Source organism: Cupriavidus sp. BIC8F (assembly GCF_032465815.1).
Taxonomy (GTDB): domain Bacteria; phylum Pseudomonadota; class Gammaproteobacteria; order Burkholderiales; family Burkholderiaceae; genus Cupriavidus; species Cupriavidus necator.
Genome location: NZ_CP136094.1, coordinates 512,328 through 569,736 on the forward strand (window position 1 = coordinate 512,328; position 57,409 = coordinate 569,736).

Genomic DNA, 57,409 nt, shown 5'->3' on the forward strand with positions numbered 1-57,409 from the left:
GCCACGCCGCGCGGATCAGCGCGTGCTGGCGATGGTATTCGGCAGCCTCGAGTTCCCCCACCGCGATGGCCAGCGGGGCACCGCTGGCCGGAGGCATATACGCGGGCGACAGCCGCGCGACATCGTCTTCCGAGAACTGCAGGTCGCGCTGCAGGAAGGCCGCACGCCGCAGCGGCTCCATGTCGTACAGCCCGCTGACCGACAGCCCGCCCTTGACCAGGTCGACCGGCAGGTCCGCACCCAGTTGCGGCCAGCGTGCGGCCATCAGCATCGCCACCAGGTGGCCGCCGACGGAGTGCCCCGCCAGGAAGAGCTTGTCCGGATCATGGCCCAGCCGGTCCGCCTGCCGGTACAGCCAGGCGACGCTGCGCAACACCTGCCGCACGATCTCCGGCACCGTCACCGCAGGCACCAGCGTGTAGTTCACCACCGCCACCGCCACCCCCTGCGCCGGCAGCGCGCTGGCGGCAAAGCTGTGGTCGTGCTTGTCCAGCGCCCGGTAATAGCCGCCGTGCACGAAGACCAGCAGCGGCGGCAGCGCCCCGTTGGCCCGCTGCGCGGGGAAGTAGTCCAGCGTCTCGCCCTGCGCATGGAGCGAGTCCTCGCCGGCATAACTCAGGTCCGCCAGATAGGGGCTGCGTGCGCGCACCCCGGCGGACCACTGCGCCCAGCGCGCCATATGCACTGCGTTGTCCGGCACATTGGCGCGGTTGTTGTATTCCCGGTCATAAAAGCCGGGGTCCTGAGAGGGCAGGCTGGCGAGGCGCGCCAGCGAAGCTTGGTCGGTCATGGCGGTCGGGGCGGTGGGAGTGCAAGAGGCTGGGCGCCATGCTACCGGATTTGCGCGGCCGTTGATGTGCCGGGCGCCGGTTGTCCGACGACGGGATTTCCGGCATAATTCCCGGCTCAGCACGGCGCCGGTTCCGGCGCCATACACCCTGCCCGGGTGGTGAAACAGGTAGACGCAGGGGACTCAAAATCCCCCGCCGCAAGGCGTGTCGGTTCGAGTCCGACCCCGGGCACCATCAAGCGTTCCAGCATAGTCCCGCATAGCCCAGCAAACCCCGTAGAATCAAGGTCTGCGGGGTTTTTGTTTCCAGCATAGTCCGACATGGACCCGCTCCATCCGGGGGCACATGGGGGCATTTCTGGGGGCACAAGGCCAACCGCTGGGGGCACAAGTCATATGCCCCCACGCCGCCGGGGGCACAGCAGATGCCCCCGGCCGTCGCAACCTGTTCCGACCCCGGCACCAATTCCCTACAGGACGCCGTCAACCCGGCGCTTCTCCCCCATTACCTGATCAGTCGCATGCCGGTGATCTTGACCGCCTTGGTGTCAAACGTCGCCGTGTATTCGCACTGCGCCTCATGGCAAGCCCGCTCGATCAGGCAGTCGGCGAAATCGGCCGACGAAGCCGCATACAGCCGCAACGCCCTCCAGACCGTTGCCGCGGCCTCGATGACCAATTCCTTCGTGCGAAGCAGCGTTTCGATGACCTGTGCAATCTGGTCGCGATCCGTACCATAGGCCCGGCCAAGCACCCACACCACTTCGACCAGCACAACCTGAGTGACATAACCCGGGGTTTCAGCTGTCAGCGATTCGATCAGCGCTGTCGCCTTGCTGGCCTGCACCGGATCATCCTGCGCGAAATACCGGACCAGTACATTGGTGTCGAGACCGATCATCGGGCCGAAGCCCCCTGGTCCGCGATCGCCGCGTTCATGTCCTCGATGGACACCGGCTTCGCTGGCTTGCGAATAATGCCCTTGAGGGCCGTCACGGAGTGAATGGCCGGAACTACCTCATAGTGCCCGGTTTCCTCGTTGAGGATGAATTCGATCCGATCCCCCGTTGACAGGCCCAACCGATTCCTGACGTCCACGGGAATGGTGACTTGCCCCTTTGATGTAACCGTTGCCGAAGCCATTTGAGCTCCTTTTTTGCCTTCCTTACTTTAAGGTAAGGCAAGCGTCCGGCGCAAGCATCCTGCCCTGTACCGGCAAGCCTGTCCTTCCCTGAATGTCGCGCACGCCACTTTCATGCAACACCTGTCGGACGGCGCCCACTGGCGCGCCCTCGCCCGGCTTCCTATCCTATGGCATTGCCAACCCCCCGTTCCCGGAGCGACCCATGAAGCGACTCGCCCTTTCCGCCCTCGCCTGTTCCGCGCTGCTGGCCGGCTGTGCCGGCACCAATATGGAAAGCCTGACGCAGGCCGGCGGCAGCCTCTTTACCGCCGCCACGCTGTCGGACAGCAACGTCAAGACGCTGTCCGACCAGTCCTGCGCGGAAATGGACCAGAAGAACACCATCGCGCCAGCGGACAGCACCTACGCCAAGCGCCTGGCCAACGTGATGAGCGGGCTGGGCAACACCGGGCTGCCACTCAATGCCAAGGTGTATGTGACCAAGGACGTCAATGCCTGGGCCATGGCCAACGGTTGCGTGCGGGTCTACAGCGGCCTGATGGACCTGCTCAGCGACGATGAAGTGCGTGGCGTGGTGGGCCATGAGATCGGCCATGTGGCGCTGGGCCATACCAAGGCCGCGATGCAGGTGGCCTACACCACGGCGGCGGCGCGCGGGCTGCTGGGGTCGACTGGCGTGGCTTCGCTGACGGCGCTGTCGTCGTCGCAGATCGGCGCGCTCGCCGAGCAGTTCGTCAATGCGCAGTTCTCGCAACGGCAGGAAAGCGCGGCCGACGACTATTCGTTCGACCTGCTGACCAGGAACGGCGCCAACCGCCAGGCCCTGGCATCGGCGTTCCGCAAGATGTCGACCCTCGATGGCGGACAGTCGAGCATGCTCAGCTCGCACCCGGGATCGCTAGAGCGCGCCAAGCATATCGAAGCCCGCCTGGCCGGCGGGCGCTGACAGCGACGCCTTTGCCCTTGCCGCCGCACCCGTTCGGGTGAGGCGGCACCTCCCTCCCGACTACCCCGCTTCACTTCCCTCGCGCACCGCTGCCGACACCGGTTTCACACTCGCGCCGCCATGCGCGCGGTGTGTTGACTGCGCTTAATTCGCCGACAAAAGCTTTCACTACGCTGGCCGGAAACCGGCGGGGATAATGCCTCACGCTGCTTTTGCACGGTTGATGCGATCGCGCCCCTGCATACGCGACCCGCGGCGCCAACGCGGCACCCGCCAGCTGCGGTGTGCGCGCCGCCACCGTGATTGCCGTGATCGCCGTGATCACCTTCATGCCCCAAGGACACGCCGCCGCGCCAAGGACATGCCTCGCCTCCGCTCGCTCCGCCCCCATAGTCCCGCGCTGCCCCGTCCTGCCCCGAATTCCCACCACCCCCGCAATCCGATGCACCAACTCACCCAACCCGCATCACTCGCTTCAGGAGCCTTCGATGGAATGGTTGCATGAGATTTTCCAGAAGTCGCCCGAATCGGCGCTTTTCCTTGCGCTGTCGGTCGGCTACGCCATCGGCAAGATCACCTTCGGGCGCTTCCAGCTAGGGGGCGTGGCTGGCTCGCTGCTCGCCGCGGTGGTGATCAGCCAGGTCGGCGTCGAGATCGACAACGGCGTCAAGGCCGTGATGTTCGCGGTCTTCATTTACGCCGTGGGCTATGAAAGCGGCCCGCAGTTCTTCAACTCGCTGAACCGCAGCTCGCTGCGCGAGATCGCCATGGCGGTGTTCATGGCGGTGTGCGGCCTGGTCACGGTGGTGGTGCTGGCCAAGCTGTTCCACCTCGACAAGGGCCTGGCGGCTGGCCTGGCCGCCGGCGGCATGACCCAGTCGGCAATCATCGGCACCGCAGGTGACGCCATCACCAAGCTGGGCTTGCCGCCCGACCAGGTCAAGACGATGCAGGCCAATGTGGCAATCGGCTATGCCGTGACCTATGTGTTCGGCTCGCTGGGCGCGATCATCGTGTGCGTGAACATCCTGCCGCGCTTCATGAAGTCGGACCTGAAGACCGACGCCAAGAAGATAGAAGCCCAGCTCAGCGGCGGCCTGCCGCAATATGGCCCGGGCCAGCGCGGCGCGCTGCCGCGCCTGGTGGGCCGGCTGTACCGCGTGAACGATGCCTCCGGCAAGACCGTCTCGCAGCTGGAGATCGGCGGCGAGGACCTGGTGACCGTGGAGAAGGTGCAGCGCGGCGGCAAGCAGATCGAAGTCACGCAGGACCTGGTGTTGCAGCACGACGACCTGGTACTGCTGGTCGGTCGCCGCGATGCGATCGTGCCGACGGCCGCGCAGATCGGCGTGGAAGTGGCCGATGCCGACGGCATGGGCGCGGTGATGCAGTCGCGCAACGTGGTGTTCACCGCCAAGGGCATGAACAACAAGACCGTGGCCGAAATCGTCGACACGGTCGGGCGCGACATGCGCCATGGCGTGTATATCGAGCGCATCGAGCGCTACGACCATCCCCTGCCGCTGCTGCCGGACCTCAAGCTGCAGCACGGCGACATCATCACGCTGTACGGCACCCCAGCCGACACCAAGCGTGCCGCGCAGACCGCCGGCTATGAGCTGGTGCCCAGCGAGAAGACGGACTTCGTCTACTTCGGCGCCGGGGTGCTGGTGGGCCTGCTGATCGGCCTGCTGGTGTGGCGCGTGGGCTCGATCCCGCTGACGCTCGGCGCCGGCGGCGGCGCGCTGCTGTCGGGCCTGGTGTTCGGCTGGGCGCGGTCCAAGCACAAGATGTTCGGCGCGATGCCGACCGCGGCCTGCCAGTTGCTGAAGGACTTCGGCCTGGCCGCGTTCGTCGCCATCGTCGGCATCAACTCCGGCCTGCAGGCGGTGACCACGCTGCGCCAGAGCGGCCTGACCATCTTCCTGCTGGGCGCGGTGGTGACGCTGCTGCCGCTGTTCCTGACGATGCTGTTCGGCCGCTACGTGCTGAAGTACGACAACGCCGCCGTGCTGGCTGGCGCGCTGTCAGGCTCGCGCAGTGCCAACCCGGCCTTCGGCGGCATCCTGGACAAGGCCGAAAGCCCGGTGCCGACAGTGCCGTTCGCCATCACCTACGCCCTGGCCAACGTGCTGCTGACGCTGCTGGGGCCACTGGTGGTCGGGCTCGTCTAGCGCGCGTTTCCTTCGATATCTCTCCTGCTGCGCGGGTCTTCCCTCTCCCCCGGCCCGCCAGCCCTACCGACAAGCGTCTACACAGGAGCAAGCCATGAGCAAGTTCGATATCTCCAAGCTGTCCAGCCTCTCCCCCTTCGAACTGAAGGATGAACTGATCAAGCTGGCCAGCAGCGACGCGGAACGCCTGATGCTGAACGCCGGCCGCGGCAACCCCAACTTCCTCGCCACCGTGCCGCGCCACGGCTTCTGGCAGCTGGGCCTGTTCGCCATGCGCGAATCCGAGCGCTCGTTCTCGTACATGCCCGAGGGCGTGGGCGGCTTTCCGCGCCGCGAAGGCATCGAGGAGCGCTTCAACCTGTTTGCGCGCGAGTTCGCCGAGACCCCGGGCGTGAAGTTCCTGGCCGGCGCGGTGTCATACGTGCGCGACCAGCTGGGGCTGAGCGCGAGCGATTTCCTCTATGAAATGTGCGAAGGCATCCTCGCCTGCAACTACCCGGTGCCGGACCGCATGCTAAAGCTGTCGGAGAAGATCGTCGGCCAGTACATCCGCAAGGAGATGATCGGCAACCACCCGTTCATCGGCGAGTTCGACCTGTTCGCGGTCGAAGGCGGCACCGCGGCCATGACCTACCTGTTCAACTCCATCCGCGAGAACCGCCTGCTCAAGCCCGGCGACACCATCGCGCTGGGTATGCCGATCTTCACGCCGTATATCGAGATCCCCGAGCTGAACGACTACCAGCTGGAGGAGCTGTCGATCGACGCCGATCCCGACTCGCGCTGGCAGTATTCGAAAAAGGAACTCGACAAGCTGCGCGACCCCAAGGTCAAGGCCTTCTTCCTGGTCAATCCAAGCAACCCGCCGTCAGTGCGCATGAGCGACGAGAGCCTGGAATACCTGGCGTCGATCGTCAAGGAGCGCCAGGACCTGATCATCCTGACTGACGATGTCTACGGCACCTTTGCCGACAACTTCGTCTCGCTGTTCGCGATGTGCCCGAAGAACACCATCCTGGTGTACTCGTTCTCCAAGTACTTCGGCGCGACCGGCTGGCGCCTGGGCGTGATCGCCACGCACCACGACAATATCTTCGACCTGCAGATCGGCAAGCTGCCCGAGGCGCAACGCCAGCAACTGAACCAGCGCTACAGCTCGATCACCACCGAGCCGCAGAAGCTCAAGTTCATCGACCGCCTGGTGGCCGACAGCCGCACAGTGGCGCTGAACCACACGGCCGGCCTGTCGACCCCGCAGCAGGTGCAGATGGTGCTGTTCTCGCTGTTCTCGCTGATGGATACGCCGGACAACTACAAGAACGCGATGAAGCGGCTGATCCGCAGCCGCAAGGCCGCGCTGTACCGCGAGATCGGCATCGCGCCGGAAAGCGACGACCCGAATGCCGTGGACTACTACACGCTGCTCGATATCGAGCAGCTGGGCGGCAAGGCGATCGGTCCGGACTTCGTCAAATGGGTGATGAACTCGGTCGAGCCGAACGAGCTGCTGTTCCAGCTGGCCGATGAGGCGGGCGTGGTGCTGCTGCCGGGCCGCGGCTTCGGCACGCGCCACCCGTCAGGGCGGGTGTCGCTGGCCAACCTGAATGAAGCCGACTACGCCAAGATCGGGCGCTCGATCCGCAAGTTGTTCGAATCGTATGTGGAGAAGTACAACGCGGCGACGGGGAGCAAGGCCGACAAGAATGTGGTGAAGAAATAAGCCTTCGCTGGCGTGGCTCGCAGCCCGGCTTCAGGCCGGGTTTTTTTTCGTTCAGTGTTCTTCCAGAATCCCCAATCGATAACCTGAGGTGAATCAGCGATTCGATCATTTGATTGGAAGCATGGTCAACGATGCGGGCTTCTGGATCGTGACACGGATGCTGGGCCTGAGCGTCGGCGATGGACTGAATAGCTGGACGGTGCTGACGACGACGGCTGACGTGCTCTATGTCTCCGATACCTCGGCGGCATTGCGCGACGATGGTCATCATCATATCGTCGCCTTTGACGTCGTTGCGGGGCGGGTGCTGGCCAACCCGCGGGTCTTCGCCGTCATCGAGCCCGGACTGCCGGACGGATTCCGCGTGGATCGGCGCGGCTGGCTTTTTACCAGCAGCGCCAGCGGCGTGCAGGTCTTCCATCCGGACGGGACCCGGCTGGCGCATATTCCCGTGCCGGAGAAGGTCGGCAACCTCGCCTTCGGCGGCGCCGAGGGCAATGCGTTGTTCATCGCCGCCAGCACTTCGCTCTACCGCCTGCGGTTTGGTCAGCGCCTGAGGTGAGCTTGTCGCGCCGCGCGGCAGCCGTCGTGCCGCGCCGGCGCCCTAGCGCGTTTCGACGAACTCCAGCACCGTCGCCAGCATTCCACGCAAAGCCGGCTGCAATGCCGCCGCACACGCCTCGTCGTAGGCGAACGGATACGTCTCGCTCATGTAGGCGACCTGCGACAGCTCGAGCTGCACCGCATGCACGCCGTCCTGCGGCTTGCCGTATTGACGCGTGATATAGCCGCCCTTGAAGCGCCCGTTGAGCACCGCGGTATGGCCGGCCACCGCGCCGGCCTGCTCGAGCAACTGATCGGCAAGCGACGCGTCGCAGCTCTCGCCGTTGGCCGTGCCGAGGTTGAAGTCAGGCAGCCTGCCTTCGAAGAAGCGCGGCAGCACCGAGCGGATCGAATGCGCATCCCACAGCGCGACGGTGCCGTGCTCCGCCTTCAGGCGGGCCAGTTCCGCGGCCAGCGCCTCGTGGTACGGGCGCCAGATCGCATCGCGGCGCGCGGCGATTTCCGCGTCGTCGGGGCCGTTGCCGTCGGCGTACAGCGGCGTCTTGTCGAAGGTGTCGACCGGGCACAGGCCCGTGGTGTCCTGGCCGGGATACAGGTTGGCGTTATCGGGTGGGCGGTTCAGGTCGACCACGTAGCGCGAATGCGTGGCCACCAGCACCGACGCGCCCAGCTCGCGGGCGAAGCTGTAGAGGCGCTCCAGGTGCCAGTCGGTATCGGGCACGGTGCGCGCTTCGGCCGTCAGGCGCTGCGAGACCGAAGCCGGCAGGTGCGTGCCGACGTGCGGCATCGATACCAGCAGCGGGCGCGTGCCGCGATGCAGGGTGAAGGCGGGGGTATCGGTGGAGAAGGACATTGTTTTTGCGATGCAGTGGGCGTGCGCCCGGTTTCAGTCGGCCAGCAGGCTGGCGCGCGCCGCGATGAACAGGCGCCCCGCATCCGCCCGCAGCGGATGCGCGCCATGCTGCACGCGGCTGCGTCCGGCGGTGCGGACATCCGCTAGTGTCTCATGACCGTGGCAGGCAAACACATGCGTGGCCAGCGCCTGCGGCCCGTCGAGGCCCGCCAGCGTCGGATGGGCACCATCCAGCACCACGAAATCGGCCTGCTGCCCGGGCACAAGCCCCGCCACGGCGCGGCCGCTGGCACGCGTGCCACCAGCCACGGCTTCGAGATACAGCCGGTCAGCCACCTGTGCATGCGTGTCGGAAGCCAGCACATTGCGCCGCTGCAGGCCGAGCCGCTGGCCGTATTCGAACAAGCGCAGCTCCTCGGCCACGCTGACGCTGGCATGGCTGTCGGAGCCGATGCCCCATGCGCCCTGCTGCGCCAGGTAGGGCGCGGCCTCGAACACGCCGTCGCCCAGGTTGGCCTCGGTGGTCGGGCAGATGCCTGCCACCGCGCCGCTGTGCGCCAGGCGCCGGCGTTCGTCCCAGTCCATATGGGTGGCGTGCACCAGGCACCAGCGCGCGTCGACCTGTACATGGTCGAACAGCCAGGTCACCGGGCGCGTGCCCGACCACGCGATGCAGTCGTCGACCTCTTTCTGCTGCTCGGCGATGTGGATATGGATGGGCGCCTGCGGATCGATTGCCTGCAGTCCTGCCAGTGCGTGCGCGAGGCTTTCCTCCGGCACCGCGCGCAGCGAGTGCGGTGCCAGCCCCAGCCGCGCGCCGGACTGCGCGCACGCGGGGGCCAGCCGTTCCAGCAGCCGCAGCATCGCGTCGGTGTCGTGCAGGAAGCGGCGCTGCTCGGCCAGCGGCGGCTTGCCGCCAAAGCCGGCGGTCTGGTACAGCACCGGCAGCAGCGTCATGCCGATGCCGGTGCGCTGGGCCGCGCGCAGCAGCCGCAGCGACATCTCGGCGGCATCGGCATAGGGCTTGCCGCCGGCATCGTGATGGACGTAGTGGAACTCGCACACGCTGGTGTAGCCTGCGCGCAGCATCTCGATATAGAGCTGGGTGGCGATAGCCTCCAGCGTGTCGGGCGAGAGCCGCTGCGCGAAGCGGTACATCAGCGTGCGCCAGCTCCAGAATGAATCGGCACCAGCCGGATCGTCGCCCTGCCGGCGGCTGCGGAATTCCGTCAGGCCGGCAAAGCCGCGCTGGAACGCATGCGAGTGCAAGTTGGGCATGCCGGGCAGCACCGGGCCGGCCGCATGCGGCACGCCTGCGGCTGGCTGTACGCCGGTCTGCACGGCGGTGAAGCGGCCCTGCTCATCCCAGGCCAGCAGCACATCGCGCGCCCAGCCGGTCGGCAGCAGCGCAAAGGGAGCGAAGAGTTGCGTGCCGCTCATGCCGAGGCTCCTTCGTGCGCATGCACACGTCCTTGCCGCACCACCGTCGCGACCGGGTTGCGGCCGAACCAGTACGCCAGCTCGGCGGGCGAATCGATGCGCCACAGCGCGAAGTCGGCCACGCGCCCCGCTTCCAGCCGCCCGTGGCGATCCGATGCGCCCAGCGCACGCGCGGCGTGCACGGTCACGCCGGCAAGCGCTTCCGGCACGGTCAGGCGGAACAGGGTGCAGGCCATATTGATCATCAGCAGCAGCGAAGTGACCGGCGACGTACCCGGATTGTGATCGGTCGAGATCGCCATCGGCACGCCGTACTGGCGCAGCAGCGTGATCGGCGGCAGGTTGGTGTCGCGCAGGAAATAGTAGGCGCCGGGCAGCAGCACCGCCACCGTGCCGGCCTCTGCCATCGCCGCGACGCCGGCCTCGTCGAGATGCTCGAGGTGATCGGCGGACAAGGCGCGGTGGCGAGCGGCGAGCGCGGCGCCGCCGAGGTTGCTCAGTTGCTCGGCATGCAGCTTGACGCGCAGGCCATGGCGCGCCGCCGCCTCGAACACGCGCCCGGTCTGTGCAATCGAAAAACCGATCGATTCGCAGAAGGCATCGACGGCGTCGACCAGTCCTTCCCCGGCCAGTGCGGGCAGCATGGTGTTGCAGACCAGGTCGATATAGTCGTCGGCACGGCCCGCGTATTCCGGCGGCAATGCGTGCGCGCCCAGGAAGGTCGTGTAGACCGAAATCCCGAAGTGCTCGCCAAGCCGGCGCGCCACGCGCAGCTGCTTGCGCTCGGCTTCAAGGTTCAGCCCGTAGCCCGACTTGATCTCGATGGCGGTGACGCCCTCGGCCAGCAGCGGCTGCAGGCGCGCGGCGGCCTGGGCAAAGAGCGTGTCCTCATCCGCGGCACGCGTGGCGCGCACGGTGGAGACGATGCCGCCGCCGGCGCGCGCAATCTCTTCGTAGCCGGCGCCGGCCAGCCGCATCGCGAACTCGTCGGCGCGCTGGCCGCCGTAGACCAGGTGCGTATGGCAGTCGACCAGCCCGGGCGTGATCCATGCCCCATTGGCATCATGGCGCGCCACGCCGTGATAGGCATCGGGCAGGTCCGCGGCGGCGCCCAGCCAGGCGATGCGCCCACGGTCCACCACCAGCGCGGCGTCGCGGATCGCATGCGCCGGATCGGCATCGGGCAGCAGGTGGCAGTTGTGCCAGACGCCGTCCGCGCTGGGCGCGGACGATACAGAGGGCAGCGTCATTGACCGGGCTCCGTCTCAAGGGTGACGCACAGGCACAGGGCCGCGTCACCCACAGGTTCAAACGATGGCGTGGATGCGGGTTCGGCAGCGCCGTACAGCGCTCCTTCTCCCGCTTGCAGCAGCAGGCTGGCATCCTGCGCCTGCCATGCGCCGCTGACGGCCAGCAGGCAGACGGCATGGCCGCCGGTGCCAGGCGCAAACCCCTGCCGGAACACCTCGACGCGCGCACGGCAGTGGCCGCGCCGCGTCATCACGTTGAAGTCGCGCGTGACGCCGTCGATCAGCGTCGCCTGCAGGCTGGTATCGCCGGAGAAGGCGAAGGGCTCGCCGATATGTTCAAGGCGGTGGCTGAAGCTGGCGTCGTCCGCACGCAGCGTGACGCCAGCGCCCTCCAGCAGCACGATCTGGCGATCGATGCCGGGAAACGCCGAAAACGGCCCGTCCTGCCCGATATCGGCCACGCTCAGCCGCCACACGAAGTCATCCATGCCGGCGCCGGCCGGCCACACCGCGATCTCGCGCGTGTTGCCGCCGCCGTTCTTCCAGCGCGTGGGAGCGATCTCGGCCAGCGCGAACCGTTGAAATAGCGTCAGGCTCATGCGCCCTTCACCATCGGCAGGTTCAGGCCCTTCTCGTGCGCGCATTCGATGGCGATGTCATAGCCCGCGTCCGCATGGCGCATCACGCCGGTGGCCGGGTCGTTCCACAGCACGCGCTCGATGCGCCTGGCCGCGGCATCAGTGCCGTCGCACACGATCACCACGCCCGAATGCTGCGAGAAGCCCATACCGACGCCGCCGCCGTGGTGCAAGCTGACCCAGGTCGCGCCGCCCGCGGTATTCAGCAGCGCGTTGAGCAGCGGCCAGTCCGACACCGCATCCGAGCCGTCGCGCATGGCCTCGGTCTCGCGGTTGGGCGAGGCCACCGAGCCGCAGTCCAGGTGATCGCGGCCGATCACCACCGGCGCCTTCAGCTCGCCCGACCTGACCATCTCGTTGAAGGCCAGGCCGGCGCGGTGGCGTTCATCCAGCCCCACCCAGCAGATGCGCGCGGGCAGGCCCTGGAAGGCGATGCGGTCGTGCGCCATGTCGAGCCAGCGGTGCAGGTGCTTGTCCTCGGGGAACAGCTCCTTCATCTTGGCATCGGTCTTGTAGATATCTTCCGGATCGCCCGACAGCGCGACCCAGCGGAACGGGCCCTTGCCGCGGCAGAACAGCGGCCGGATATAGGCCGGCACGAAGCCCGGGAAATCAAAGGCGTTCTTCACGCCCTCGTCGAACGCGACCTGGCGGATATTGTTGCCATAGTCGACCGTCGGCACGCCCATCTTCTGGAAGTCGAGCATGGCCTGCACGTGCTTCACGATGGACGGGCGCGCGGCGGCTTCCACCGACTTGGGATCCTGCGTGCGCGCCGCTTCCCATTGATCGACGGTCCAACCGGCCGGCAGGTAGCCGTTAACCAGGTCGTGCGCCGAGGTCTGGTCGGTGACGATGTCCGGGCGCATGCCGCCGGCCTGCGCGCGCTTGACCAGTTCCGGCAGGATCTCGGCGGCGTTGCCGAGCAGGCCGACCGAGATCGCCTGCTTGTTCTGCGTGGCCTCGGCGATCATCGCCAGCGCCTCGTCGAGTGTGGTGGCCTTCTTGTCGACATAGCGCGTGCGCAGGCGGAAATCGATGCGCGACTCCTGGCACTCGATCGCCAGCACGCAGGCGCCGGCCAGCACGCCCGCCAGCGGCTGCGCGCCGCCCATGCCGCCCAGGCCCGCGGTCAGGATCCACTTGCCCGACAGGTCGCCGTTGTAGTGCTGGCGGCCGGCCTCGACAAAGGTCTCGTAGGTGCCCTGCACAATGCCCTGCGTGCCGATGTAGATCCACGAGCCCGCCGTCATCTGGCCGTACATCATCAGGCCGGCGCGGTCCAGCTCGTTGAACTTGTCCCAGTTGGCCCAGTGCGGCACCAGGTTGGAGTTGGCGATCAGCACGCGCGGCGCATCGGCATGGGTGCGGAACACGCCCACCGGCTTGCCCGACTGCACCAGCAGCGACTCGTCCTCACCTAGGCGGCGCAGGCTGTCGAGGATGGCGTCGAAGCACTCCCAGTTGCGCGCCGCCTTGCCAATGCCGCCGTAGACCACCAGGTCCTGCGGGCGCTCGGCCACGTCCGGGTCGAGGTTGTTCTGGATCATGCGGTAGGCGGCTTCGATCAGCCAGTTCTTGCAGTGCAGCTGGCTGCCGCGCGGCGCGCGGATTTCGCGCTGGCCGCGCTGGATGAATTGGTTTTCGTTGGCGTTCATGTCTTGTTCTCCTGCTGCGGGTCTGGTCTGGCAGTGTCGGGCGGGGCGCGTTACGACAGGTTGGTCGGCAGGATCGTGCGCACGGCGTCGGGCCAGCCCGCGCCGGCATCGCCCTGCACCACCCATTGCTTCATCGCTTCGATATCCGGCGCCAGGTAGCGATCCTCTTCGACAAAGGCCACGCGCGCACGGATGCGGGCCAGTTCCTGCTCCACCAGCGGCGACGACTTCAGCGGGCGGTGGAACTCGATGCCCTGCGCCGCGGCCATGGCCTCGATGCCGACCACCACCGCGGTGTTGGCGGCCATCTCGCCCAGGCGGCGCGCGCCGTAGGTGGCCATCGACACATGGTCTTCCTGGTTGGCCGAGGTCGGCAGGCTGTCGACGCTGGACGGATGCGCCAGCGCCTTGTTCTCTGAGGCCAGCGCGGCCGCGGTCACCTGTGCGATCATGAAGCCCGAGTTCAGGCCGCCGTCGCGCACCAGGAACGGCGGCAGGCCCGACAGCCCGGTATCGAGCAGCAGCGCCAGGCGGCGTTCGGAAATCGCGCCGATCTCGGCAATCGCCAGCGCGATGATGTCGGCGGCAAAGGCCACCGGCTCGGCGTGGAAGTTGCCGCCCGAGACCACGTCGCCCTGCGCGGAGAACACCAGCGGGTTGTCCGAGGCGGCATTGGACTCGATCTGCAGGATGCGCGCGGCGTGCTGCAGGTTGTCCAGGCACGCACCCATCACCTGCGGCTGGCAGCGGATCGAGTACGGATCCTGCACGCGGCCGCAGGCCTTGTGTGAGTCGACGATCTCGCTGCCGTCCAGCATCGCGCGCACAGCGCCGGCCACGGCGATCTGGCCGGCCTGGCCGCGCGCCTCATGGATGCGGGCGTCGAACGGCTTGACCGAGCCCTTGATCGCTTCCAGCGACAGCGCGCCCGCCACCAGCCCGGCGGCAAAGGCGTCTTCGGCGGCGAACAGGCCGGCCAGCGCCAGCGCGGTCGACACCTGCGTGCCGTTGAGCAGCGCCAGGCCTTCCTTGGGGCCCAGCTCGAAGGCCTGCAGGCCGGCGTGCGCCAGGCCTTCGGCGGCGGGCATGCGCTTGCCGTCGACCAGCACGTCGCCCACGCCGATCAGCGTGCACGACATATGCGCCAGCGGCGCCAGGTCGCCCGAGGCGCCCACCGACCCCTTGGCCGGGATGCACGGCGTCACGCCGTGGTTGGCCAGCGCCAGCAGCGCCTCGATCAGTTCCGGGCGCACGCCCGAATGGCCGCGCGCCAGGCTCACGGCCTTGATCGCCAGGATCAGGCGCACCGTGTCTTCGGCCAGGTCGGGGCCGGTGCCGACGCTGTGCGACAGCACCAGGTTGCGCTGCAGCTGGGCCAGCTTGTCGTGCGGGATGCGGCTTTGCGCCAGCTTGCCGAAGCCGGTGTTGATGCCGTAGACCACGGCGTCGGCGTCGATGATGTCCTGCACCGTGGCCTGCGCGGCGCGCACGCCGGCCCAGGCCGATTCGGCCATGGCCAGGCGCACTTCGCCGCGGTAGATGCGGCGCAGGTCGGCCAGGGTGACTTGGCCCGGCTGCAGGGTCAGCAGCGGGCGGGAAGCTTGGTCGTCGTGTTGGCTGGCGCTCATTTGTATGTTCCTGTCTATACAGCTTAGAGTAAAAGTTGAACCGTGGGCCGGATCCTGTGGATTCAGCCGAAAGCGGGGTTGCCGTCGGCGCGGAAGCGGCTGCCGAGGCGATAGCGGTTGCCCGGATGCAGGCAGCGCACGAAGGTCACCGGCACGCCGTTGGTCCAGGTGCGGCGCGTCAGCATCAGGCAAGGTTGCGTGGCCGGCATTTCCAGCTGCGCGGCCTGCTCCGGCGTGGCGGCAATGGCATCGACCACATGCTCTACCTGATCGTAGGGCACATGGCGCAGCAGGTATTCGCCGGGCTGGGTCTCGCTGAAATCCTGGCTGATGAAGTCCGGCGCCACGCGCGGGTTGACGTAGCGGTCCTCCAGCTGCACCGGCACGCCGTCCTCGCGATGCACGCAGACTGAGTGGTACACCGACTCGCCGGTGCGCAGCTCCAGTGCGGCGGCCACCTCGATCGAGGCCGACACGCGCTCCACCAGGATCACGTCGCAGGCATAGTCATGCCCGCGCATGCGGATCTCGTCCTGCAGGTTGACCACGGACAGCAGCGTCGACTGCGGCTTGTGCTCCGCCACGAAGGTGCCCACGCCGGCCACCCGCACCACCCGGCCCTGCTCCTGCAGCTCGCGCAGCGCCCGGTTGACGGTCATGCGCGAGACGCCGAAGCGGTTCACCAGTTCCTGCTCCGACGGCACCCGGTCGCCCGGCTGCCACGCGCCGCTCTGGATCTGGCGGGCGATGTACTCCTTCACCTGCTGGTAGAGCGCGGTGGGAGAGGCAGAAGCGGAGGATGCGGTGCCGGCGGCGTGGTTCATGGCGTTGGTTGGATGCCTAGTGCTCGGCCGAGGCCATGGCCTCGGCGCGAATCTCCTCGGTCAGCCGCGCCTTGAGCGCGGAGAACTCCGGAGTGGTCTTGACGGTGTAATGGCGCGGATGCGGGAAATCCACCGCGATCTCGCTCTTGATCCGACCCGGCCTGGCAGAAAACACCGCCACCCGGTTGGCCATGAAAATGGCCTCGTCGATATCGTGGGTCACGAATAATACCGTCTTGCGCGACGCCTCCCATATACCCAGCAGCAACTCCTGCATCAGCACCCGGGTCTGGTTGTCGAGCGCGCCGAAGGGCTCGTCGAGCAGCAGGATCTTGGGATCGTTGGCCAGCGCGCGTGCAATCGCGGTGCGCTGCTGCATGCCGCCCGACAGCTGCTTGGGATAATGGTGCTCGAAGCCGCGCAGCCCCACCCGCTGGATAAAGAAGTCGCTGCGCTCCTTTTGCTCGGCGGCGCTCATGCCGCGCTCGCGCAAGCCGAAGCGCACGTTCTGCTCGATCGTCAGCCACGGGAACAGCGTGTACGACTGGAACACCATGCCGCGGTCCGCGCCGGGGGCGGACACCGGCTGGCCGTCCAGCAGCACGCGGCCGCTGGTGGGCGTATCCAGCCCCGCGACGATGCGCAGCAGCGTGGACTTGCCGCAGCCCGAAGGCCCGAGGATGGTGACGAAGTCATTGTCGCGGACCTCGAAGTCGACCGGCTGCAGCGCCAGGGTCTGGCCGCCGCGCGGGTTGGAGAAGGTGCGCGAGACCTGCTGGATGGACAGTGCGCTCATTGGATCGAACTCCACGGGAACAGGCGCTGGTTGGCGCGCTTGAAGACAAGGTCCGAGACCAGGCCGATGCAGCCGATCACGATGATGCCGAAGATGATCTGCCCGGTATTGAGCAGCGCCTGGCTGTCGGTGATCATGTGCCCGATGCCCGACGACGAGCCGATCAGCTCGGCCACGATCACGTAGGTCCAGGCCCAGCCCAGCACCAGCCGCAGGATCTCCGCGATCTCCGGCGCGGCGCCGGGGATCAGCACGCGCCGCACGATGCCGGCACTGTTGGAGCCCAGCGTGTAGGCCGCCTCAACCAGGTCCTTGCGCGCGCCGCCGACGGCCACCGCCACCATCAGCACGATCTGGAAGAACGAGCCGATGAAGATCACCAGCAGCTTCTGCGTCTCGCCGATGCCGGCCCACAGGATCAGCAGCGGGATGAAGGCCGACGCGGGCAGGTAGCGGCAGAACGACACAAAGGGCTCGAAGAACGCCTCGGCCGCCTTGTAGGCGCCCATGAAAATGCCCAGCGGCACGGCGAGCACCGCAGCCAGGACGAAGCCGCCGACCACGCGCCACACGGTCATGCCGATGTCGCCGATGAAGTTGTACTCCGTGAACAGCAGCACGCCTTCCTTGGCCATCGTCATCGGATCGGCCAGGAACGTGCGCGGCACGAAGCCACCCAGCGTCACCACCGCCCAGATGCCGAAGAACAGCACGAAGAAGGACAGGCCCAGCATCCAGCGCGTGTTGGGCGCCACCGGCACCAGCGGGGCCAGCCACGGGTGGCGCCGGCGCACCGGCGCCGCCGCTGCGGCAGGGGCCGCCGCGGCAGCGGCCGGGGCGGGTGTTCCAAGTCTGGCTTGCGTCATGACGTCACGCCTCCTGAAGACTGTCGGTTACTTGAGGAAACGCGCGTCATACAGCGCCGTCACGTCCGGCACCTGGCGGATCACGCCGATGTCCAGCAGCACCGCCGCCGCTTCCTTGCTGAAGCTGGCGAGCTCGCCGGCAAAGAACTTGCGGTTGGCCTCGCGGTCCTGCCAGCGCAGGTAGGCGGAGGACTTGGCGAACTGCTCGCCGGTCTGCTTGACCGCAGCGCCCATGATGTCGTTGGCCTTGGCCGGCTCCTTCTGGATCATCTCCAGGGCCTCGAAGTAGCTGTCGACCAGCGCCTGCGCGGCCTTGGGATTCTCTTTAAGCCACTTCGGCGCGCAGCCCAGCGTATCGGTCACCATCGGGTAGTCGAGCGTGGTCGCCAGGATCTTGCCCTTGTCCGGGTTCTGGCGCACCGTCGACAGGTACGGCTCGTAGGTCATGGCGCCGTCATTCTGGCCGGCCACGAAGGCCTGCGCGGCCGCCTGCGGCGACAGCGTGGTGGTCTTGACGTCCTTGAGCGTCATGCCGTTCTTCTTCAGCATCCAGGCCAGGCCGAAATACGGCGCGGTGCCCGGCGCGTCGACGCCAATGGTCTTGCCCTTCAGGTCGGCAAAGCCCTTGACGTCGCTGCGCACGGCCAGGCCGTCGGCGCCGTAGGACTTGTCGAGCTGCACGATCTGGGTGATAGGCACGCCGTTGGCGTTCCAGGCCACGTGCGTTTCCACCGTGGTGGCCGCGCACTGGATCGCACCCGAGGCCAGCGCCAGATGGCGGTCCTTCTGCGGGATCATCTTGATGTCGACGTCCACGCCGTGCTTCTTGAAGATGCCGGCCTTGTCGGCCAGCGTCAGCGGCGCGAAACCGGTCCAGCCGCTCATGCCCAGCGTGACCTGGGTGTTCTGCGCCTGGGCCGCACCAGCCCCCAATGCCGCAACCAGCACCGCGGCCTGCACTGCCATCCGACCGCGAATCCTGCTGTGATTCCTCATCTGTACGCTCCTTTGGTGTGTCCGTCGACGGCAGGCCATGCGTGCGGCCGCGCTCGTTTTCAGGCATTAAACCTTACCTGTATATACAAGTCAACGTAGGGCTTCCACCAAGCAACCAGGCGGATAAACACCTTAAAAGGCGCTTTCCAGTGGGGACCCCTCCACAGACCTCGCACCACCCCGGTTCACGGATTGCGGTGCCAGCACCAGGCCGGGGCGATGGAAGTGTCGCTGTATAGACAGGAGCAAAACGACACACTCAGGCAGCAAGCCCCGTGCCAGCGGCACGGGCCCACCTGGCCAGACGGTCAGGCGTCGAAGAAGGAGGTGACGGTGGGATAACGCAGCCGCAGGCGCAGCTCGCGTTTCAGGCGGCGGTTGTCGAGGCGGCGCGATTCGCTCATGAAGCTCAGCAGCGTCTTGTCGATCACTTCACGCGCCTCGCCACGCGTGATCCGCGGCGGGCGCGGCAGGCCACGACGGTCGGCGACCAGATCGAAATAGTCGGCCATGCGCAGTTCGGTGTCGTCGCTGGCATGGACCACGCGCTGCGCGCGGCCGCGGAACAGCGCCGCGACCATGGTGCGCGCCAGGTCGTCGGCGTGGATATGGCTGGTGTAGACATCGTCCTGCGGCACCAACGCGGGCGTGCCGCGGTGCAGGCGCGCCAGCGGCAGGCGGTCTTCGGCATAAATGCCGGGGATGCGCACGATGCTGGCACGCCAGCCGGCATCGCGGCCGAAGCCGCGCACTGCCTGCTCGGCGGCCACGCGGCGGCGCGCGCGGGCGGTCTGGGGCCGCACGGCGTGGAATTCCGAGACCCGGGCGCCCTGCCGGTCGCCATACACACCCGACGTGCTGGCGTAGACAAACGCAGCGCGGGGCCTGCCCCGGTCGGGTAGAATGGCGGGCTCGCCGGGAAGCATGCCGGCCGACGTCCTGGCCTTGCGCCAGGCCGCCCGGCGCAAGGCGGCGAGCAAGGCACGCGTGCGCGGATCGCCTTCGCCCTGCCCGGGCGGCGGCGCCAGGTTCAGCACCTGCGTGGCCAGCCCGTGCAGCCGTGCCAGCGTGGCCGGCCGGTCCAGGTCCGCCACCAGCGGCACCGCGCCGGCGGCGCGCAGTTCAGCGCGGCGGGCCGGCTGTGAAGTCACGGCAAAGACACGCATGCGCGACGACAGGATTCGCAGGCAGCGCGTCCCCACATCCCCGCAGCCGACGATCAAGAGGCGCGGGCGGCCCAGCCGGCGCGAAGGTGCCGGCAGCCGCGGGACTTGTGGGAGGCGCGAGGGCTGCAGCTTCGACAGAATTTGGCTCATAGACCGATTATGGCTTATCAAGTAACCGTCATGCCCAGCGGCCACAAGTTTGAAGTGGCCGCGGACGAAACCATCCTCGGCGCGGCCCTGCGCCACAGCATCGGGCTGCCCTACGGCTGCAAGAACGGCGCCTGCGGCTCGTGCAAGGGCCGCGTGCTCGAAGGCACCATCGTGCAGGGCGACCACGCCCCGGCGGCACTGACCGCGCAGGAAAGGACCGAGGGCCGCGCCCTGTTCTGCTGCGCCAACGCCGCCTCGGACGTCACCATCGAGTGCCGCGAAGTCCACGGCGCGGGCGACATCCCGATCAAGAAGGTGCCGTGCCGCGTAACCGCGATCGAGCGCCTGGCCGATGACGTGATCGCCATCAAGCTGCAGCTGCCGGCGACCGAGCGCATGCAATACCTGGCCGGCCAGTACGTGGAATTCCTGCTGCGCGACGGCAAGCGCCGCAGCTATTCGATCGCCACGCCGCCGCATGAAGACGGCCCGATCGAGCTGCATATCCGCCATATGCCGGGCGGCGCCTTCACCGACTACGTGTTCGGCGCCAGGGAAGGCCAGCCGGCCATGAAGGAGCGCGACATCCTGCGCTTCGAGGGCCCGCTGGGCAGCTTCTTCCTGCGCGAGGAATCCGAGGCCCCGATCATCCTGCTGGCTTCCGGCACCGGCTTCGCGCCGATCAAGGCCATCGTCGAGCACGCTGCCTACACCGGCATCCAGCGCCCGATGACCCTGTACTGGGGCGGCCGCCGGCCCAGGGACCTGTACATGCACGCGCTGTGCGAGCAGTGGGCGCGCGAGCTGCCCAACTTCCGGTACGTGCCGGTGGTTTCCGACGCGCTGCCTGAAGACAGCTGGCAAGGCCGCACCGGCTTTGTCCACCAGGCCGTCATCGCCGACCATCCCGACCTGTCGGACCACGAGGTCTATGCCTGCGGCGCCCCGGTGATGATCAATGCCGCGCGCGGCGACTTCACCCGCCAGTGCAAGCTCCACGAGGACGCGTTCTTCGCCGACTCGTTCACCTCCGAGGCCGACATGCACCCGGCCGGCTCGGCCCCGGCGGCCTGAGGCCCAAGCCGCCGCCAGCCGTTCCGTCAGCGCAACAATGCCCGGGCCTGCCAAAATTCGTTTTGACACCCGGGCGCATGCGCCTTATATTTGCCCGCATGCACATGACCTTCAACCGACGCCGCAGCTTCCGTACGTCGCTCCCCACCGGGGTGCCACGCGGCTGACCGTCGACTACGTCTGTTCATGTCAACGAGCCACGGGCAATCCCCGTGGCTTTTTGTTTTTGTTCCGGTTGTTACGCCCGTCCGTCCATCGTTTAAAGCCGACCCCTGGAGTCCGCCATGGCATTTGCTGAGTATCCCGTCCAATCCCTGATGTACATCACCAACCGGCCCGAGCTCGTGTTCACCGAGGGCAAGGGCTCCTGGCTGACGGATCACAACGGCAAGCGATACCTGGACTTCGTGCAGGGCTGGGCAGTGAACTGCCTGGGCCATTCCAACCAGGGCATGATCGACGCGCTGGTGGCCCAGTCGCACCGGCTGATCAACCCGAGCCCGGCCTTCTACAACGAGCCGATGCTCAAGCTGGCCCGGCAGCTGACCGACCACAGCTGCTTCGACAAGGTCTTCTTCGCCAACAGCGGCGCCGAGGCCAACGAAGGCGCGATCAAGCTGGCGCGCAAATGGGGCCGCAAGCACAAGGACGGCGCCTTCGAGATCATCACCATGGACCACAGCTTCCATGGCCGCACGCTCGCCACCATGAGCGCGTCGGGCAAGGCCGGCTGGGACACCATCTTCGCGCCGCAGGTGCCGGGCTTCCCGCGCGCCGAGCTTAACGACCTGGCCTCGGTGGAGAAGCTGATCACCGACAAGACCGTCGGCATCATGCTGGAACCGGTGCAGGGCGAAGGCGGCGTGATCCCCGCCACGCGCGAGTTCATGCAGGGCCTGCGCGCGCTGGCCGACAAGCACAGGCTGCTGCTGATCGTCGATGAAGTGCAGACCGGCTGCGGGCGCTGCGGCACCCTGTTCGCCTACGAGCTGGCGGGCGTGGAGCCGGACATCATGACGCTGGGCAAGGGCATCGGCGGCGGCGTGCCGCTGTCGGCGCTGCTGTGCAAGGCCGAGGTCGCCAGCTTCGAGGCCGGCGACCAGGGCGGCACCTACAACGGCAACCCGCTGATGACCGCGGTGGGCAGCGCCGTGATCGAGCAGCTGACCGCGCCGGGCTTCCTCGACGACGTCAAGGCCAAGGGCGAATACCTGCGGGAACAGCTGCTGGCGCTGTCGGCCGAGTTCGGCCTGGGCGGCGAACGCGGCGACGGCCTGCTGCGCGCGCTGGTGCTGGGCAAGGACATCGGCCCGCAACTGGTGGAAGAAGCCCGCGACATGGCACCGCAAGGCCTGCTGCTGAACGCACCGCGCGCCAACCTGCTGCGCTTCATGCCGGCGCTGAACGTGACGCGCGAAGAGATCGACCAGATGATCGGCATGCTGCGCACGCTGCTGAAGAAGCTGGCCTGAGCCTGGTCATTCGCCAGACGGAAAAAAAGCCTCGCTCGCGCGAGGCTTTTTTCCATTGCGGTGCCGCAGAGGAGTGAGGGAGAGAGCCAGCGCCGCAGAACCCGCGCACACCAGCCTGAGCAGGCGTTGCGCGGGGCCCCGCGGCAAGGGGAAAGGCCTTGCGCCTGCGTGCGCCTGCCCTCTCCCTCACCCCTCTTGCGGCGGGGTGGGAGGCGGCAGCGCGCGCCTTACTCGCCCAGGTACGCGGCCCGCACCTTGGGATCGTCCAGCATCTGCTTGGCATCCCCGCTCATGGTGATCAGGCCCGACTCCATCACGTAGCCGCGGTGCGCGGCCTGCAGCGCCAGGCGCGCGTTCTGCTCCACCAGCAGGACGGTCACGCCCTGCGCCGAGATGTCGCGCACGACCTCGAAGATCTTGTCGACCATGATCGGCGACAGGCCCATCGAAGGCTCGTCCAGCAGCAGCACCTTGGGCTGGCTCATCAGCGCCCGCGCCATCGCCAGCATCTGCTGCTCGCCGCCGGACATGGTGCCCGCCAGCTGGTTGGCACGCTCCTTCAGGCGCGGGAAGATGCCGAACATGCGGTCGATGTCAGCCTTGATGCCGGCCTCGTCATTGCGCGTGTAGGCGCCCATCTGCAGGTTCTCGGTGATGGTCATGCGGGCGAACACGCCCCGCCCTTCCGGCACCATCGCCATGCCATGCTTTAGCAGCGCATAGCTGGGTACGCCCTTGATGGACTTGCCCATGTACTCGACATCGCCGCCGCCCCAGCCCTGCAGGCCAGTGATGGCCTTCATGGTGGTGGTCTTGCCGGCACCGTTGGCGCCGATCAGCGTGACCAGCTCGCCGTCCTTGATTTCGAGGTCGATGCCCTTGACTGCCTGGATGCCGCCATACGCGACCTTCAGGCCCGAGATCTTCAATACTGTGTCTTTCATCTGCAGCTCCCCCGTCAGTGGGCCGTAGTGCCGAGGTAGGCCTCGATCACCGCCGGGTTGTTCTGGACATCATGCGGCAGGCCCTGCGCGATGACCTTGCCGTAGTCGAGCACGGTCATGCGATTGCAAAGGCCCATCACCAGCTTCACGTCGTGCTCGATCAGCAGGATGGTCTTGCCGTCGGAGCGGATCTTGTCGAGCAGGCCGCGCAGCTCGACCTTCTCGGTGGCGTTCATGCCGGCCGCGGGCTCGTCCAGCGCCAGCAGCTTGGGCTCGGTAGCCAGCGCACGGGCAATCTCGAGCCGTCGCTGGTGGCCATAGGAGAGATTGCGCGAGGTGAAGTTGGCGTACTTGCCGATGCCGACATAGTCGAGCAGGTCGTGCGCCATGTCCTCGATGGCCTCTTCTTCGCGCCGCACCGAGGGCGGGCGAAACACCGCGCCCAGCAAATTGGCCTTGGTGCGCACGTGGCGCCCCACCATCACGTTCTCCAGCGCGGTCATGTCGCCGAACAGGCGGATGTTCTGAAAGGTGCGGGCGATGCCGGCCTTGGCCACTTCATGCACCGCGGTGGGCTGGTAAGGCTTGCTGTCCAGCACGAACTCGCCAGAGTCCGGTGTGTACAGGCCCGTGATCACATTGAAGAAGGTGGTCTTGCCCGCGCCATTCGGCCCGATCAGGCCGTAGATCTCGCCCTGCTTGATCTGCAGGCCCACTTCCGACAGGGCCTGCAGCCCGCCGAAACGCTTGTTGACCCCCTGTACCGACAGGAGGAAGTTGTCATTACTCATTATTCGTCCTCTTGCTCAGAAACGGCCCACGGTGCCGGCACGGCGCACCACCGGCCGGTCTTCCTTGCGCGGCGACGGCCACAAGCCGGCCGGGCGGTACAGCATCACCACCACCATGGCCAGGCCGAACAGCAGCTGGCGCAGCACTTCGGCATCGACCACTACATGACCGAAGATGGCGTGCTGGACCGGCTCGGCCACCACGCGCAGCAGCTCCTGGAAGCCGACCAGCAAGATGCCGCCCAGGATCACGCCCGGGATATGGCCAATTCCACCCAGCACAACGATCGCCAGCACGTAGATGGACTCCCACAGCGTGAACGATTCGGGCGAGACGAAACCCTGGAAAGCGCCGAACACGGCACCCGAGCAACCACCGAAGGAGGCCCCCATGGCGAAGGCCAGCAGCTTGATGTTGCGGGTATTGATGCCCATCGCCTTGGCGGCGATCTCATCTTCGCGAATCGCCACGAAGGCACGGCCGATACGCGAGTTCTGCAGGCGCAGGCAGACGAACACAATGACGATCACCAGCGCGACCAGCAGGTAGTAGTACATGAACACCGGCGTGAACTTGAGCCCAAAGATCTCGTGCGTCTTGGAAAAGTCGAAGCCGAAGATATGGACCGGGTCGATCGCGGTGACGCCCTTCGGGCCGTTGGTGATGTTCACCGGACGGTCCAGGTTGTTCAGGAAGATACGGATGATCTCGCCGAAGCCCAGTGTCACGATAGCCAGGTAGTCGCCGCGCAGCTTGAGCGTCGGTGCCCCAAGCAGCACGCCGAACGTGGCTGCCACCAGCACAGCGATTGGCAGCACAAACCACATGCTCAGGTGCAGCCCATGCGGGAACAGGGCGTGGATTGCCTCGAACTGGTTGGCCAGATGGGGCGAGCCCAGCAAGGCCATCAGATAGGCGCCCACCGCGTAGAACGCGATATAGCCCAGGTCGAGCAGGCCGGCAAAGCCCACCACGATGTTCAGGCCAAGCGCCAGCATGATGTACAGCATTGCAAAGTCGAGCACGCGCACCCAGTAATTGCCGCCCAGCGTCTGCACGACGAACGGCGCGCACATGGCGATCACCAGGAAGGACAGCAGCGCGGCCAGGGTCTTGGCCGGTACTCTGGACGGTGCTGCAACCACCGCCGTGGATGGAATCGGGGTATTCATGGATTCTCTCTCCTCAGGCGCGCTCGGCAACACGTTCGCCCATCAGGCCGGACGGACGGAACACCAGAACAGTGATCAGCACGATGAAGGCAAACACATCCTGGTAGTTGGAGCCAAAGATGCCGCCGGTAAGGTCGCCGATGTAGCCGGCGCCCAGTGCTTCGATCAGGCCAAGCAGCATGCCGCCGACCATGGCGCCGGCCAGATTGCCGATGCCGCCCAGCACCGCGGCGGTAAACGCCTTCAGTCCCGGGATGAAGCCCATGTAGAAGTGGGCGTTGCCGTAGTTGGTGGCCATCATCACGCCAGCCAGCGCGGCCATCGTGCCGCCGATCATGAAGGTGGCGGAGATCACGAAATTCGGATTGACGCCCATCAGGCCGGCCACCTTCTGGTTCTCGGCGGTGGCGCGCATGGCGCGGCCGAGCTTGGTGCGGTTGACCAGCAGCAGCAGGCCTCCCATCACCAGCACTGCCATGGCGATGATCGCAATCTCCTTACCGGTGATGGTGGCGCCGGTCGCGCCGATATCGATCGGCGCGGAAGGCAGCAGTTGCGGGAAGGTCAGCGGATTGCGCGACCAGATCATCATCCCCACTGTCTGCAGGATGATGGAAACGCCGATCGCGGTAATCAGCGGGGCCAGCCGCGGCGCATTGCGCAGCGGTCGGTAGGCGGCCCGCTCGATAGTGAACGAAAGCAAGGCGCAGACCGGCATGGCGACCAGCGTGGCGATGACCAGCGTCAGCCATTCGGGCAGCCCCGGGGCAATTTTCTGCAGACCAAGGATGGCTGACAGGGCGGTCAGCGCGCCGATCATCAGTACGTCGCCATGGGCGAAGTTGATGATGCCAAGAATACCGTAGACCATGGTGTAGCCCAGTGCGATCAGCGCATAGATGCTGCCAATCACCAGGCCGTTCACGATCTGTTGGATAAAGATATCCATGAAAACTCCTGCTTCTGCCCCGACCGCTCGGCATAGTGTAAATGCCAGGGTGGGCGTTGGTGTTTATGAGTGGTGTGGTGGGTAAGGTGGTTGCTGGTAAGCGGCCTGCCGCGTTCCGCCCATGGTAAGGGCGCTATTACATATGGCTAGGCTAAAAATAACGGCACCGCAAGGTACTCACGGTGCCGTCCATACATTCGGGCGGGTAAGCCCGAATTACATCTTCACGATGTCAAGCACGGACTTCTTCTTGTCCTTGTACTCGTACAGCGTGATGGTGCCTTCCTTCATGTCGCCCTTCTCGTCGAAGGCGATGTTGCCGATCAGGCCCTTGTAGTTGGTCTTGGGCATCTCGACCAGGATGGCGGCCGGCTCGGCAGAGTTGGCGCGCTTCATGGCGTCGACGATGACCATCACCGCGTCATACGTGAACGGGGCGTAAATCTGCACCGGCGCATTGAAGCGGGCTTGATACTTTTTCTCGAACTCGGCGCCCTTCTCCATCTTCGACAGCGCCAGACCTGCCTCGGAGCAGATGATGTTGGAGACCGCGTCGCCGGCCAGTTCGGCCACCTTGTCGGTACATACGCCGTCGCCGCCGACGATCTTGGCGCCGATGCCGAGTTCCTTGGCCTGCTTGGCGAACGGGCCGCCGGTGGCGTCCATGCCGCCGTACATGATGACGTCCGGCTTCTTGCCCTTGATCTTGGTCAGAATGGCCTTGAAGTCGGTGGCCTTGTCGTTGGTGGCTTCACGCGCCACCACGCTCACGCCGGCTGCCTTGGCAGTCTTCTCGAACTCGTCGGCCAGGCCCTTGCCGTAGGCGGTGGCGTCGTCGACGATCGCCACGCTCTTGGCGTGCAGGCTCTTGGTGGCGTAGTTGGCCAGCGCCGGGCCCTGCTGGGCATCGGTGGCCACCACGCGGAAGGTGGTCTTGAAGCCCTGCTTGGTGTAGTCGGGGTTGGTCGCGGACGGCGAGATCTGCACGATGCCGGCATCGCTGTAGATCTTCGAGGCCGGGATCGAGGTGCCCGAGTTCAGGTGGCCGACCACCGCCACCACCTTGGTGTCGACCAGCTTCTGCGCCACGGCGGTGCCGGTCTTCGGATCGCCTGCGTCGTCTTCGCCGACGAGTTCCAGCTTGATCTTCTTGCCACCGATTTCCAGGCCGGTCTTGTTGACTTCTTCCACGGCGAGGCGGGCGCCGTTTTCGTTGTCCTTGCCAAGGTGCGCAATGCCGCCGGTGAGCGGTGCCACATGGCCGATCTTGACTACAACTTCACCGCCACCTGCAGGAGCCGTGGCTGCCGCGGGTGCCGATGCTGCCTTGTCGGCCGGCTTTTCTTCTTTCTTGCCGCAAGCTGCAACCAGCGCCACTGCGGCCGCAATCGGCAGAATCTTGGCAAACGTGATTTGCATGAGTGATCTCCTAGGATTCACGAAGACAGGGATTTTCAACGCCTCCCGGACGTTTCCCTGGACCGCCTTTGTTTAGTTTCAATTTGAAACGCGCGCATTGTATCCCCTTTCTTAGTTGATGCAATACGCGACGCAACATCCTTAACCATTTACCGGCCAAATGAGCTAGGGAATTTCCCCAATGCACAGATTGCGGCAATTCCCGCTCACATGACGCGGCCGCCTCACCTACTTACAAGAATCGTGCCTGCGCCGCCCGATGAGGCGTATAAGCATCGCCAGCACCACATATAATGCGCCTTTATTAATTAGGTGTTCCATTTAAATTCAGTTGCGCCCATCTCTAATGTGCAGAATGTAGCGCCGCACCATAATAGGGAAAACCCCAGACCCGGGGATTACCCTGATTTGTCTGGTCAGCAGGACAGCCATGTTATTACCGGCACCATCCTCGTGCATTATTCGCACCGGCCGGCTGCAATTCGGGCGCACCAAAGACAAAGGGCGCCGCATCAAGCGGCGCCCTTTTGTTCAAGGCAAGGCTGGCAGGCGGGCACGGCCCGCGCCGGTCAGGCGGCTGCGCTGGCCGGCAGCAGCCCGCGCGGCAGCGGGAAGGCCATGTTCTCTTGGATGCCGTCAAGCGGGCGCACCTGGCGCGCGCCAAGCTCACGCAGGCGCTCGACGATGGACTGGGCCAGCGCCTCGGGCGCCGAAGCGCCGGCGGTCAGGCCGATGCGGCGCTTGCCGGCGATCCATTCGGGGCGCACCTGCTCGGGAGCATCCACCATATAGGCCGGCACACCCAGGCGCTCGGCCAGCTCGCGCAGGCGGTTGGAGTTGGAGCTGTTGGGACTGCCCACCACGATCACCACCTCCACCTGCGGCGCCATGAACTTCACCGCGTCCTGGCGGTTCTGCGTGGCATAGCAGATGTCCTGCTTCTTGGGCTCGCGGATCTGCGCGAAGCGCGCCTTGAGCGCGGCCACGATCTCGCGGGTCTCATCCACCGACAGCGTGGTCTGGGTCACGTAGGCCAGCTGCGACGGGTCGGCAACCTGCAGCGTGGCGACGTCGGCCACCGACTCCACCAGCAGCATGCCGCCGCTGGCCTGGCCCATGGTGCCCTCCACTTCCGGATGGCCGCGATGCCCGATCATCACGATCTCGCAGCCCTCGGCGCGCATCTTGCTCACCTCGACATGCACCTTGGTCACCAGCGGGCAGGTGGCATCGAACACGTGCAGCCCGCGCGCGGCGGCGTCAGCGCGCACTTCGCGCGACACGCCGTGGGCGCTGAAGATGACGGTGGCGCCCGCGGGCACCTCGTCGAGCTCGCGCACGAACACCGCGCCCTTGCGGCGCAGGTCGGCCACCACATAGGCGTTGTGGACGATCTCGTGGCGCACGTAGATGGGCGCGCCGAAGCGCTCGAGCGCACGCTCGACGATCTCGATGGCACGGTCCACGCCGGCACAGAAGCCGCGCGGCTGCGCCATCAGGATTTCTGCGTCGGGTGCGAGGGTCAGGTCAGGCATGCTGCGGTATCAGGATGGTTCGGCACACGTGCGGCGCGCTCAGAGAATGCCGATCAGCTGCACGTCGAACAGGATGGTCTGCCCGGCCAGCGGATGGTTGAAGTCAAAGAGCGCAGCGGTCTCGCCGATCTCCTTGAGCACACCCGCGTACTTGCCGCCGCCGGGCGCGTTGAACTCCACCAGGTCGCCCGGGCTGTAGTCCTCTTCGAACGAACTGTTCTCGCGCAGCGTGGCCAGCGACACCCACTGCAGCAGTTCGGGGTTGCGCGGGCCAAAGGCCTGCTCCGGCGCCAGCCGGTAGGTCATGCGCTCGCCTTCGGGCATGCCGAGCAGCGCCTGCTCCAGCGTCGGCGCGAACTGGCCCTGGCCGAGCAGCAGCGTGGCGGGCTTCTCCTCGAACGTGCTGACAACCTCGGTGCCGTTCTCGAGCGCGATGCTGTAGTGCAGGGTCAGGAAAGATTCAGCCTGGACAGTCTTGCGGCCAGCCGTGCCGCCGTCGGTTTCCGACGCGAAAGTTTGCAAATTCATGGGTGATCAACCAGTGGAGGGTAGGAGCAGGCCATCACTGGCCCACTCCCCCCTAAGAACCGTACGTGCGGGTTTCCCCGCATACGGCTCAAGCCTTCTCAAAATACCATCAAATCGATGGCACCGGCTTTACAACAGAGAGGCCGTGGTTATGCACTTGGACGTGACAGTTCGGATGCAACAGCACGCGATTCCTCAGAGCATCAGAGCCACCGCGCATGCGGTACTCGATGTGATGGTCATGCCACCCAGTCTCCTTGGTCATCTTGCACTGACACAGAGCACACAAGCCTCGCTGAGACATGTACAGCTTAATCCACTGCTTTCGATGCGCCATGCTGTCCAGCAGCCGCTCCTGTCGCAATGTTTCGCCATACACCTCCTGCGCCGGATCGAAGGGGTTGTATTCCCCTTTGACTTTCCTGTGCCTTTGGATGGGTGTGCTCGCGAGCGAGTACAACTCAACCCATACCTCACTATCGACATCTTTCACTACCGTGGTTCCGAACACCCAGTTGCGCTGACCGACTGAAGCGAAGTACTTCTTCCGCACCCAATCGGCCTTCTTGCCTGGATGTCGCCGCTTTGCCCACCGCCACAGAGCACGAAAGATATCGTGCCCCAGACGGTTGAAGGCCGCCTTTGCCACTGCGGCGCGGTGATACTGCGCCCAACCGCGTAGCATCGGGTTCAACAGTCGAATCAGCTCGGACTGCTTCACCGTCTTGTTGGCACTGATGACCTCCTTCACCTTGCGATAGAACGTCTGCACGTTCTTCTTGCTCGGCTTGATGAGCAGCGTTCCCGAGTACTTCCGGAAATTCCACCCGAGGAAGTCGAAGCCGTCAGCTATGTTGACGATCCGCGTTTTCTCTGCGGACAGCGTCAGTCCCCGTATCGCTAGGAACTGCTCGACCCACGGTTTCACTTCGCTCTCAAGTACCTCCGGCGTGCTGCCGGTGATCACGAAGTCATCCGCGTAGCGCACAACATTCACTTTCAGCTTCCGCGTGTTGGCGACGCCTAGCTTCTTCACAAGGGAATCAACTAATTGCCGTTCCAACCCGTTCAGCGCCACATTTGCCAGCGTCGGGGAGATGATGCCTCCCTGCGGCGTTCCGGCTTCGGTCGCCTGAAACTGGCCCTGAAAAACAACGCCAGCCTTCAACCACTTCCGCAGGATTGCTCTGTCCATCGGGACGTTGCGCTCCAGCCAGTCGTGACTGATATGGTCAAAGCAACCCTTGATATCCGCCTCCAGTACCCATTGGGCCGAGTGCCCTCTGGACAGGTTGACGAATAGCTGGGACATGGCATCCGCCGTAGAACGATTGACCCGGAACCCATATGAGTTCGGATCGCTCGTCCCCTCGGACACCGGCTCCAGCGCCAGCAAGTGCAAAGCCTGCATGGCTCGATCCAACATGGTCGGAATGCCTAGTGGGCGCTCCTTCCCATTGGCCTTCGGGATAAAGACCCGCCGCAATGGCAGTGGCCTGTACCCTCGTCGCTTCAACCGTCCGATGGCTTCCCACCGGACTTCAGGCGAGTCCCACAGTACGCGATCGACGCCTGCCGTTCGCTTACCTTGGTTCTCCGTCACTCGTTTCACCGCCGATGCTTTGGCGGAAAACGAGCGGGTCAGAGACCGTTGCAGGGCTTTCACCCTACGCCAGTCCCCTTCCTGTGTTGCCTTCGCAATTCGGATCTGCATTGCCCGGACGTTCCGTTCCACTCGGCGCCAATTGATGGCATCCCAGCGTTGCGGTGCGCCGGAGAGCGCAGATTCATCCTCACGGATCAATGCTTCCATGCTGCTCTCCTGTCTTGAGGTCTTCCCCAAAACGCAGAGACAACATGCCCCCTGAGGGGCATATTGCCCCTCAGGGGAAGAAATTTCGGTTTCAAGCGGGTTAGCCAGTCGTCCTGCGACGAAAGACCAGTTGGAAGTCTGCCCGCTTTCGCGTGAGGTGATGTTGCAACCCCTATCCGAGCCATTACAGCCCGGCGTTCGCTTCCTCCAACCTCCCATACCCGCACAGCCAACAGCGTTCCTTACGGTCCGCCTGCCTGAGCCACACTGCGCTCGGGCAGCCGTACGGGCTTACCACGTTCCCTGCACGCTACAAGACCGGGTTAGGGTCTGCCTATTCGCCGATGGTCAAGTGACGACGTGCTCCGAATGTTGAGCGGAGCAACCGACCAAATACCGTTTTGGTTAGTGCCTGTCAGCAGCTTTGGCACCGCAATACTCACGACGTTTATCAGCAGTTCACTTCCGTTACCCATACCAGCCAGCCTAGCTCCTCGACCCCGTTGCTGCTCGGAGTCTCTACCCGAGGACCTCGCGGTCCCCTGGCACCCTTTCGGGGGCTACATTGTCAGGAAAGCTTCACACCCCACCGTTACCAGTGACGCATGTCTCCCTAGGCTACTGCTAGTCGCATAGCAGGTTCTCTATCAAAGCGCCCTCGCGGACGTGTTTAATCGAACCATAGCGCGCAGAGCTTTCGCTCCGCCCGAACCCTACCTGCCGGCCCAAACTGGACCGGAAATGCAAATGCTCCGCCTTGTGGGCAGATGACATTCGCCCACTTGGCGTTTGGCGGCCGACGTGGCCGCGTTCAAACTTGGTGTGAAACCACTGCCTGCTCTCGGAAGAGCAGACAGAGCCACGCCCGAAGGCGTGGTTCGCGCCTTTGGGCGGGCACTGGCTGGTAGGCCAGTACTGCAAGCAACGCTTCTCAGACAACTCTGAAAAGTGAGCAGGCGCTAGCGGCGTAAGCTATGGTGGGCTTCGTTTCACTAGCAGGTGGGAGTACTCTCCCAGGGTCGATGCGTCTAACGTGACGCGGACGGACACGAGTGTGCGTGTCGCACCAACAACCCGTATTGTATTCGACTGGCCCATCGCCCGCCGCCCCGGACCCGGCCTCACCCTCATCACGGCGTGACTACCCTGGAGTGCTCATGACCATTGCCAACTGGCCCGCCTGCGAGCGGCCCCGCGAGAAACTGCTGGAAAGCGGCGCAGCCGCCCTGTCCGACGCCGAGCTGCTGGCCATCTTGCTGCGCGTGGGCGCGGCCGGCAAAAGTGCCGTGGACCTGGCACGCGAGCTGCTGCACCGCTTCGGCTCGCTGACAGCCCTGTTCGCGGCCGAGGGGCGCGCGCTGACCAGCGTCCGGGGCATGGGCGAGACCAAGTATGCCCAGCTGCAGGCCATTCCGGAGCTGGCACGGCGCGCGCTGGCCGAATCGCTGCGGCTGCCCGCCGGCTTCGACTCCCCGGCGGCGGTGCGCAACTACCTGCGCCTGACGCTGGCATCGCTGCCGCACGAGGTCTTCCTGTGCCTGTTCCTGGATCCGCGCAACCGCATGGTGGCCAGCGAGGAGCTGTTCCGCGGCACCCTGACGCGCACCGCCGTCTACCCGCGCGAGGTGGCACGCCAGGCGCTGGTGCATAATGCGGCCGGAATCATCGTGGCGCACAACCACCCGCGCGGCACCACCGCGCCCAGCCAGAGCGACATCCACCTGACCCACGAGCTGGCGCGCACCCTCAACCTGATCGATGTGCGCCTGCTAGACCATTTCATCGTGGCCGGGCAGGAAATCCGCTCGCTGGCCGACTGCTGCGACCGTCTGCCCGGGCTGTGACGCCAACGCCACGGCACAGGCAGCGCAGCAACACCAGGTAACGTCAAAGCATAGAAGGCATTGATTAGGCGAGGGAATCCGGTCTATAATGCCCGTTTTGCTGAAGTCTCAACCGCTGCAGTCCGGGCCCGCGCGCCTTTTGTTGATCTGTTGCGAACATTGTCCACGAATAGAAGATTTAGGAGTGCTTCATGGCACGCGTCTGTCAAGTGACCGGGAAAGCGCCGATGGTCGGCAACAACGTTTCCCACGCAAACAACAAGACCAAGCGCCGTTTTCTGCCCAACCTGCAGAATCGTCGTTTCTTCGTTGAATCCGAAAACCGCTGGGTGAGCCTGCGCGTCTCGAACGCCGGCCTGCGCCTGATCGACAAGAAAGGCATCGACTCCGTGCTCGCCGACCTGCGCGCACGCGGCGAAGTCTAATTAGGAGCACATCATGGCAAGCAAGGGCGGCCGCGACAAGATCAAGCTGGAATCGACCGCAGGTACGGGTCATTTCTACACGACCACCAAGAACAAGCGCACCATGCCGGAAAAGATGGAGATCATGAAGTTCGATCCCGTCGCCCGCAAGCACGTCGCTTACAAGGAAACCAAGATCAAGTAATTGATCCCGGTTCCCGCCAGAAAGCCCCGCCCATGCCGCGGGGCTTTTTGTTTTGTCCACGCGGTGCTGGTGCGATAGGCGACCACCCCACCCACGGCACTGATGCACGGCATGGCGCGCAGGTGTAGACTTTCCCGTTTCCCCCATCTGCCAAGCGCCCCCGGCGCATCTCTGCATCATGAATTTCGACGTCGCCATCGTCGGCAGCGGCCTGGCCGGCCTTACGGTCGCGCTGCAACTGGCCGACACCCACCGGGTGGCCATCCTCAGCAAGCGCGCCATGACCCAGGGCGCCAGCGACTGGGCGCAGGGCGGGATTGCCGCCGTGCTGGATTCCGGCGACAGCCATGATGAGCACACGCAGGACACGCTCGTCGCCGGTGCGGGGCTGTGCGACGAAGAGGCCACGCGCTTCATCGTGGAGCACGGGCGCGAGGCCATCCAGTGGCTGATCGATCGCGGCGTGCCGTTCACACGCGACGAGCAGGCCGAACTGGGCTTCCACCTGACGCGCGAGGGCGGCCACAGCCGCCGGCGCATCATCCACGCCGCCGACGCCACCGGCCACGCCGTGGTCAGCACGCTGCTGCAGCAGGCGACGCAGCATCCGAACATCACCATCCTGGAAGACCACTTCGCGATCGACCTGATCACCTCGCACAAGCTGGGCCTGCCGGGCAACCGCTGCTACGGCCTGTACGTGCTGGACGACAGCACCGGCGCGGTGCATACCCTCACCGCCACGCACACCGTGCTGGCCGCGGGCGGTGCCGGCAAGGTCTACCTGTACACCACCAACCCGGATACGGCCACCGGCGACGGCATCGCCATGGCCTGGCGCGCGGGCTGCCGGGTGTCGAACATGGAATTCATCCAGTTCCACCCGACCTGCCTGTACCACCCCTACGCCAAGTCCTTCCTGATCTCCGAAGCGGTGCGCGGCGAAGGCGGCCTGCTCAAGCTGCCCGACGGCACCCGCTTCATGCCCGAACACGATGCGCGCGCCGAACTGGCACCGCGCGACGTGGTGGCGCACGCGATCGACTTCGAGATGAAGAAGCGCGGCCTGGACTGCGTCTACCTGGACATCAGCCACCAGCCCGAGTCCTTCCTGAAGGAACACTTCCCGACCATCCACGCGCGCTGCCTGGAGTTCGGCATCGACATCACGCGCGAGCCGATTCCCGTGGTGCCGGCCGCGCACTACACCTGCGGCGGCGTGGTCACCGACACCGCCGGGCGCACCGATATCGGCAACCTGTACGCCGTCGGCGAAACCGCGTGCACCGGCCTGCACGGCGCCAACCGACTGGCCTCCAACTCGCTGCTCGAATGCATGGTGATCGGCCGCGCCGCGGCCGAGGACATTTCTTCCAAGGACAAAGCCGGCCTGCCGGACATCACGCTGCCGGCCTGGGATGAAAGCCGCGTCTCCGATGCCGACGAGGAAGTGGTGGTGTCGCACAACTGGGACGAGCTGCGCCGCATGATGTGGAACTACGTCGGCATCGTGCGCACCAGCAAGCGCCTGGAGCGCGCCCAGCACCGCATCGGCCTGCTGCGCGAGGAGATCGCCGAGTACTACGCCCACTTCCGCGTCACCAGCGACCTGCTGGAGCTGCGCAACCTGGTCGAAGTGGCCTCGCTGATCGTGGACAGCGCCTACTCGCGCCATGAAAGCCGGGGCCTGCATTTCAGCCGGGACTATCCGGATGCACTGCCCAAGGCGCTGCCGACGGTGATGCAGCCGCCAGCAACAAGGAAGCGCTGAGCGCTGGCCAGGCAAAGAAAAACGGGGTGGCGCCGCAAGGCCCCACCCCGTTTTTCTGGTATCGCGCGACGCGTCAGCCGATGATCCGCAGCGAATAGTCCGTCGCCCGCACGTCCTTTGTCAGCGCACCGACCGAAATCCGGTCCACGCCGGTTTCGGCAAAGGTGCGGATGGTATCGGCATTGACGCCACCCGACACCTCCAGCAGCGCCCTGCCCCGGTTGAGCCTGACCGCATCCTGCATCATCGGCACGGTGAAGTTGTCGATCAGCACCGACTTCGCTCCGGCCGCCAGCGCTTCTTCCAGCTCGGCCAGCGTTTCCACCTCGATCTGCACCGACGCCCTGGTATCCAGCGCCAGCGCCGCCTGCATGGCCGCGCTGATGCTGCCAGCCGCGGCGATATGGTTTTCCTTGATCAGGATGCCGTCGTACAGCGCCAGCCGCTGGTTCTCGCCGCCGCCGATGCGGACCGCGTACTTCTGCGCCAGGCGCAGGCCCGGCAGCGTCTTGCGCGTATCCAGCACGCGCGCACGGGTGCCGGCGATCAGGTCGGCATAGCGGCGCGTGGCAGTGGCCACGCCCGACAGCAGCTGCAGGAAATTCAGCGACGGGCGCTCCGCCGTCAGCAGCGAGCGCGCCGGACCGGTGATCTCGCAGACCACCGAATCGGGCGCCATGCGGGCACCTTCCTGCTGCAGCCAGCGCACTTCCAGCGCCGGGTCGACCGCGCGCATGCAGGCATCGAACCACGGCTGGCCACACAGCACTGCGGACTCGCGCACGATCACGCGCGCGCGCGCCGCCTTGGCAGCAGGCACGAGCAGGCCGGTCAGGTCGCCACTGCCGACATCCTCGGCAATGGCGGCCTGCACATTGGCTTGCAGCGCTGCCTGCAGCGCCGGGCCGTAGCTGTCGAAAATCGGGTTCACGCTCATGCCGGGCCGATCCCCTGGAACAGCGCCTGTTCCTTGGCCAGGTCTGCCGACGGACGCACATTGCGCTTCTGCGCGGCGGCGAAGTCCAGCATGCGGTTGATGCAGGTCACGGCCTGGCGCCCGGTCACCGGGTCGACATGGATCTCGTTGCGGCCGGTTTCCAGCACCTCGGCCAGGTTGGTGAGCGCGTTCATGGCCATCCACGGGCAGTGCGCGCAGCTCTTGCAGGTGGCGCTGTTGCCGGCCGTGGGCGCTTCAATGAAGTGCTTGCCGGGCGCCGCCATGCGCATCTTGTGCAGGATGCCGTTGTCGGTGGCGACGATGAACTCGGTCGCGTCCAGCTTCTGCGCGGCCTCGATCAGCTGCGAGGTGGAGCCGACCACGTCGGCCTGCGCCACCACGTTTTCCGGCGATTCCGGGTGCACCAGGATCTTGGCGTTGGGGAATTCGCGGCGCAGCAGGTCCAGCTCGATGCCCTTGAACTCGTCGTGCACCAGGCACGAGCCCTGCCACAGCAGCATGTCGGCACCGGTCTGCTTCTGGATATAGCCGCCCAGGTGCTTGTCCGGGGCCCACAGGATCTTCTTGCCCTGCGCGTGCAGGTGCTCGACGATCTTCAGGCCGATGCTGGAGGTCACCATCCAGTCCGCGCGCGCCTTCACCGCGGCGCTGGTGTTGGCGTAGACCACCACGGTGCGGTCCGGGTGCGCATCGCAGAAGGCGGCGAACTCGTCGGCCGGGCAACCCAGGTCGAGCGAGCAGGTCGCGTCCAGGTCCGGCATCAGCACGGTCTTCTCGGGGCTCAGGATCTTGGCGGTCTCGCCCATGAAGCGCACGCCCGCCACCACCAGAGTCTGGGCCTCGTGGTCGCGGCCGAAACGGGCCATTTCCAGGGAGTCGGAAACGCAGCCGCCGGTTTCCTCGGCCAGGTCCTGCAGGTCGGCGTCGACGTAATAGTGCGCCACCAGCACAGCATTGCGCTCCTTGAGCAGGCGGCGAATACGTGCCTTCAGGGACTGGCGCTCATCGGGCGTCAGCACCGGCGGCACCTTGGCCCAGGCATGGGCCACGCAGCTACCGCCAGTGGCGTTTTCGGCATCCGCCAGGTTCGGCTTTTCGAACTCGACGGTCTTGATCGATTGTGGGGTCATCTCCGGTACTCCTCTAGACCTCCGCCAGCAAGGGTGCGGCCCGGCCAGAATATTGGGGAGTTTATCTAAAACAAAAGCCCCGCCATGGGCGGGGCTTTGTCAAACCATACGGCGCGGCCGGATTGTATCAGGCGTAGCGGCGCAGGCGCAGCGAGAAATCTTGCAGCGCCTGGATGCCACTAGCCTCGGCACGATGGCACCAGGCCTGCAGCTGCTGCAGCAGCTGCTCGCGCGTCAGGTTGGAACGGCCCCAGATGGCGGCCAGTTCACGGCGCATTTCGACAAAGGTCTGCAGCGCCTTGTTCTGTTCGACGATGCTGGCCAGCTGTTCGCGCTGCGGCGCGGCCAGCTTGGTTTCCTCGCGGTGGAACCACTTGCTGGCCGGCTTGAAGCTGCGGTACTCGGCCACGCCGCCTTCCTTGAGCTTGTCCAGTTCCTGGCGGAACGCGCCCTTGACGGCCTTGGCGTAGCGCGCCATCACGTCATAGCGGTTGGCGATGATCGCTTCCAGCGTGTTGTGGTCAACCGGGCGGGCTTCCACCAGGCGCGCCTTGGGCGGGGTCTTCTTGACCTTGGCCAGGCCGACTGCCTGCATCGCGCGGATATAGCCCCAGCCCACATCGAACTCATACCACTTGATCGAGAACTTGGCCGAGGTCGGGTAGGTGTGGTGGTTGTTGTGCAGCTCTTCGCCGCCAATGATCAGGCCCCACGGCGACACGTTGGTCGAGGCGTCCTCGCAATCGTAGTTGCGATAGCCCCACCAGTGGCCCAGGCCATTGATGATGCCGGCGGCATGGATCGGGATCCACAGCATCTGCACGGCCCACACGGTCATGCCGATCACGCCGAACAGCGCCAGGTCGATGATCAGCATCAGGCCGACACCCTGCCAGCCGAAGCGCGAGTACACATTGCGCTCGACCCAGTCATTGGGGCAGCCATGGCCAAACTTGGCAATGGTTTCCTTGTTCTTGGATTCGGCCCGATACAGCTCCGCGCCCTCCAGCAGCACCTTGCGGATGCCGCGGGTCTGCGGGCTGTGCGGATCTTCTTCGGTTTCGCACTTGGCGTGGTGCTTGCGGTGGATGGCGGTCCACTCGCGCGTGACCATGCCCGTGGTCAGCCAGAGCCAGAAGCGGAAGAAATGCTGGGCGATCGGGTGCAGATCCAGCGACCGGTGCGCCATGCAGCGGTGCAGGAAGATGGTGACGCCGGCGATCGTGATATGCGTCATCACGAGCGTGTAGATGACGATCTCCCACCAGGTCCAGTTGGCAAGGCCGTTGGCGGCCCAGTCAAGAATAGTGTCGAACAAACTGTTCTCCGTCGGTTAAACAGGGACTTTCCCGTGCAGCCCGGCGGGGCCGGTGCACGCAATGCGCAGAAAAAAGGCTGCGAATCCAAGTGATTGCGATAGCTTTCTGGCGCCTGCCACGGGACCCGAAGTCATTCCGGGCTCCCAGGCACACGAGTCTCGCGCCGGCGCTGGGATGACCCTCGGCTGGCGGGACAAGGTACGAGCCGCTGCAATCTGGCGGCTGTCTGATGTGGGAGCGTGCGCTGCAACCTTAGCTGCAACCCGCGACAACCCGGCATTCTACCGGATCGCGGGACGCGCAAGCATACGCTATTTCCCGGATTTTGACGGGGTGCCACGGTTTTCGTTCCGTGGGTGGCGCATGCTGCGCCCGTCTGGCGGCCTATGCGGCACTCGGCGCATTCGCTGTCTCCGCTACGGTCTTAGATGGGGCCAGGTCGGTGCTGGGCAAGGATGCCTCGCCCAGCACGCGGAGTTCGCGCTGCGGATAGGGGATGGAAATCCCATGCTCGCGCAGCGTGCGCCAGATCGCGCGGTTCATCGCGGACTGCACGCCCAGCTTGCCGTTCTGCGGATCGGCCACGAAGACCGCAACCTCGTATTCGATGCCGCTATCGGCAAACAGCACCAGGAAAGTGGCGGGCTCCGGGTCGGGCAGCACGCGCGGCAGGTTGCGCACGCACGCGGTCAGCAGCGCGATCACCGTTTCCGGATCGGCGTTGTAGTCTGCCTGCACCCGGGTAGCCACGCGCACATTGGTGTTGGAGAACGAATGGTTCTGCACCGGCTGCGCCACCAGTTGCTCGTTCGGCACCAGGGTTTCGCCATCGCCGTTGCGCACCACCGTGTAGCGGGTGCGGATCTGCGACACGATGCCTGTGTACTTGTCCACCGTGATCTGGTCGCCCAGCTTGACCGAGCGATCCAGCAGGATGATGAAGCCGGAGATGTAGTTGCTGGCGATCTTCTGCAAACCCAGCCCCAGGCCCACGCCCAGCGCGCCACCGAACACCGACAGCACGGTCAGGTCGATCCCTACCAGCGACAGGCTCAGCAGCAGCGACACCAGCAGCAGCAAGGCCTTGGAGATGCGCGTCAGCACCACCTTCAGGTTGCCGTCGAGGTTGGTCGAGCGCATCAGCCGCTCTTCCAGCCAGGACCCGAACCACAGCGCCACCAGCACCGTCAGCAGGATCCAGACCACCGCCATCAGGGTGTCGGCCAGGTTGATCTTCTGCTTGCCGCCGATCGAGAAGCGCACGCCCTCCATCCACGCCACCACGTCCGCCAGCACACCCAGCACGTACAGCGCCATGCCGGCCCACACCAGCGTGGTCAGCACCTTCTCCACCAGCAGCAGCATGCCGTGCAGCTGGCCGCTGCCCGACATCACCCGGCGCAGCACATAGAAGGTGAAATTCAGGAAGGTGATGCCGAACAGCGGCACCAGCGCCAGGCGCAGCACGCTGATCGGGATCAGCGGCTCCAGCGCAAAGCGGGCGATCAGCACCAGCACCCAGCCGGCCAGCGGGAACATGGCGCGCTCGAGACTGGCGGCGGCAAAGCGCACCGAAAAGCTTGAGCTTTCGTAGCGCGCGTCCAGGCGCCGCACCACGAAGCGCGCCAGCGGCCACGCCACCAGCAGGCAGCCGGCCAGCACCAGCAGCTGCCAGAAGAAGCCCGGCCCGCCTGCGTCGCGGATCAGGTCGTCCAGCATCTTGCCGAACATGGAATGGGAGGCCTTCAGGTCCTTCAGGCCGCCCAGGTCGGACAGGGTCTCACCGTTCATGGAGGAAACTCAGGGTTGGCGCGGCCGCCCGCGCGATCGGCGGGCGGCCCGGCAGGCACCGGCGCTCAGCTGGTGCGCTCCAGCACCGCGGCAAAGAAGCCGTCGGTCTGGTGCAGGTGCGGATACAGGGCAAACATGCCGTGGTCCGGCAGCCCGGTCACTTCGATCTTCTGCTCGGCCAGCACTTCGGCGGCCGGCACCAGGCGGAAGTTGGGGTGCGCAGCCAGGAAGTCGCGCACGATCTGCTCGTTTTCGGCTTCAAGCACGCTGCATGTCGCGTAGACCACGCGGCCGCCGCCCTTCACCAGCCGCGCGGCCGAGTCCAGGATCGCGCTCTGCTTGGCAGTCAGTTCCAGCACCGACTCCGGCGATTGCCGCCACTTCAGGTCGGGGTTGCGGCGCAGCGTGCCCAGCCCGCTGCAGGGCGCGTCGACCAGCACGCGGTCGGCCTTGCCGGCCAGGCGCTTGATCTTGGCATCACGCTCGGAGTCGATCAGCACCGGATGGACGTTGGACAGCCCGCTGCGCGCCAGCCGCGGCTTCAGGTTGGCCAGGCGTTTTTCCGATACGTCGAAGGCGTAGAGCCGGCCGGTCGAGCGCATCGCCGCGCCCAGCGCAAGGGTCTTGCCGCCCGCGCCGGCGCAGAAGTCGACCACCATCTCGCCGCGCTTGGGTGCGACCAGGTTGCACAGCAGCTGGCTGCCCTCGTCCTGCACCTCGACCAGGCCGTTGACGAAGATCGGCAGCTGGTTCAGCGCCGGCTTGCCGGCCATGCGGATGCCGGCCGGCGCCATCGGCGTGGGCTCGGCGCCCAGGCCGGCGGCCTGCAGCTCGGCCAGCGCGGCCTCGCGGCTGGTCTTGGCCAGGTTGACGCGCAGGTCCAGCGGCGCCGGGCGCAGCAGCGCATCACCCAGGGCCGCGGCAAAGGCCTCGCCGTGGCCACGCACCAGTTCATCGTAGAGCCACTCGGGCAGGTTGGCGCGCACGCGCGGCGCCAGGCTGGAGCGCTCGATCGTGGTCAGGCGGTCCAGCCACTCGGCTTCTTCGGGATGCAGGAACGGCGTCAGCGCGTCGCGGCCCAGGGTCGCGGCCAGGCCCAGCAGCGCCAGCCGGCGCGAGGTCGCGCCCGTGCCGCTTTCGGCAAACTGCGCAAACTCGACGCGCCGGCGCAGCACCGCGTAGATGGCCTCGGCGATGATGCCGCGCTCGCGGTGGCCGAGCTTGCTGTTCTCGCGGAAGTAATAGCTCACCACGGCATCGGCCGGGCGCGCAAATAGCATGACCTTGCCGAGCAGGCGGTCGATATGCTGGATATGGGTGGCATGCAGGCCGCCGTGCGAGCGAACCGGGGCGCCGTCGGCATTGGGCGACTTGCGGATGGGGCTGCCCTTGCCCTTGCTGCGCACGGGGGCGCGTCCTTCGCTGCGCGGGGATCGGGTTCCTGCCTGGGTGCGACTCATGCCTTGACTCCTCCCGCCGGGGTAGTGGCGGAGATGGCCATCAGCAATTGCGATTCGGCCGGGTTGATAACGTTGACTACGCCGTCCTGCAGCTGCAGGCGGTCCTCGACGAACCATTGCACGGCGCGGGGATAGATCACGTGCTCACATTCGAGCAGGCGCGCGGCCAGGCTCTCGGGCGTGTCCGCGGGTTGCACATCAAGTGCAGCCTGGATCACGATCGGGCCATGGTCGAGTTCAGGGGTGACAAAGTGCACGGTGGCGCCATGCAGCTTGACGCCGGCGTCCAGCGCCTGCTTGTGGGTGTTCAGGCCCGGGAAGCATGGCAGCAGCGACGGATGGATATTCAGCAGCCGGCCCGCATAGCGGTCGACGAAGCCGGGCGTGAGTATACGCATGAAACCGGCAAGTACCACCAGATCGGGCGCGTGGGCGTCGATGGCCTCGGCCAAGGCCGCATCAAAAGCGGCACGGTCAGGGTGCTGGCGATGATCGACCACGCCGGTTTCGATGCCCTGCTGCTGCGCGAATTGCAGCCCGGCGGCGTCCGGCCGGTTCGACAGTACTGCCGCCACCCGGGCAGGCCAGCCGCCCCCCGCGCAGGCACGGACGATGGCTTCCATGTTGGAGCCTCGCCCGGAAATCAAGATGACAATTTTTTTCATCGCGCAATTCTACCAAGGCAAGGCGCTAAACTCCGGTAAAGCCAATGCATTACGTGCTTAATTCACGAGATTCGGACAGGGCGCGATGTCTCTAACATGTGACGGCGTGACCGTATACCCCCGATTGATGGATTGTGACGCTTCGCCCCCTCTGCTAGAGTGGGCGCTACGTCCACGCGCCAACCCTGTGCCTGACACAGTGCTCGCCAAGAGCTGGTGACAACAAGGACGAAACGGGAATTTGAACGGGAATTCGCATGTCGAACGCTGCACCGACGTTGTTGGTGGTCGATGATCATCCTATGGCTTTGTCAGGCACTACGGCTTTCCTCGCCGAAGTCATGCCGGATGTGGCAGTCCATGCCGCCGGCAGTGCCCGCGAAGCCCTGACAAGCCTGCAGCAGGGGCTGCGCCCCGATATCGTGCTGCTCGATATCTGGCTGAACGATGGCACGGGCTTTGACGCCATGCAGTCGTTCAAGACCGTCATTCCAGGCGCACGCTTCATCTTCATGTCCGCCGAGGCCACCCCCGAGATCGTCGGCCGCGCCCGCGCGCTGTCGGCCTGCGGCTTCGTCGGCAAGCACCTTGATGCCAATGCCTTCACCGCCGCGGTGCGCAAGGTGCTGGCAGGCGACACCTCCTTCCCCACCGACGAGGCCCTGAACGGCCGCGCGCAGTCGTTCGGGCCCGCCCACGGCATTCCGGTCACGCCGGCCGAGCTCGGCCTGACGCCGCGCCAGGGCTCGGTGCTGGCGCTGGTGCTGGAAGGCCTGCCGAACAAGGTGATCGCGCGCCGCCTGGGGCTGACCGAGAACACCGTCAAGGAACACGTGTCGGCCATCCTGCAGCGCCTGGGCGTGCGCACGCGCATGCAGGTGATGTCGCGCATGGAGCGGTTCCGCCTGCGCCAGTAACGCAGGCCGGCACCCTTCGCCGTCCTTCGCCCCCCGCCCTATGCCGGCCGCAGCCAGCGGCGCAGCAGCAGCCGCAGCGAAGCCGGGTCCACCGGCTTGGGCAGCACGAAATACCCCGCCTCTTCCGCCGCCGCCAGCGCGGCGGATTTCAGGTCGCCGGTCAGCAGCGCGCTGCGCGCCTGCGGCTGCGTGTTCTGCCAGCGCTCGAGCAAATCCAGTCCGTTCTCGCTGCCGGGCAGGCGCAGGTCGCAGAAGATGATGTCCGGGCGCAGGCCCTTGGCAAACAGCTTGTCGGCCTCGGCGCCGTGCGCGGCGCAGGCCACGCGGATGCCCCAGGCCTCCATCAGCGCGATCCAGGCCTTGCGGATCTGGCTGTCGTCGTCGACCACCAGCACCGTGCCCTGCAGGCGGTCGGGCTTGGCCTCTTCCGCCTGCGCCATCGCGCGCATCTCGCGCACGCTGGCGACGGTCTCGGCCGGCACCGTCGCCAGCGCGAACCAGAACACCGAACCCTTGCCCGGCACCGAGCGCACGCCATAGGTGCCGCGCATCAGGCGCACGCACTCCTTGAAGATGGCCAGCCCCAGGCCCAGGCCCTGCGACGGGTCGCGCTGCGGGTTATGGACCTGGTAGTACGGCGAAAAGATGTCGGGCAGGTGCTCGGGTGTCACGCCGGCGCCGGTATCCCAGACTTCCAGCCGCACATTCTTGCGGCGCTGGCGCGCGGTCACCAGCACGCCGCCGCGCTGGGTGTAGCGCAGCGCGTTCTGCACCAGGTTGAACAGGGCCCGGCGCAACAGCACCGGCTCGGCCATGGCGTACAGCTCGTCGGGAACGCGCGGGGTCAGGGTCAGGCCGCTTTCACGCGCATCGGCGGCAAACTGGCTCATCACGTCGCGGATCAGCGCGCCCAGCTCGCATGGCTCCAGCGTCGGCAGCACCTTGCGCCCTTCCAGCTTGGACAGGTCCAGCAGCGAACGGAACAAGAGGTCGATGGTCTGGGTGCCCGCCGCCACCTGCTCCACCAGCGGATGCAGCGCCGACGACTGGTTGCGCGCGCGCAGCGCCTCCACCAGCATCACCAGCGCATGCACCGGCTGGCGCAGGTCGTGGCTGGCGGCAGCCAGGAAGCGCGACTTCTCCTCGCTGGCATGCAGCGCGCGCTCTTTTTCATCCTGGAACTGCTTGGCCAGGCGGCGGCTGTCGCCCTCGAGCTGGATGGCGCGCACCAGCGTGACCTGCAGGTTGAAGGCATGGCGCGACAGCATCCCCCCATAGATCACCAGCAGCCCCTGCACATAGGCGCCATGGCCGGGAAAGGCGAATTCCGCCATCAGGATGTTGGGCACCAGGATCGGCACGCCGGCATAGACCAGGTTCGACGGCACCGGCGCCTGTGACACCGCGCCGCCAGCCAGCACCCCAAGGGTAAGCAGGTACAGCACGCTGGAGAACACCTCCGAGCCTGTATACAAATGCAGCAGCGCCGAGCTGCCCCAGGTCATGCCGGTCAGGAAGGCAACCGCGCGCATATTGTTCCACCACTTGCGCGTGTGCGCGGAACGGCTCATCGAGGCATGGTCGCGCTGGTAGCCGACGTAGAACCACAGGCCGCCAACCGTCAGCAGCAGCATCACCGCGCACCAGCCGAGCAAGGCCGAGTGGCTCACGTCGTTCCAGAATCCCAGTGTGGTCAGCGCGGGCAGCAGCACCGAGGCCACGATCGCCGTAGGCGAGTTCTTGTGCACGATGGCCATCAGCTTGGCGCGCGTCTCGACGTCGAGCTGGGCGGCCGCCTGAGGCAGGACTCGGGGCAGGAGCCGGGAAAAGAACCGGTTGGGCAGCGCTTTCAAGTGTGGCTGGCTTGGAATGGGCGGATATCGGGGCAGCAGGTGCCAGGGCCGAAGTGGAGCCAAAGTGGGCCATATCATGCCGCCTTTTGCGGCATTGCGCCATGCCGCGAGGGCCGGTTGCGGCACAAATACAGCAGCGCGGCACCGGCCGCGGGCGGCGGGAGCGGCAAGCGGACCCATTCGCCTTATAATGCTCGCTTTACCTAAATCGTTTCCCGCCGTCCCCGTGAAAGTCTTCCGCGGCCTGCCCAACGCCGAAAGCCGGGCGCCCTGCGCGCTCACCATCGGCAATTTCGACGGTGTGCATCGCGGCCACCAGTCGCTGCTCGCGCGTGCGCGCGCAGCGGCGGATGCACGCGGCCTGCCGCTGTGCGTGATGACCTTCGAGCCGCATCCGCGCGAGTTCTTCACCCCGGACAAGGCCCCCACCCGCATTGCGCTGCTGCGCGACAAGCTGGAAAGCCTGCGCCGCAACGGCGTGGACCGGGTGGTGGTGGAACACTTCAACGCCCACTTCGCCGCCCAGTCGCCGCAGGCGTTCGTCGAGAACGTGCTGTGGCACGGCTTGCACGCGCGCTGGGTGCTGGTCGGCGACGACTTCCGCTTCGGCGCCAAGCGCGCCGGCGACTATACCTACCTGCAGGAAGCCGGGCGCCGCTACGGTTTCGATGTCGAACAGATGGGCTCGGTGTCCGAAGGCGGCATCCGCATCTCCAGTTCGGCAGTCCGCCAGGCGCTGGCCGACGGCGACCTGGAGCATGCCCGGCGCCTGCTCGGCCACGGCTATGCCATCAGCGGCCACGTGATCCACGGCCGCAAGCTGGGCCGCGACCTGGGCTTCCCCACGCTGAACCTGCGCATCTCGCACAAGCGGCCGGCAGTCAGCGGCATCTTCGTGGTGCAGGTGCACGGCATCGCCGACCAACCCCTGCCGGGCGTGGCCAGCATCGGCGTGCGCCCCACCATCGAGGACGCCGGCCGGGTGCTGCTGGAGGTCCACCTGTTCGATTTCAAAGAGAACCTGTACGGCAAGCTGGTGCGGGTTGAATTCATGAAGAAGCTGCGCGACGAAGCGCGCTTCGACAACCTGGACGAGCTCACCGCCGCCATCGCCAAGGACAGCGCCGATGCGCGCGCCTTCTTCGGCCTGACCGCCCCGGGCGCGGCCGAAGGCAGCGGCGGGCGCGACTTCGCCACCTCCGCCACCGACCGAATTAGGTAGCGGCCGGCGCCTGCCCGCACGCCAGTGGCGCGGGCCCGGCACGCACGCCGCCTGCCCCAGTCTTTCCGCGCGCCCGCCGGCCTGCCGCCGCCTGCGCGCCAACCCGAATTGCCCTGAGAATCGAAATGTCTGACGACAAACGCGCCAAGCCCGAGAAAAGCAAGTATCCCGTCAACCTGCTCGACACGCCCTTCCCGATGCGTGGCGACCTGCCCAAGCGCGAGCCGCAGTGGGTCAAGCAGTGGCAGGACAAGCAGCTCTACAAGAAGATCCGCGCGGCGCGCAAGGGCGCGAAGAAGTTCGTGCTGCACGACGGCCCGCCGTATGCCAACGGCGACATCCATATCGGCCACGCCGTCAACAAGGTGCTCAAGGACATGATCATCAAGGCGCGCGGCCTGACCGGGCTGGACGCCGTCTACGTGCCGGGCTGGGACTGCCACGGCATGCCGATCGAGATCCAGATCGAGAAGAAATTCGGCAAGGGCCTGCCGGTGCAGGAGGTCCAGGCCAAGGCTCGCGCCTACGCCACCGAGCAGATCAAGCGCCAGATGGCGGATTTCGAACGCCTGGGCGTGCTGGGCGACTGGGACCACCCCTACCTGACCATGAACTACAGCAACGAGGCGGATGAACTGCGCGCACTCGGCAAGATCATGGAGAAGGGCTATGTGTTCCGCGGCCTGAAGCCAGTGAACTGGTGCTTCGACTGTGGCTCGGCGCTGGCCGAGGCCGAGGTCGAATACAAGGACAAGGTCGACCTGTCGATCGACGTGGGCTTCCCGTTCGCGCAAGCCGACAAGCTGGCGCACGCCTTCAAGGTGCCCTTCGAGCAGCTCGACGGCAAGCCTGGCTGGATCGTGATCTGGACCACCACGCCGTGGACCATCCCGAGCAACCAGGCGCTGAACGTGCACCCGGAAGTGGAATACGCGCTGGTCGAGACCCCGCGCGGCTACCTGATCCTGGCCACCGAGCGCGTCGAGGAGCAACTGAAGGTCTACGGCCTGGAAGGCAAGGTCGTGGCCACCGCCACTGGCGCGGCACTGTCGGAAATCCGCTTCCACCACCCGCTGGCGAAGATGGACGCGGGCTATGACCGCCTGTCGCCGGTCTACCTGGGCGACTACGTCACCACCGACACCGGCTCGGGCATCGTGCACTCGGCGCCGGCCTACGGCGTGGAAGACTTCCAGTCGTGCAAGGCGCACGGCATGGCCGATTCGGACATCATCAGCCCGGTGATGGGCAACGGCGTCTATGCCGGCACGCTGCCGCTCTTTGGCGGGCTGTCGATCTGGGACGCCAACCCGAAGATCGTCGAGGTGCTGCAGGCCTCGGGCAACCTGTTCAATTCGCACAAGTACACCCACAGCTACATGCACTGCTGGCGCCACAAGACGCCGATCATCTACCGCGCCACCTCGCAGTGGTTCGCGGGCATGGACGTGGACCCGGCCGACGAGAACGGCAAGACCGGCCCCACCCTGCGCGAGACCGCGCTGGCCGGCATCGACGCCACCGAGTTCTACCCGGCCTGGGGCAAGCAGCGCCTGCACAACATGATCGCCAACCGGCCGGACTGGACGCTGTCGCGCCAGCGCCAGTGGGGCGTGCCGATGGCCTTCTTCCTGCACAAGGAAACCGGCGCGCTGCACCCGCGCACGCCGCAGCTGCTGGAAGAAGTGGCAAAGCGCGTCGAACAGCACGGCATCGAGGCCTGGCAGACGCTGGATCCGAAGGAACTGCTCGGCGACGAGGCCAGCCAGTACGAAAAGAATCGCGACACGCTGGACGTCTGGTTCGACTCCGGAACCACGCACTGGACCGTGGTCCGCAGCTCGCACCGCGACGACCTGTACGATCCGTCTGCCGATGAACCCGATGGCCGCCTCGCCGACCTGTACCTGGAAGGCTCGGACCAGCACCGCGGCTGGTTCCACTCGTCGCTGCTGACCGCGTCGATGCTGTACGGCAAGCCGCCCTACAAGGCGCTGCTGACGCACGGCTTCACCGTCGACGGCGAGGGCCGCAAGATGTCCAAGTCGGTCGGCAACACCGTGGCGCCTCAGGACATCACCAACAAGATGGGCGCCGAGATCATCCGCCTGTGGGTGGCCTCGACCGACTACTCCGGCGAGCTGTCGATCTCGGACGAGATCCTCAAGCGCGTGGTGGAAAGCTACCGCCGCATCCGCAATACGCTGCGCTTCCTGCTGTCCAACCTGTCCGACTACGACCACGCCAAGCATGCGCTGCCGGCGTCGGAATGGCTGGAGATCGACCGTTACGCCGTGGCGCTGACCGCGCAACTGCAGCAGGAAGTGCTGTCGCACTACGAGTCGTATGAATTCCACCCGGTGGTGTCCAAGCTGCAGACGTTCTGCTCCGAGGACCTGGGCGGCTTCTACCTCGACGTGCTGAAGGACCGCCTGTACACCACCGCGCCGGACTCCAAGGCCCGCCGCGCAGCGCAGAACGCGCTGTACCACATCACCCAGGCGATGCTGCACTGGATGGCACCGTTCCTGTCTTTCACCGCCGAGGAAGCGTGGCAGATCTTCGCCCACGGCACCGAGCACACCGACACCATCTTCACCAGCACCTACTACACGGTGCCGGAAGTCGACGACGGCGCCGACGACCTGCTGCAGAAGTGGCACACGCTGCGCGAAGTGCGCGCCGAGGTCACCAAGCAGCTGGAAGCGGTGCGCGTGGAAGGCGAGATCGGCTCGTCGCTGCAGGCCGAGCTGACCATCCAGGCCGGCGGCCCGGTGCTGGACGCGCTGCAGAGCCTGGGCGATGACCTGCGCTTCGTGCTGCTGACTTCGTCGGCCAAGGTAACGCACGCGCCCGAGGCCGGCGACCTGCTGGTCACGGTGACCCCGTCGGCGCACGCCAAGTGCGAGCGCTGCTGGCACTACCGCGCCGATGTCGGCCACAACCCGGACCACCCCACCCTCTGCGGGCGCTGCGACAGCAACCTGTTCGGCGCCGGTGAACACAGGAGCCATGCCTGATGGCATCGACCACGTCCCGTTCCGCCCGCCCGGCCCGCCGCAACAACAAGGCCGCCGGCAGCACCACCCCGCTGCTGTGGATGGCCTTCGCGCTGCTGGTGGTAGTGCTCGACCAGTTCTTCAAGATCGTCATCGTGCGCACCTTCACCTACGGTGAATCGCGCCCGGTGACCGGTTTCTTCAACCTGGTGCTGGTCTACAACAAGGGCGCGGCGTTCAGCTTCCTGGCCGATGCCGGCGGCTGGCAGCGCTGGTTCTTCACCGGTCTTGGCCTCGTGGTGGGTGCGTTCATCGTCTGGCTGCTGTACCGCCATACCGGCCAGCGCATGTTCTGCTTCGCGGTGTCGCTGATCCTGGGCGGCGCGGTCGGCAACGTGATCGACCGCGTGGTCTACGGGCACGTGATCGATTTCCTGGACTTCTATGTGCGCAACTACCACTGGCCGGCCTTCAATGTGGCCGACTGCGCGATCACGGTCGGCGCGGTGCTGCTGATCGTGGACGAGTTGCGGCGGGTGCGGCGGCACTGAGCGCCCTGATTGTGTTCCCCTCTCCCCTCATGGGGAGAGGGTAGGGTGAGGGGTGGTTCAGCAAGGCACCACGCCCATCGAAGCCCCCGCCCTCACCCCCGGCCCCTCTCCCGCCGTGCGGGAGAGGGGAGCCAACCCTCAGCCGGCTTCCCCGGTATCATTTCCCTTTCTCCCCAGCCAGGTTCCCCACCATGGATTTGCGCGGCAAGCACATCGTTCTCGGCCTGACCGGCGGCATCGCCTGCTACAAGTCGGCCGAACTGGTCCGCCTGCTGACCAAGGCCGGCGCCACCGTGCAAGTGGCCATGACCGAGGCGGCGACGCATTTCATCACGCCGGTGACGATGCAGGCCCTGTCCGGCCGGCCGGTCTTCCTGTCGCAGTGGGATGCCCGCATCGACAACAACATGGCGCACATCGACCTGTCGCGCGAGGCCGATGCCATCGTCATCGCCCCGGCCTCGACCGATTTCATGGCGCGCCTGGCCAACGGGCTGTGCGACGACCTGCTCAGCACCCTGTGCATCGCGCGCGACTGCCCGCTGCTGGTGGCACCGGCGATGAACCGCCAGATGTGGGCCGTCCCCGCCACCCAGCGCAACGCCGCGCAGCTGCGCGCCGACGGCGTGATGATCCTGGGGCCCGGCAGCGGCGACCAGGCCTGCGGCGAGGTCGGCGACGGCCGCATGCTGGAGCCCGAAGAGCTGCTCGACGACATCATCGCCTTCTTCCAGCCCAAGCCACTGCAAGGCAAGCGCGTGCTGATCACCGCCGGCCCGACCTTCGAGGCGATCGACCCGGTGCGCGGCATCACCAACCTGTCGTCCGGCAAGATGGGCTTCTCGATCGCGCGCGCGGCGCGCGAGGCCGGCGCCGAGGTGCTGCTGGTGGCCGGCCCCACCGGCCTGCCCACCCCGCGCGGCGTGGTGCGCACCGACGTGCGCAGCGCGCAGCAGATGCATGACGCGGTGATCGCGCAGCTGCACGGCGTGGATGTCTTTGTCGCCGTGGCCGCGGTGGCGGACTGGCGCCCGGCTGAAGTCGCGCAGCAGAAGCTGAAGAAGGCCAACGATACCGACACCCCCACGCTGCAGTTCGTGCAGAACCCCGACATCCTGGCCTCGGTCGCGGCGCGGGCCGACGCACCCTACTGCGTCGGCTTTGCCGCCGAGAGCGAGAACCTGGAGCAGTACGGCGAGCAGAAGCGCCAGCGCAAGGGCGTGCCGCTGCTGGTCGGCAATATCGGCCACCATACCTTCGGCCTGGACGACAACGAGATCGTGCTGTTCGACGCCGCCGGCATGACGCGGCTGCCGCGTGCCGACAAGCTGTCGCTGGCGCGGCAGCTGGTGGCGGCGATCGGCCAGCGCCTGCCCGGGCGCGCACGGCCCTGATGGCGGACGCGCGTCCGGTATCATGCGCGGCTGCCACCTATTCCGTTGAACCGATTTCCCCCAGGATTCCCATGACCCAGCCACTGAACCCGACCGTCGAAATCAAGGTGCTTGATGCGCGCCTGAATGAATGGGGCCTGCCCGCCTACCAGAGCGAAATGGCCGCAGCCATCGACCTGCATGCCTGCGTCGACGCCCCGGTATCGATCGCGCCGGGCACGCCCGCGCAACTGGTGCCAGCCGGCATCGCCGTGCACATGGGCAACCCGTACATGGCCGCGACCATCGTGCCGCGCTCTGGCCTGGGCCACAAGAAGGGCCTGGTGCTGGGCAATTCGATCGGTGTGATCGATGCCGACTACCAGGGCCAGATCATGGTCAGCGTGTGGAACCGCAACGCTCCCGGCACCGAGCCGATCGTGATCCAGCCGGGCGAGCGCATCGCGCAGATGATGTTCGTGCCGGTGCTGCGGCCGGTGTTTTCGACGGTGGCAGAATTCAGCGAAGACAGCGAGCGCGGCGCGGGCGGTTTTGGCTCGACCGGCGTGCATCACGCCAAGGCCAGCGCCTGACGCAGCCTCCGGCCGCACAAGACACTGGCGCCCCGCGGGCCGCCAGTTTGCTTTTCAGCCCTGCTGCTCGAACAGCAGCGCCACGCCGCTGGCGGCATCCGCCAGCACCAGGGTCTCGCGCGGGCCCAGGTCGTGGGTCGGCACACCCTGTTCGCGCCAGCCGGCACGCGCGGCCGCCAGGTCATTGGTGCGCAGGCGGATCGCCGCGTAGCCCGGCCCCTCGCGCCGGATATGCGCGGTGCCGGTGGCCGAAGCCAGCGCCTGCGGCGTGCTGACCACCAGCGTGGCATCATCCAGCGCCAGGCTGCAGACATGTTCGCTCAGCTGCGTCAGCTCGCCGCCGGTCAGCTCCGCGTAGGCGCGCGCGGCGGCGTCCACCAGCGCGGGTGCCACCACCAGGAACATGGTGGCGATGCTCTGCGCGCCGTTGGCATGGCGGGTCCATTCGGGCCGCCACAGCAGTTCGGGCGTACGGTGCTCGCAGACGAAGTAGCGCGCGCCCGGCGCATCGTCGAGCGCGGTCACGCGAAAGGTGGCCGGGTGCTCGCTGCCGTCATCCAGCCGCACCGGACGCGAGAACTCGATCGGGTCCGAGGTGTGCCAGCCCGCCGCACGCAACCGTGCCGCGGTGGCAAAGGCGTCGGCGCTCTTGCACGACATCGCCGCGCAGCCGCCGCCGTGCGCCTGCGCATCCCAGTAGTACTGGCGGCTGGGGCTGGGCGCGGTCACGTGCAGCAGCTCAAGGTAGTCCCGCCGCAGCATGATGCAGTGGTTCTGCGAGCCGAGCGTGTGGTAGCCGCGCGGCGTCAGCGTAAAGCCGAGCCGGCGCCACGCCTGGGCCCCGGCATCGAGGTCTGGGCACACCACCACGGCGTGGTCGAACATTTCCGCTTGCGTTGCCATCGGCATCCTCTCGGTTTCACGGCGCACCGGCGCCGGACATCGTCATTCGAACTGGATATTGGCCTTGTGCGCCACGGCCTGCCATTTGTCATGCTCGCGGCGCACCAGGTTGCCGAGGTCGGCCGGGCTGCCACCCACGATCTCGAAGCCCTGCGCGGCCAGCGCATCGACCACGCGCGGCTGGCGCAGCGATTCGACCAGCGCGTCGTGGATGCGCGTGACCGTGGATGCCGGCAGGCCGGCCGGGCCGAATACGCCGATCCAGGAGTAGGCCTCGAAGCCCTTGAGCCCCTGCTCGGCCACCGTCGGCACCTGCGGCAGCTGGCGCAGCCGGCTGGTGCCGGTCACGCCCAGCACCTTGATGGTGCGTGCGGCCACGTGCGCCTGCACCGCGGCATAGCTGCTGAAGAAAATATCGACCTCGTTGGACAGCACCGCCTGCACGGCCGGGCCGCCGCCCTTGTAGGGCACATGCAGCATGTGCACGCCGGCTTCGGTCGCCAGCGCCTCGGCCGCCAGCTGGTTCAGGCTGCCAATGCCGGACGAGGCATAGCGCACGCCGTCGGGCCTGGCCTTGGCCAGCGCCACCAGCTCGCGCACATTGGCCACCGGCAGCGCGGGATTGGCCGCAATCACCAGCGGAAAGCGCACCAGCTGCGAGATTGGCGAGAAATCGCGGAAGGTGTCGTAGGGCAGCTGCTTGTAGGCAAAAGGGTTGATGGCGTGGGTATCGAAGGCCATCAACAGGGTGGTGCCGTCCGGCTTCGCGCGCGCCACGGTGCTCGATGCGATCAGGCCACCGGCACCCGGCTTGTTATCGACCACCACGGTCTGCCCCAGCGCCGCCTTCAGCCCGGGCTGCAGCTGCCGGGCCACGATGTCGACGCTCCCGCCAGGCGGGAACGGCAGCACCAGCGCGATCGGACGGTTGCCCGCCGGCGGTTCGGCGCCGGTGGCGGCAGCGGCGTGGAGCATCGGGACGGGCATGGCGCCCAGCGGCAGGATCTTGAGCAGCAGGCGGCGGCGCCGCGTGCGTTCGGCAGAGGACATCAGGGTTTTCAGGCTGGATTCCTGGCCGGTTGCACGGCCAGCGGCGGCCGCAAACCCGTGCCCGGACGGGCATGGCCGGCGGCCGCCGGAACAAAAAGAAAAGGGGCGGCATGACTGCCGCCCCTGTATTTTGCCCGATGACCGGCCACGTTGCAGGCAACGCGGCCGATAACCGCTCAGGCTTCGGCGCGCTGTTCCTCGGGCGCCTCGGGCGGTTCCGGCTCGATCTCGGAGAAATCGAGCTTGATCTGGTCCTGCTCGTCCAGGTCCACCACCACCTTGCCGCCCGAAACCAGCCGGCCGAACAGCAGCTCGTCGGCCAGGGCCTTGCGGATCATGTCCTGGATCAGGCGCTGCATCGGGCGCGCGCCCATCAGCGGATCGAACCCCTTGTGCGCCAGGAACTTGCGCAGCTTCTCGGTAAAGCTGGCTTCCACCTTCTTCTCGTGCAGCTGCTCTTCCAGCTGCATCAGGAACTTGTCCACCACGCGCAGGATGATTTCCTCATCCAGCGACCGGAAGCTGATCATGGCATCCAGGCGGTTACGGAATTCCGGCGTGAACATGCGCTTGATGTCGGCCATCTCGTCGCCCTGCTCGCGCGAGCTGGTGAAGCCGATGGTGGCGCGGTTCATGGTCTCCGCCCCCGCGTTGGTGGTCATGATGATGATCACGTTGCGGAAGTCGGCGCGCCGGCCATTGTTGTCGGTCAGCGAACCATGGTCCATCACCTGCAGCAGGATATTGAAGATATCCGGGTGCGCCTTCTCGATTTCGTCCAGCAGCAGCACGCAGTGCGGCTTCTTGGTGACGGCCTCGGTCAGCAGGCCGCCCTGGTCAAAGCCGACGTATCCCGGCGGCGCGCCGATCAGGCGGCTCACCGCGTGGCGTTCCATGTACTCGGACATGTCGAAGCGCAGCAACTCGATGCCCATGATGAAGGCGAGCTGCTTGGCGACTTCGGTCTTGCCCACGCCCGTGGGGCCCGAGAACAGGAACGAGCCGATCGGCTTGTCGGTCTTGCCCAGGCCGGCGCGCGACATCTTGATCGCCGAGGCCAGTGCTTCGATCGCCGGGTCCTGACCGAACACCACCGACTTCAGGTCGCGGTCCAGCGTCTGCAGCTTGCTGCGGTCGTCCTGGTTCACGCTCTGCGGCGGGATGCGCGCAATGCGCGAGACGATGTCCTCGATCTCGCCCTTGCCGATGGTCTTCTTCTGCTTGGACTTCGGCAGGATGCGCTGCGCCGCGCCGGCTTCGTCGATCACGTCGATCGCCTTGTCGGGCAGGTGGCGGTCGGTGATGAAGCGGGCCGACAGCTCCGCTGCCGCGGTCAGCGCCGAGGCCGCGTACTTGACGCCGTGGTGCTCCTCGAAGCGAGACTTCAGGCCGCGCAGGATCTGCACGGTCTGGTCCACCGAGGGTTCGACCACGTCGATCTTCTGGAAGCGCCGCGACAGCGCCGCGTCCTTTTCGAAGATGCCGCGGTACTCGGTGAAGGTGGTCGCGCCGATGCACTTGAGCTGGCCCGACGACAGCGCCGGCTTGAGCAGGTTGCTGGCGTCCAGCGTCCCGCCCGAGGCAGCGCCCGCGCCGATCAGCGTGTGGATCTCGTCAATGAACAGGATCGCGTTCGGATTGTCCTTGAGCGACTTCAGCACGCCCTTCAGGCGTTGTTCGAAGTCACCGCGGTACTTGGTGCCGGCCAGCAGCGCACCCATGTCGAGCGAGTAGACGGTGGCCTTTTCCAGGATGTCCGGCACCTCGTTCTTGGTGATGCGCCACGCCAGGCCCTCGGCGATCGCGGTCTTGCCGACGCCGGCCTCGCCGACCAGCAGCGGGTTGTTCTTGCGCCGGCGGCACAGCACCTGAACCACGCGCTCGACTTCGCTCTCGCGGCCGATCAGCGGGTCGATCTTGCCGGCCTTGGCCAGCGTGTTCAGGTTCTGGGTGTATTGCTCGAGCGGGCTTTCCTTGCCGTCGCCGCCCTCGCCTTCGCCGGCGGCATCGCCATGCTTGGCGGGCTCGGACTGGTCCTTGCGGATGCCGTGGCTGATGAAATTGACCACGTCCAGACGGGTCACGCCCTGCTGCTGCAGGTAATAGACCGCGTGCGAATCCTTCTCGCCGAAAATCGCGACCAGCACGTTGGCACCCGTCACTTCCTTCTTGCCGTTGGAAGTGGACTGGACATGCATGATCGCACGCTGGATCACGCGCTGGAAACCGAGCGTGGGCTGGGTATCGACCTCGTCGGTACCCGGCACCACCGGCGTGTTATCCGCGATGAAGTTCTTAAGGCTGGTGCGCAGGTCTTCTATATTGGCCGCGCAGGCGCGCAAGACTTCGGCTGCCGTGGGATTGTCGAGCAATGCCAGCAGCAGGTGCTCCACGGTAATGAACTCGTGGCGTGCCTGCCTGGCTTCGACAAACGCCATATGCAGGCTCACTTCCAATTCTTGCGCAATCATGCTTCCTCCATCACGCACTGCAGGGGATGCCCCGCCTGCCGCGCGTGCGTTGACACCAGCTCGACCTTAGTCGCTGCAATATCCCTGGTGTAGATACCGCAGACGCCCTTTCCTTCCCGGTGCACGGTGAGCATGATCTGCGTCGCCGTTTCCCGGTCCCTGCTGAAATACTGCTGCAGGATCATCACTACAAACTCCATCGGAGTGTAGTCGTCATTAAGCAGCACCACCTTGAACATGGCGGGCGGTTTAAGCGCCTGCTCTTTCCGCTCCAGGATGGTGCCCGCTTCGCGTTGTGGAACATTCGCAAGCCGTGTAGCCATGGCTTTATTCTAACCCTTACTCGCAACTCTGCAATTTGGGGAAAAGGCGCCGGATTCAAGAGCCGGGTCACCTGTTTCCGGTGGTGGAAGGACGCGGAATTTCACGCGGGAGGCATTGCAAGGCACGTGGCCGGCGCGGCGGGACAGCATGTACGGCAGCCCTGGCGCATGCCGCCAAGGTACCACCAGGTGCCGTCCCATTCCCGCCACACCCTGCTGGCAGTGGGGAATCCGCCAACTTGACAGTATCCGGCTTTGCCAGAAGAATCGTTCGCACACCTGCCGACGGCCAACGAGCCAAAGCAA

General features: G+C 66.2%; 48 protein-coding genes, 1 tRNA gene and 2 pseudogenes (1 of these 51 running past the window's edge). 18 read left to right on the plus strand and 33 right to left on the minus strand.

Annotated elements, in window-relative coordinates; translation table 11 throughout:
* Positions 1-790 carry the 5' portion of an alpha/beta hydrolase gene (locus RS901_RS02345; protein WP_316151285.1) on the minus strand. Its footprint begins 131 nt before the window's first position, so the window shows 790 of its 921 coding nt (coding positions 1-790); it begins with the start codon at positions 788-790; the stop codon falls past the left edge of the window.
* A 150-nt stretch (positions 791-940) separates the two neighbouring features.
* On the opposite strand from RS901_RS02345, the gene RS901_RS02350 reads away from it, so the two are divergent.
* Positions 941-1,025 (plus strand) — tRNA-Leu (locus RS901_RS02350).
* Positions 1,026-1,295: 270 nt separating this feature from the next.
* On the opposite strand, the gene RS901_RS02355 is transcribed toward RS901_RS02350, so the two are convergent.
* Both RS901_RS02355 and RS901_RS02360 read right to left on the minus strand, forming a co-directional pair.
* Positions 1,296-1,691 carry a type II toxin-antitoxin system VapC family toxin gene (locus RS901_RS02355; RefSeq protein WP_316151286.1) on the minus strand — a complete coding sequence of 132 codons (396 nt, stop codon included), beginning with the start codon at positions 1,689-1,691 and terminating at the stop codon, positions 1,296-1,298.
* Positions 1,688-1,933 (minus strand): AbrB/MazE/SpoVT family DNA-binding domain-containing protein, encoded by a 246-nt coding sequence (locus RS901_RS02360; RefSeq protein WP_316151287.1) that lies wholly within the window; start codon positions 1,931-1,933, stop codon positions 1,688-1,690. Before RS901_RS02360 ends, RS901_RS02355 begins: the two co-directional genes overlap by 4 nt.
* A 203-nt stretch (positions 1,934-2,136) precedes the next feature.
* Between RS901_RS02360 and RS901_RS02365 the strand changes: the two genes are divergently transcribed.
* The 5 genes and pseudogenes from RS901_RS02365 to RS901_RS02380 form a co-directional block, all read left to right on the plus strand.
* Positions 2,137-2,880 (plus strand): M48 family metallopeptidase, encoded by a 744-nt coding sequence (locus RS901_RS02365; protein WP_316151288.1) that lies wholly within the window; start codon positions 2,137-2,139, stop codon positions 2,878-2,880.
* A gap of 488 nt (positions 2,881-3,368) precedes the next feature.
* Positions 3,369-5,054, plus strand: coding sequence for an aspartate-alanine antiporter (gene aspT, locus RS901_RS02370; protein ID WP_316151289.1), 1,686 nt, complete (start codon positions 3,369-3,371; stop codon positions 5,052-5,054).
* Positions 5,055-5,148: 94 nt separating this feature from the next.
* Entirely contained in the window at positions 5,149-6,774 is a 1,626-nt protein-coding gene (locus tag RS901_RS02375) for a bifunctional aspartate transaminase/aspartate 4-decarboxylase (protein WP_316151290.1), read from the plus strand.
* A gap of 121 nt (positions 6,775-6,895) precedes the next feature.
* A pseudogene (locus RS901_RS38805) lies at positions 6,896-6,985 on the plus strand (hypothetical protein); the annotation flags it as partial.
* Positions 6,986-6,994: 9 nt separating this feature from the next.
* Positions 6,995-7,336, plus strand: a pseudogene (locus RS901_RS02380) (SMP-30/gluconolactonase/LRE family protein); the annotation flags it as partial.
* A 42-nt stretch (positions 7,337-7,378) separates the two neighbouring features.
* Here RS901_RS02380 and hutG read toward each other — a convergent pair.
* The 11 genes from hutG to RS901_RS02435 all read right to left on the minus strand — a co-directional run bounded on the left by hutG (position 7,379) and on the right by RS901_RS02435 (position 19,603).
* The gene (gene hutG / locus RS901_RS02385; RefSeq protein WP_316151291.1) at positions 7,379-8,191 is read right to left on the minus strand and encodes an N-formylglutamate deformylase; all 813 of its coding nucleotides are present in this window, start codon (positions 8,189-8,191) and stop codon (positions 7,379-7,381) included.
* 33 nt (positions 8,192-8,224) lie between these two features.
* The gene (locus RS901_RS02390) at positions 8,225-9,631 is read right to left on the minus strand and encodes a formimidoylglutamate deiminase (protein ID WP_316151292.1); all 1,407 of its coding nucleotides are present in this window, start codon (positions 9,629-9,631) and stop codon (positions 8,225-8,227) included.
* Positions 9,628-10,881 carry an imidazolonepropionase gene (hutI, locus tag RS901_RS02395; RefSeq protein ID WP_316151293.1) on the minus strand — a complete coding sequence of 418 codons (1,254 nt, stop codon included), beginning with the start codon at positions 10,879-10,881 and terminating at the stop codon, positions 9,628-9,630. Before hutI ends, RS901_RS02390 begins: the two co-directional genes overlap by 4 nt.
* Entirely contained in the window at positions 10,878-11,480 is a 603-nt protein-coding gene (locus RS901_RS02400; RefSeq protein ID WP_316151294.1) for a HutD family protein, read from the minus strand. The genes hutI and RS901_RS02400 overlap by 4 nt, the downstream gene beginning before the upstream one ends.
* Entirely contained in the window at positions 11,477-13,177 is a 1,701-nt protein-coding gene (gene hutU, locus RS901_RS02405; protein WP_316151295.1) for a urocanate hydratase, read from the minus strand. The genes RS901_RS02400 and hutU overlap by 4 nt, the downstream gene beginning before the upstream one ends.
* Positions 13,178-13,227: 50 nt before the next feature.
* The gene (gene hutH, locus RS901_RS02410; protein ID WP_316151296.1) at positions 13,228-14,805 is read right to left on the minus strand and encodes a histidine ammonia-lyase; all 1,578 of its coding nucleotides are present in this window, start codon (positions 14,803-14,805) and stop codon (positions 13,228-13,230) included.
* A 62-nt stretch (positions 14,806-14,867) separates the two neighbouring features.
* Positions 14,868-15,629 carry a histidine utilization repressor gene (gene hutC, locus RS901_RS02415; RefSeq protein WP_316151298.1) on the minus strand — a complete coding sequence of 254 codons (762 nt, stop codon included), beginning with the start codon at positions 15,627-15,629 and terminating at the stop codon, positions 14,868-14,870.
* A gap of 16 nt (positions 15,630-15,645) precedes the next feature.
* Positions 15,646-16,425, minus strand: coding sequence for an ABC transporter ATP-binding protein (locus RS901_RS02420; RefSeq protein ID WP_114132825.1), 780 nt, complete (start codon positions 16,423-16,425; stop codon positions 15,646-15,648).
* A complete protein-coding gene (locus RS901_RS02425) occupies positions 16,422-17,291 on the minus strand; it encodes an ABC transporter permease (RefSeq protein ID WP_316151302.1) in 870 nt (289 codons plus the stop codon). The genes RS901_RS02420 and RS901_RS02425 overlap by 4 nt, the downstream gene beginning before the upstream one ends.
* A gap of 27 nt (positions 17,292-17,318) precedes the next feature.
* Positions 17,319-18,287, minus strand: a complete 969-nt coding sequence (locus tag RS901_RS02430; protein WP_316151303.1) for an ABC transporter substrate-binding protein — start codon at positions 18,285-18,287, stop codon at positions 17,319-17,321.
* Between the two features lie 308 nt (positions 18,288-18,595).
* Positions 18,596-19,603 (minus strand): NAD-dependent epimerase/dehydratase family protein, encoded by a 1,008-nt coding sequence (locus RS901_RS02435; RefSeq protein ID WP_316151304.1) that lies wholly within the window; start codon positions 19,601-19,603, stop codon positions 18,596-18,598.
* A 9-nt stretch (positions 19,604-19,612) separates the two neighbouring features.
* Here RS901_RS02435 and RS901_RS02440 point away from each other — a divergent pair, with 9 nt between their 5' ends.
* The gene (locus tag RS901_RS02440; protein ID WP_316151306.1) at positions 19,613-20,677 is read left to right on the plus strand and encodes a CDP-6-deoxy-delta-3,4-glucoseen reductase; all 1,065 of its coding nucleotides are present in this window, start codon (positions 19,613-19,615) and stop codon (positions 20,675-20,677) included.
* A gap of 284 nt (positions 20,678-20,961) precedes the next feature.
* The gene (locus RS901_RS02445; RefSeq protein ID WP_114132821.1) at positions 20,962-22,149 is read left to right on the plus strand and encodes an acetylornithine transaminase; all 1,188 of its coding nucleotides are present in this window, start codon (positions 20,962-20,964) and stop codon (positions 22,147-22,149) included.
* A gap of 227 nt (positions 22,150-22,376) precedes the next feature.
* Here the strand turns inward: RS901_RS02445 and RS901_RS02450 are convergent, their stop codons facing one another.
* The 8 genes from RS901_RS02450 to ltrA all read right to left on the minus strand — a co-directional run bounded on the left by RS901_RS02450 (position 22,377) and on the right by ltrA (position 31,301).
* Positions 22,377-23,093, minus strand: a complete 717-nt coding sequence (locus RS901_RS02450; RefSeq protein WP_316151309.1) for an ABC transporter ATP-binding protein — start codon at positions 23,091-23,093, stop codon at positions 22,377-22,379.
* 14 nt (positions 23,094-23,107) lie between these two features.
* The gene (locus RS901_RS02455) at positions 23,108-23,884 is read right to left on the minus strand and encodes an ABC transporter ATP-binding protein (protein ID WP_316151311.1); all 777 of its coding nucleotides are present in this window, start codon (positions 23,882-23,884) and stop codon (positions 23,108-23,110) included.
* Between the two features lie 15 nt (positions 23,885-23,899).
* Positions 23,900-25,057, minus strand: coding sequence for an ABC transporter permease subunit (locus RS901_RS02460; RefSeq protein ID WP_316151312.1), 1,158 nt, complete (start codon positions 25,055-25,057; stop codon positions 23,900-23,902).
* Between the two features lie 13 nt (positions 25,058-25,070).
* Complete coding sequence (locus RS901_RS02465) at positions 25,071-26,006, minus strand: branched-chain amino acid ABC transporter permease (RefSeq protein ID WP_316151313.1); 936 nt, start codon at positions 26,004-26,006, stop codon at positions 25,071-25,073.
* A 216-nt stretch (positions 26,007-26,222) separates the two neighbouring features.
* A complete protein-coding gene (locus RS901_RS02470) occupies positions 26,223-27,425 on the minus strand; it encodes a branched-chain amino acid ABC transporter substrate-binding protein (protein ID WP_316151315.1) in 1,203 nt (400 codons plus the stop codon).
* A 569-nt stretch (positions 27,426-27,994) separates the two neighbouring features.
* A complete protein-coding gene (gene ispH, locus RS901_RS02475; protein WP_316151317.1) occupies positions 27,995-28,960 on the minus strand; it encodes a 4-hydroxy-3-methylbut-2-enyl diphosphate reductase in 966 nt (321 codons plus the stop codon).
* 39 nt (positions 28,961-28,999) lie between these two features.
* On the minus strand, positions 29,000-29,488 hold the full coding sequence (locus tag RS901_RS02480) for a peptidylprolyl isomerase (protein ID WP_316151318.1): 489 nt from the start codon (positions 29,486-29,488) through the stop codon (positions 29,000-29,002).
* 109 nt (positions 29,489-29,597) lie between these two features.
* On the minus strand, positions 29,598-31,301 hold the full coding sequence (ltrA, locus tag RS901_RS02485; protein WP_316151319.1) for a group II intron reverse transcriptase/maturase: 1,704 nt from the start codon (positions 31,299-31,301) through the stop codon (positions 29,598-29,600).
* A gap of 1,157 nt (positions 31,302-32,458) precedes the next feature.
* Here ltrA and radC point away from each other — a divergent pair.
* From radC to nadB, 4 genes are all read left to right on the plus strand, one after another.
* Positions 32,459-33,145, plus strand: a complete 687-nt coding sequence (gene radC / locus RS901_RS02490) for a RadC family protein (RefSeq protein ID WP_316151320.1) — start codon at positions 32,459-32,461, stop codon at positions 33,143-33,145.
* Between the two features lie 191 nt (positions 33,146-33,336).
* Entirely contained in the window at positions 33,337-33,570 is a 234-nt protein-coding gene (rpmB, locus tag RS901_RS02495; RefSeq protein ID WP_006575661.1) for a 50S ribosomal protein L28, read from the plus strand.
* Positions 33,571-33,583: 13 nt separating this feature from the next.
* Complete coding sequence (gene rpmG, locus RS901_RS02500; RefSeq protein ID WP_010814980.1) at positions 33,584-33,754, plus strand: 50S ribosomal protein L33; 171 nt, start codon at positions 33,584-33,586, stop codon at positions 33,752-33,754.
* 178 nt (positions 33,755-33,932) lie between these two features.
* Entirely contained in the window at positions 33,933-35,525 is a 1,593-nt protein-coding gene (nadB, locus tag RS901_RS02505; RefSeq protein ID WP_316151357.1) for an L-aspartate oxidase, read from the plus strand.
* Positions 35,526-35,598: 73 nt separating this feature from the next.
* Here nadB and nadC read toward each other — a convergent pair whose 3' ends face one another.
* From nadC to purN, 6 genes are all read right to left on the minus strand, one after another.
* Positions 35,599-36,462, minus strand: coding sequence for a carboxylating nicotinate-nucleotide diphosphorylase (gene nadC, locus RS901_RS02510; RefSeq protein ID WP_114133705.1), 864 nt, complete (start codon positions 36,460-36,462; stop codon positions 35,599-35,601).
* Positions 36,459-37,613, minus strand: coding sequence for a quinolinate synthase NadA (gene nadA / locus RS901_RS02515; RefSeq protein ID WP_316151359.1), 1,155 nt, complete (start codon positions 37,611-37,613; stop codon positions 36,459-36,461). The genes nadC and nadA overlap by 4 nt, the downstream gene beginning before the upstream one ends.
* A 127-nt stretch (positions 37,614-37,740) precedes the next feature.
* Entirely contained in the window at positions 37,741-38,931 is a 1,191-nt protein-coding gene (locus RS901_RS02520; protein ID WP_013957873.1) for a DesA family fatty acid desaturase, read from the minus strand.
* Between the two features lie 385 nt (positions 38,932-39,316).
* Entirely contained in the window at positions 39,317-40,723 is a 1,407-nt protein-coding gene (locus tag RS901_RS02525) for a mechanosensitive ion channel family protein (protein ID WP_316151360.1), read from the minus strand.
* Positions 40,724-40,788: 65 nt separating this feature from the next.
* Positions 40,789-42,183: an RsmB/NOP family class I SAM-dependent RNA methyltransferase gene (locus RS901_RS02530; RefSeq protein ID WP_316151361.1), complete on the minus strand. Its 1,395-nt coding sequence runs from the start codon at positions 42,181-42,183 to the stop codon at positions 40,789-40,791.
* Positions 42,180-42,848, minus strand: a complete 669-nt coding sequence (gene purN / locus RS901_RS02535) for a phosphoribosylglycinamide formyltransferase (RefSeq protein WP_316151362.1) — start codon at positions 42,846-42,848, stop codon at positions 42,180-42,182. Before purN ends, RS901_RS02530 begins: the two co-directional genes overlap by 4 nt.
* A 257-nt stretch (positions 42,849-43,105) precedes the next feature.
* Here purN and RS901_RS02540 point away from each other — a divergent pair, with 257 nt between their 5' ends.
* Positions 43,106-43,765, plus strand: a complete 660-nt coding sequence (locus tag RS901_RS02540) for a response regulator (protein WP_011615962.1) — start codon at positions 43,106-43,108, stop codon at positions 43,763-43,765.
* 38 nt (positions 43,766-43,803) lie between these two features.
* Here the strand turns inward: RS901_RS02540 and RS901_RS02545 are convergent, their stop codons facing one another.
* Positions 43,804-45,618 carry a hybrid sensor histidine kinase/response regulator gene (locus tag RS901_RS02545; protein ID WP_316151364.1) on the minus strand — a complete coding sequence of 605 codons (1,815 nt, stop codon included), beginning with the start codon at positions 45,616-45,618 and terminating at the stop codon, positions 43,804-43,806.
* Positions 45,619-45,844: 226 nt separating this feature from the next.
* On the opposite strand from RS901_RS02545, the gene RS901_RS02550 reads away from it, so the two are divergent.
* The 5 genes from RS901_RS02550 to dut all read left to right on the plus strand — a co-directional run bounded on the left by RS901_RS02550 (position 45,845) and on the right by dut (position 52,356).
* The gene (locus RS901_RS02550; RefSeq protein ID WP_114133712.1) at positions 45,845-46,840 is read left to right on the plus strand and encodes a bifunctional riboflavin kinase/FAD synthetase; all 996 of its coding nucleotides are present in this window, start codon (positions 45,845-45,847) and stop codon (positions 46,838-46,840) included.
* Between the two features lie 125 nt (positions 46,841-46,965).
* Positions 46,966-49,860, plus strand: a complete 2,895-nt coding sequence (ileS, locus tag RS901_RS02555) for an isoleucine--tRNA ligase (protein WP_316151366.1) — start codon at positions 46,966-46,968, stop codon at positions 49,858-49,860.
* Positions 49,860-50,390 carry a signal peptidase II gene (gene lspA, locus RS901_RS02560; protein WP_316151368.1) on the plus strand — a complete coding sequence of 177 codons (531 nt, stop codon included), beginning with the start codon at positions 49,860-49,862 and terminating at the stop codon, positions 50,388-50,390. The genes ileS and lspA overlap by 1 nt, the downstream gene beginning before the upstream one ends.
* A gap of 191 nt (positions 50,391-50,581) precedes the next feature.
* Positions 50,582-51,784, plus strand: coding sequence for a bifunctional phosphopantothenoylcysteine decarboxylase/phosphopantothenate--cysteine ligase CoaBC (coaBC, locus tag RS901_RS02565; protein ID WP_316151369.1), 1,203 nt, complete (start codon positions 50,582-50,584; stop codon positions 51,782-51,784).
* A gap of 71 nt (positions 51,785-51,855) precedes the next feature.
* The gene (gene dut / locus RS901_RS02570) at positions 51,856-52,356 is read left to right on the plus strand and encodes a dUTP diphosphatase (protein ID WP_011615967.1); all 501 of its coding nucleotides are present in this window, start codon (positions 51,856-51,858) and stop codon (positions 52,354-52,356) included.
* 54 nt (positions 52,357-52,410) lie between these two features.
* Here the strand turns inward: dut and RS901_RS02575 are convergent, their stop codons facing one another.
* From RS901_RS02575 to clpS, 4 genes are all read right to left on the minus strand, one after another.
* Complete coding sequence (locus tag RS901_RS02575; RefSeq protein WP_316151372.1) at positions 52,411-53,259, minus strand: VOC family protein; 849 nt, start codon at positions 53,257-53,259, stop codon at positions 52,411-52,413.
* A 42-nt stretch (positions 53,260-53,301) separates the two neighbouring features.
* The gene (locus RS901_RS02580) at positions 53,302-54,309 is read right to left on the minus strand and encodes a tripartite tricarboxylate transporter substrate binding protein (RefSeq protein WP_316151374.1); all 1,008 of its coding nucleotides are present in this window, start codon (positions 54,307-54,309) and stop codon (positions 53,302-53,304) included.
* A 176-nt stretch (positions 54,310-54,485) separates the two neighbouring features.
* Positions 54,486-56,780 (minus strand): ATP-dependent Clp protease ATP-binding subunit ClpA, encoded by a 2,295-nt coding sequence (gene clpA / locus RS901_RS02585; protein WP_010814997.1) that lies wholly within the window; start codon positions 56,778-56,780, stop codon positions 54,486-54,488.
* Entirely contained in the window at positions 56,777-57,103 is a 327-nt protein-coding gene (clpS, locus tag RS901_RS02590; protein WP_010814998.1) for an ATP-dependent Clp protease adapter ClpS, read from the minus strand. The genes clpA and clpS overlap by 4 nt, the downstream gene beginning before the upstream one ends.
* Positions 57,104-57,409: the final 306 nt, after the last annotated feature.

Bases quoted from the DNA above. Each gene is read 5' to 3' on its own strand.
- RS901_RS02355 (WP_316151286.1), bottom strand. From the start codon at position 1,691: ATGATCGGTCTCGACACCAATGTACTGGTCCGGTATTTCGCGCAGGAT.
- RS901_RS02360 (WP_316151287.1), bottom strand. From the start codon at position 1,933: ATGGCTTCGGCAACGGTTACATCAAAGGGGCAAGTCACCATTCCCGTG.
- RS901_RS02365 (WP_316151288.1), top strand. From the start codon at position 2,137: ATGAAGCGACTCGCCCTTTCCGCCCTCGCCTGTTCCGCGCTGCTGGCC.
- aspT (WP_316151289.1), top strand. From the start codon at position 3,369: ATGGAATGGTTGCATGAGATTTTCCAGAAGTCGCCCGAATCGGCGCTT.
- RS901_RS02375 (WP_316151290.1), top strand. From the start codon at position 5,149: ATGAGCAAGTTCGATATCTCCAAGCTGTCCAGCCTCTCCCCCTTCGAA.
- hutG (WP_316151291.1), bottom strand. From the start codon at position 8,191: ATGTCCTTCTCCACCGATACCCCCGCCTTCACCCTGCATCGCGGCACG.
- RS901_RS02390 (WP_316151292.1), bottom strand. From the start codon at position 9,631: ATGAGCGGCACGCAACTCTTCGCTCCCTTTGCGCTGCTGCCGACCGGC.
- hutI (WP_316151293.1), bottom strand. From the start codon at position 10,881: ATGACGCTGCCCTCTGTATCGTCCGCGCCCAGCGCGGACGGCGTCTGG.
- RS901_RS02400 (WP_316151294.1), bottom strand. From the start codon at position 11,480: ATGAGCCTGACGCTATTTCAACGGTTCGCGCTGGCCGAGATCGCTCCC.
- hutU (WP_316151295.1), bottom strand. From the start codon at position 13,177: ATGAACGCCAACGAAAACCAATTCATCCAGCGCGGCCAGCGCGAAATC.
- hutH (WP_316151296.1), bottom strand. From the start codon at position 14,805: ATGAGCGCCAGCCAACACGACGACCAAGCTTCCCGCCCGCTGCTGACC.
- hutC (WP_316151298.1), bottom strand. From the start codon at position 15,629: ATGAACCACGCCGCCGGCACCGCATCCTCCGCTTCTGCCTCTCCCACC.
- RS901_RS02420 (WP_114132825.1), bottom strand. From the start codon at position 16,425: ATGAGCGCACTGTCCATCCAGCAGGTCTCGCGCACCTTCTCCAACCCG.
- RS901_RS02425 (WP_316151302.1), bottom strand. From the start codon at position 17,291: ATGACGCAAGCCAGACTTGGAACACCCGCCCCGGCCGCTGCCGCGGCG.
- RS901_RS02430 (WP_316151303.1), bottom strand. From the start codon at position 18,287: ATGAGGAATCACAGCAGGATTCGCGGTCGGATGGCAGTGCAGGCCGCG.
- RS901_RS02435 (WP_316151304.1), bottom strand. From the start codon at position 19,603: ATGAGCCAAATTCTGTCGAAGCTGCAGCCCTCGCGCCTCCCACAAGTC.
- RS901_RS02440 (WP_316151306.1), top strand. From the start codon at position 19,613: ATGGCTTATCAAGTAACCGTCATGCCCAGCGGCCACAAGTTTGAAGTG.
- RS901_RS02445 (WP_114132821.1), top strand. From the start codon at position 20,962: ATGGCATTTGCTGAGTATCCCGTCCAATCCCTGATGTACATCACCAAC.
- RS901_RS02450 (WP_316151309.1), bottom strand. From the start codon at position 23,093: ATGAAAGACACAGTATTGAAGATCTCGGGCCTGAAGGTCGCGTATGGC.
- RS901_RS02455 (WP_316151311.1), bottom strand. From the start codon at position 23,884: ATGAGTAATGACAACTTCCTCCTGTCGGTACAGGGGGTCAACAAGCGT.
- RS901_RS02460 (WP_316151312.1), bottom strand. From the start codon at position 25,057: ATGAATACCCCGATTCCATCCACGGCGGTGGTTGCAGCACCGTCCAGA.
- RS901_RS02465 (WP_316151313.1), bottom strand. From the start codon at position 26,006: ATGGATATCTTTATCCAACAGATCGTGAACGGCCTGGTGATTGGCAGC.
- RS901_RS02470 (WP_316151315.1), bottom strand. From the start codon at position 27,425: ATGCAAATCACGTTTGCCAAGATTCTGCCGATTGCGGCCGCAGTGGCG.
- ispH (WP_316151317.1), bottom strand. From the start codon at position 28,960: ATGCCTGACCTGACCCTCGCACCCGACGCAGAAATCCTGATGGCGCAG.
- RS901_RS02480 (WP_316151318.1), bottom strand. From the start codon at position 29,488: ATGAATTTGCAAACTTTCGCGTCGGAAACCGACGGCGGCACGGCTGGC.
- ltrA (WP_316151319.1), bottom strand. From the start codon at position 31,301: ATGGAAGCATTGATCCGTGAGGATGAATCTGCGCTCTCCGGCGCACCG.
- radC (WP_316151320.1), top strand. From the start codon at position 32,459: ATGACCATTGCCAACTGGCCCGCCTGCGAGCGGCCCCGCGAGAAACTG.
- rpmB (WP_006575661.1), top strand. From the start codon at position 33,337: ATGGCACGCGTCTGTCAAGTGACCGGGAAAGCGCCGATGGTCGGCAAC.
- rpmG (WP_010814980.1), top strand. From the start codon at position 33,584: ATGGCAAGCAAGGGCGGCCGCGACAAGATCAAGCTGGAATCGACCGCA.
- nadB (WP_316151357.1), top strand. From the start codon at position 33,933: ATGAATTTCGACGTCGCCATCGTCGGCAGCGGCCTGGCCGGCCTTACG.
- nadC (WP_114133705.1), bottom strand. From the start codon at position 36,462: ATGAGCGTGAACCCGATTTTCGACAGCTACGGCCCGGCGCTGCAGGCA.
- nadA (WP_316151359.1), bottom strand. From the start codon at position 37,613: ATGACCCCACAATCGATCAAGACCGTCGAGTTCGAAAAGCCGAACCTG.
- RS901_RS02525 (WP_316151360.1), bottom strand. From the start codon at position 40,723: ATGAACGGTGAGACCCTGTCCGACCTGGGCGGCCTGAAGGACCTGAAG.
- RS901_RS02530 (WP_316151361.1), bottom strand. From the start codon at position 42,183: ATGAGTCGCACCCAGGCAGGAACCCGATCCCCGCGCAGCGAAGGACGC.
- purN (WP_316151362.1), bottom strand. From the start codon at position 42,848: ATGAAAAAAATTGTCATCTTGATTTCCGGGCGAGGCTCCAACATGGAA.
- RS901_RS02540 (WP_011615962.1), top strand. From the start codon at position 43,106: ATGTCGAACGCTGCACCGACGTTGTTGGTGGTCGATGATCATCCTATG.
- ileS (WP_316151366.1), top strand. From the start codon at position 46,966: ATGTCTGACGACAAACGCGCCAAGCCCGAGAAAAGCAAGTATCCCGTC.
- lspA (WP_316151368.1), top strand. From the start codon at position 49,860: ATGGCATCGACCACGTCCCGTTCCGCCCGCCCGGCCCGCCGCAACAAC.
- coaBC (WP_316151369.1), top strand. From the start codon at position 50,582: ATGGATTTGCGCGGCAAGCACATCGTTCTCGGCCTGACCGGCGGCATC.
- dut (WP_011615967.1), top strand. From the start codon at position 51,856: ATGACCCAGCCACTGAACCCGACCGTCGAAATCAAGGTGCTTGATGCG.
- RS901_RS02575 (WP_316151372.1), bottom strand. From the start codon at position 53,259: ATGGCAACGCAAGCGGAAATGTTCGACCACGCCGTGGTGGTGTGCCCA.
- RS901_RS02580 (WP_316151374.1), bottom strand. From the start codon at position 54,309: ATGTCCTCTGCCGAACGCACGCGGCGCCGCCGCCTGCTGCTCAAGATC.
- clpA (WP_010814997.1), bottom strand. From the start codon at position 56,780: ATGATTGCGCAAGAATTGGAAGTGAGCCTGCATATGGCGTTTGTCGAA.
- clpS (WP_010814998.1), bottom strand. From the start codon at position 57,103: ATGGCTACACGGCTTGCGAATGTTCCACAACGCGAAGCGGGCACCATC.